Origin of the sequence: Rahnella sp. BIGb0236 (assembly GCF_004364755.1) — a bacterium.
Lineage (GTDB): Bacteria > Pseudomonadota > Gammaproteobacteria > Enterobacterales > Enterobacteriaceae > Rahnella > Rahnella victoriana.
This window is the reverse complement of the sequence record NZ_SOAO01000002.1, coordinates 458331-515669: the sequence shown is the minus strand read 5'-3', so window position 1 is coordinate 515669 and position 57339 is coordinate 458331. Positions and strand designations below refer to the sequence as shown.

Below are 57339 nucleotides of genomic sequence, written 5' to 3'. Positions count from 1 at the left end.
AACAGCCTGCGGAAACCGCGTAATACCCGGTTGAAAAACTGCGCCATAGTGCATGGTCTCCCGAAAAATGAGAGACCATGCTAACGCGTCAGCGTTTTAGCGAACAGGGGAAACGTCTTGTTTTTTCGGCGTAAAGTGCAACAGACGATTTGCATTGGCGACGACGGTAATCGAAGACAGCGCCATCGCTGCACCCGCCACCACCGGGCTGAGCAGTGTGCCGGTCAGCGGATAAAGCACACCCGCCGCGACCGGGATACCAATCACGTTATAAATAAACGCCCCCAGCAGGTTCTGTTTCATATTGCGCAGCGTGGCCTGTGACATCGCCAGCGCATCCGCCACACCGTGCAGGCTCGGGCGCATCAGCGTTATTGCCGCCGTTTCGATCGCCACATCACTGCCGCCGCCCATCGCAATGCCGACATCCGCCTGCGCCAGCGCCGGGGCATCATTGATGCCGTCGCCGATCATCGCCACCTGCTGACCTTTTGCCTGCAAGCGTTTAATGGCATCGGCTTTGCCCTCCGGACGCACGCCGGCAATCACCTGATCGATCCCTGCCTGCGCGGCAATCGCCTGTGCTGTGCGCGGATTATCCCCGGTCAGCATCACCAGCTGATAACCCAGTTGGTGCAGGCGTTGCAGGGCGCTTTTGCTGTCTTCGCGTAACGGATCGCGCAGGGCAAACAGCGCCGCCAGCTGACCGTCAGCCGCCAGTAAAACCGGCGTCGCGCCTTCACCTGCCAGGCTTTCCAGCAGGGCATCCGCCTCGCCGGTATCGATGCGGTTTTCATGCATCAGCGCCAGATTACCCAGCAACAGCGCGGTGCCTTCCGCCTCGCCGTGCAAACCCAGCCCGCCGAGGGTGCGGAAATTCAGTACGTCAGGGATATCCTGCCCTTCAGCTTTTTCCACAATCGCCTGCGCCAGCGGATGATGCGACCCTTTTTCCAGTGCGGCCGCATAGCGCAGCGCCTGCGGTTCAGGGATGCCGCCAAAGGTGTGGATATCCGTCACTTTCGGCTGGCCTTCGGTCAGCGTCCCGGTTTTATCGAACACCAGCGTGGAAAGCGTGCTGGCTTTTTGCAGTGCATCGGCATCGCGCACCAGTACACCGAATTCTGCCGCACGGCCTACGCCTGCGGTAATCGACATCGGCGTCGCCAGCCCCAACGCACAAGGACAGGCGATAATCAGCACGGTGGTGACGATCACCAGCGTATACATCAGTTGTGGCTGCGGGCCGAAGAAGTACCAGATTGCGCCGCTGAACAGGGCGATCAGCACCACGGCGGGCACGAAGACAGAAGAGATTTTATCCGCCAGTTTGCCGATTTCCGGTTTACTGCCCTGAGCTTCCCGCACCAGTTTGATAATGCGGGAAAGCGTGGTCTGGCTGCCGATAGCGTCGGCACGGAACAGCACGCTGCCGTCTTTCACCAGCGTCCCGGCATGCACTTTTTCACCCTGCGATTTCTGCTGAGGGATCGGTTCGCCGGTCAGCATGGCTTCATCCATCCAGGCTTCGCCGCTTTGAATTTCACCGTCAACCGGCACGCGATCACCGGTGGTCAGACGCAGCGTCATGCCTTGCTGAACGTCCGCCAGTGGCAGGGTTTTTTCCCCTTCACCGGTGACAACGCGCGCGGTCGGCGGCGTCAGATCCAGCAGGCGTTCAAGCGCCTGAGAAGAACGCTGGCGTCCCCGTTGTTCCAGCGCGTGACCGAGGTTAATCAGGCCGATAATCATCACGCTGGCTTCGTAATAAAGATGGCGTGCCTGCATCGGGAACGCGTCCGGCCACAGGCTGACCGCGAACGAGAATACCCACGCCGCGCCGGTACCGAGTGACACCAGCGTGTCCATGTTGGCGCTGCCGTGCATCAGGTTTTTCCACGCGCTGCGGTAGAAATGGCCGCCCGCGACAACCATGATCAGCAACGTCAGCAACCCGACAATCAGCCAGCCGGTCTGGTTACTGGCGGTGACCATCATTTCGCCGCCGAGCAGTCCCCATAACATCATCGGGATACCGGCTGCGAGACCCACCGCCGCCTGCCAGCTGAAACGGATCATGCTTTTACGCGAGGTTTGCTGCTGGCGCTCGCGGCGTTTGGTTTCGTCGATAATAATTTCAGCGCCGTAACCGGCACGTTCAACGGCGGCAATCAGCGCGTTCTGGTCAGCATCGCCGCTGACCAGCGCACTGCGTTCCGCCAGATTGACCCGCGCCCGCGCGACGCCTTCCACGCCTTCCAGCGCCCGTTGCACTTTACTGACACAACTGGCGCAGCTCATGCCGCTGAGTAACAGCTGCACGCTGTCACCGGCGGTTTGCGGGGCGGGAGTTTCAGCCGGAACAGGTGACGCGGCCGCTGACAGGGGTTCCGGCAAAACACTCGCCTTATCGGTCAGCGGCTCAGATTTTGGGGATGTGTCTCCCGCGACCTGCGCGTCGTAACCGGCGTTGACCACGGCGTCGATCAGGCTCTGGCTGCTGGCCTCGCCTTTGACGATGGCTTTATCCAGAGACACTTCCACCGCGGTGGTGCCTTCGACCGCTTCCAGTGCTTTACGTGTTGAAGCGACACAGTGCCCGCAGGACAAGCCTTGCAGGGATAATACGGTAGTCGTCATGATGAATTTCCTCAGGGTTAACTTCACTCAGGACAGAGGATAAACCTTCCAGCAAGGGGAAGGTCAAGCCCCGGTCTCTTCTGCCTGCAAATCTTTTCCATTTACACTTTATTTAGAAAGTTGGCTTGAAATTGCCTTATCGTTATACCCACAACTATATAGCGGTAAATCAGGGATAACATGTATGGGCAAGATTCAGAAAACCGGACTGACGGCGGCATTATTGCTGGCGGGTCTGGCAGCATCACAGGGTTCACAGGCGGCAGACGATTTTCGCGTGACCTACGCTGGTTCGATGGGCGTGGTGATGGATAAATATCTGGGGCCGGATTTCGCGCAGCAAAAACACGTGAATTATCAGGGGCAGGGGCAGGGCGCTTACGGCATGGCAAATCTGCTGGCATCGAAAAAAGTGGTGGCGGATGTGTTCGTGTCGATCACGCCGGGGCCGGTTGAAATCCTGCAAAAAGCCGGACTGGCCGGGCAGGCGATCCCGGTCGCCAGCACCAGCATGGTGATTGCCTACAATCCGAAAGGCAAATACGCTGAGCAGTTTGCCGCGATTAAAGACGGTAAGGCGGGCGCTGAGCCGTGGTGGAAAGTGCTGCAAACGCCGGGGCTGCAATTTGGCCGTACCGATCCGGTCAGCGATCCGCAGGGTCAGAACATCATTTTCACCATGATGCTGGCTGAAAATTACTACAAACAACCGGGGCTGGAAAAAGCGGTGCTGGGCGACATACAAAACCCTAAACAGATTTCCGGCGAAGGCGGTTTGCTGACCCGTCTGGAAGCCGGTCAGGTTGATGCCGCGTCGGGTTACGAAAGCGCCACCATTTCCGCCCATCTGCCGTACATCAGACTGCCGGATGAAATTAACCTGAGCAATCCGCAGATGAGCAAAGACTGGTACAGCAAAGTCACGTTCAATGTGAAAGATGCCACCGGCAAAGAGAAAACGCTGAGCACTCAGCCGCTGGTGTTTTACGCGGTGGTGCTGAACAACGCGCCGCATCCGGAACTGGCGAAAGCATTTATCAGCTACATGCAAAGTGCCAAAGGTCAGCAACTGTTTGAACAAAATGGTTATGACAAACCGAAAGGCGGAAACCTTTAAGTTGCGTGCGTCAGGCATGGCGGTTCCCGCACTGGCACTGTTAATGGTGCCGTTTGTCACGCTGCTGTTCCTGACGCCGTGGTCAGATTTTCATCTGGCTTACGGCGACAGCCATGCGGTCGCGGTGTCGCTCGGGCTGAGTCTGGTGTCGGTGGGCCTGATTATTCTGCTCGGTCTGCCGGTGGCCTTCTGGCTGGCGAAAACCGCGTCACGCTGGCGCAATGTGGTGGAAGTGCTGGTGCTGATCCCGTTGCTGACGCCGCCGCTGGCGATGGGCATTTTACTGGTGTCAGTGTACGGGCCTTACGGTTCGGTCGGCGAAATCCTGTCTGCTACAGGCATGACGCTCAACAACAATGCGCCCGCGTTCGTGCTGGCGCAGATTTATGGCGCACTGCCGTATTTCATTATTTCCGCCAGAGGTGCGCTGGAAGCGGTGCCGAAAGACGTTGAAGAAGCCGGGAAAACCCTCGGCGCTTCGCCGTTTCAGGTGTTTATCCGGCTGACACTTCCGCTGGCGTCACGCGGCATTGCCGCAGGCGTGGCGATCGCCTGGGTGCGCGCCATCGGTGAATTCGGCATTGTGATGGTGTTCTGCTATTTCCCGCAGGGCATACCGGTAAAAATGTTTATCAATCTGCAAAATGACGGCGTGACTTCGGTGTATTCGCTGTTGTGGATCCTGCTGATCGTGACCCTGCCGTTGCCGATGTGGCTGCTTCTGCGTACCAAAAAACAAACCGTCCATTACAGCTGATCGCTTCTGATGGCGTATGATGTCCAACTCATGCGCAAAAATCAGGTTGTCGTGGAGGCGAAATGAACATCAGTGATGTGGCGAAAAAAACCGGGCTGACCAGTAAAGCCATCCGTTTTTATGAAGAGAAAGGGCTGGTCACCGCACCGGCTCGCAGCGAAAACGGCTACCGCAGTTATGCACAAAAACATATCGAAGAACTGACCTTACTGCGTCAGGCACGACAGGTCGGTTTCACGCTGGAAGAGTGTCAGGAGCTGGTGGCGTTGTTCCACAATCCTGACCGGCACAGTGCGGATGTTAAAGCGCGGACGTTAGAAAAGGCCGCCGAAATTGCGCGGCACATTGAAGAGCTTAAAGCCATGCGTGAGCGCTTACTGACGCTGGCGGAATCCTGCCCCGGTGACGATGGCGCGGATTGCCCGATCATCGACAATCTCAGTGGCTGTTGTCACAAACACTGAGAGGGGGGTTTAGCGAACCTCAGGTTCCACGCGCAGCGTCGCGCCTTCCACGCCGGTGATCATCACTTTGTCACCGACATTGAGCGGCGAGGTGCAGATTGCGCGCCAGCTGCTGTCACCGATTTGTACCCGCGTAAACTGATTGGTTACCGGTTCCAGCACGGTGGCGTAAGTCCCCACTAACTGCTGGCCGCGCTGGTTCAGGGCTGAATTACCGGCCGGTTTATCGGCACGCAGATTCAGCCACTTCCACCACAACCACGCCGCCAGAATGGTCAGCAGCGCGAACGCCGTGCCCTGCCATTCCCACGGCAACGGCAGGATCCAGGTGACAGCGCCCACTAAGGCCGCTGCCACGCCGCTCCACAGCAAGTAACCACTCGCACCGACCAGCTCAGCCGCCAGCAGCAGGCCGCCCAGAGACAGCCAGAATACGTGCGGATTTGCCATGAAATCATGCAGCATTATTTGCCGCCTTTGGTTTCTTTCAGCAGCTCAGCAATCCCGCCGATAGACCCCATCAGGCTGGTGGCATCCAGCGGCATCATGATGATTTTGCTATTATTCGCAGAACCAATTTTGGTCAGCGCATCCGTGTATTTTTGCGCGACGAAGTAGTTAATCGCCTGGACGCTGCCCGCTTCAATGGCTTCAGATACCATTTTGGTTGCCTGCGCTTCCGCTTCCGCCGCACGTTCACGCGCTTCTGCCTGCAGGAAGGCAGACTGACGTTCACCTTCCGCTTTCAGGATTTGTGACTGTTTTTCACCTTCAGCACGCAAAATAGCGGACTGACGCACGCCTTCGGCTTCCAGAATATCGGCACGTTTTGTGCGTTCGGCTTTCATCTGCGCATTCATCGCGGAAATCAGTTCAGCCGGTGGGCGCACATCGCGGATCTCGATACGGGTGATTTTCACGCCCCACGGATTGGTGGCTTCATCGACGATATGCAGCAAACGTGCGTTGATGTTGTCGCGTTGTGACAGCATCTCGTCCAGTTCCATCGAGCCAAGCACGGTACGGAAGTTGGTCATGGTCAGGTTGACGATTGCCTGCTCCAGATTGCTGACTTCATAGGCGGCGCGCGCCGGATCAATCACCTGAATAAAACACACGGCATCGATGGCGACATTGGCGTTATCGCGGGAAATCACTTCCTGAGAAGGAATGTCCAGCACCTGTTCCATCATATTGATTTTGCGGCCGATGCGGTCAACAAACGGCACGACAAGATTCAGCCCCGGCATCAGGGTTTTGGTATAACGGCCAAAGCGTTCAACGGTCCACTGATAGCCTTGTGGCACGATCTTGATCCCGGCGTACACCACCAGTAGCGCCAGCACGATCAGAATGAGGATAGGAATGGGAATGAGGTCAAACATAGTATGAAACTCCTGTAAAACTGTGTCCTGATTATTCCTGAGGGAATAATCGAATAAAAACATGTCCCTGGCGCACTCACCGACCGGTCAGGCGCGTGCTCAATTGTCGCACAAATCGTTAAGTCATCGTATTAATAAAGGATAGTTCAGGGGATAAAAGACGGGGAAAAAGCCAAAAAAAACGCACGTCCGGTTAAGTGACGTGCGTAGCCTGATTCAGCGGTAGATCTGATGAATTAATACAGCAGAGAATATAACTGACGGCGATATTTGGCAGCCAGCGCATCGCCGGTGCCCAGTGCCGCCATGATATCCATCAGCGTTTTACGCGCCGCGCCATTTGCCGCACCCAGATCTTTTTTCAGCGGTGCCATCAGCAGTTCCAGCGCTTCTTCGTTACGCCCGACCTGATGCAGTTGCAGGCTGAGTTTCACCACAAGCTCGGCGTTTTCAGGATCCTGCTGGAGTTCCTGTTGCAGCAGCTGAATTTCCGGCGTGTCAGCGGCCTGTTTCAGCAACTCGATCTGCGCGATCAATCCCTGATAACGGGAGTCTTTATCCTGTAACGGGATGGTCGCCAGCACGGCTTCGGCGTCGTCGGAGCGGTTGAGGTGAATTTGCGTTTCCGCCAGCAGCAGGCCGATATCACTGCGGTAATTGCTCAGCTGCCAGGCATCTTTCAGCAACGGCAGGGCTTCCGCGACGTTGCCCGCCTGCAACAGTTCCTGCGCCTGAGCCAGTTTCAGCTCTTCTTCTTTCGGCAACACTTTTTGCAGCAGTTCACGGATGACTTCTTCCGGCTGCGGCCCCTGGAAACCATCGACAGGCTGACCGTCTTTAAACAGGTACACCGCCGGGATTGAACGCAGACCAAACTGCTGAGCAATCATCTGCTCGGTGTCGCAGTCCACTTTCGCCAGGATCAGCTGACCGGCGTATTCCGCAGCCAGTTTGTCGAGGATCGGCCCCAGTTGCAGACAATGCTGGCTGCGCTCAGACCAGAAATAGAACATCACCGGCACGGACATGGATTGTTCCAGCGTCTGGTGCAGGTTGGTTTCGTTGATATCGATTACTGTAGGTTGTGCAAGCATGAATTCTGTCTCTCCGCTACCCGTCATACTTCGAGTTACTGATGCGTTGGCTGCGCTCATTCAGCCCGGTCACTTAGTTATCTAAGCTCCCGGGTCTTCGTGAGCTTGCCGCCTTCCCGCAACTCGAATTATTTAGGGTATAGAAAATTAAAGTATTTAAGAATAAATGGGGGCGACTCGTGCCGCTTCAACCCCTTATCGCTTTTACTTAGCTGTTTCCGCGTAATAATTTGTCCAGTACGCGCGCGGGTAAAAGGCGTTTCAGCACGGTCAGGGCATGGGCGACCAGCGTGACCGGATAACGCAGGCGCGCGCGCGGGTTTTCTAAAGCATGGTGCAGTTTTGGCAAAACTGCCTCCGGCGTCAGCGTAAAACGACGGGCAATGCCCGGATTTTCGACCGGCTGATCGGCCTGTGACTGATTCACATTGGCGGTGAAATTGCTGGTCAGCGGGCCGGGTTCTATCAGGCTGACCTGAATGCCGGTGCCGTGCAGCTCCATGCGCAGGGTGTCCGACCAGGCTTCCAGCGCAAATTTACTGGCGGCATAGACGCCCCGGCGCGGCGTGGTAATCAGCCCCATCACCGAGCTGGTCTGGATAATACGGCCTTCGCCGTGCGGCAACATGGCGGGCAGTAACAATTGTGTCAGCTGATGTGTGCCGAAAAGATTGGTGGAAAATTGCTTTTCGAACTGCCCGCGGCTGATGGTGCTGAGCGGCCCGTAAACACCAAAACCGGCGTTGTTAAACAGGCCGTACAGGCGGTTGCCGGTCAGTGCAATCACCTCATCGGCTGCCTGTTCAACGCTCTTCGGATCGTCCAGATCAAGCTGAACAGTTTCAAAATCCATCTGTTGCAGCGTGTCGATATCCTGTGGTTTACGGCACGCCGCCAGTACCCGATAACCGCGTGTGCGCAAATCCTGGGCGGCAACCAGCCCGATACCACTGGAGCAACCGGTAATTAATACTGCTTTTTGCATAACTTTACCTGTGAGGTGTCCCTATTTTTTATGACTGTGATTTACTAGGGAGTCGGGTGAAAAAGGTAACGTCTTGGTTTTACTCACGTCCCGTTATTATTTTTATATGCCGTATGTTAACCCTGATGCGTCAGCAGCGGTGTGAGTTTTTCTGACATCCAGTCGGCGATAAACGGTTGTGCCGCCAGTGCCGGATGTAAACCGTCGTCCTGCATCCATTCGGGTTTGACGGCGACCTGCTCCATAAAGAACGGCACCAGCGGGATATTTTCCTGCTTCGCCAGCGCCGGATAAAGGGCGTAGAACGCGTCACCGTAGCGGCGGCCATAGTTAGGCGGCAGGCGGATTTGCATCAGCAGCGGCTGCGCACCGGCTTGTTTGACCTGTGCGATCACTTTCGTCAGGGTTTGGGAAAGGGCTTGTGGCGGAAAACCCCGCAGGCCATCGTTGGCCCCCAGTTCAATCAGTACCCAGCGCGGATGATGCTGTTGCAGCAAGGACGGCAGACGCGCCAGCCCCTGTTCAGCGGTATCGCCGCTGATGCTGGCGTTAATAATGACGGGTTTCCCGCCTTCTTTTTGCCATTTGTTATTCAGTAATGTCGGCCAGGATTCGGCGACCGGCAGACGATAGACAGCACTCAAACTGTCGCCAATAATCAGTAAGTTATCAGCAGCCACGGCGCGAAAACTCAATAATCCTAACAACATAAGGAAGGGGAGATGCCAGCGGAAAATGTTCTTGAAGTTCATCATCTAAGTAAGCACGTCGGTCAGGGTGAAAGTCAGCTCACCATCCTGTCCGGTGTGGAGCTGGTTGTCAAACCTGCCCAGACAATTGCCCTGATTGGCGAATCCGGTTCCGGCAAATCCACTTTGCTGGGCATTCTTGCCGGGCTGGATGACGGCACCGACGGTGACGTGAAGTTGCTGGGAAAATCCCTCAGTGAACTCAACGAGGAAGGGCGTGCGGCGTTGCGGGCAAAAAATGTCGGCTTCGTGTTCCAGTCTTTCATGCTGGTGCCGACGCTTAACGCGCTGGAAAACGTCCAGCTTCCCGCGCTGTTACGTGGCGAAAGCGACAGCAGCAGCCGTCAGCAGGCGGTGCAGCTGCTGGAAAGTCTCGGGCTGGGCGGCCGTCTGCATCATCTTCCGGCACAGCTTTCTGGCGGCGAACAGCAGCGTGTGGCGCTGGCGCGGGCGTTCATCGGCAAACCGAAATTACTGTTTGCCGATGAACCGACCGGCAATCTGGATCGCGCGACCGGCGAACGAATTGTCGATCTGCTGTTTTCACTGAACCGCGATGCAGCGACGACGCTGATTCTGGTCACGCATGATGAACAGCTGGCGGCGCGCTGTCAGCGGCGGTTGCGTCTGCGCGACGGGAAATTGTGGGAGGAAGCATGATCTGGCGCTGGTTCTGGCGGGAATGGCGCTCGCCTTCGCTGCTGATCGTCTGGCTGGCGCTGACACTGGCGGTGGCCTGTGTGCTGGCGCTCGGCAGTATCAGCGACCGCATGGACAAAGGGCTGAGTCAGCAAAGCCGCGAGTTTATCGCCGGGGATCGTGTGCTGCGGTCAGCGCATCCGATTACCGAAGCCTGGTTGCAGGATGCGCAGGCGCAGGGGCTGAACGTCAGCCGTCAGCTGTCGTTTATGACCATGACCTTTGCGGGCGAAACCCCGCAACTGGCGGCGGTGAAAGCCACCGATCTGGCGTATCCGCTGTATGGCACATTGCAAACCGAACCGGCGGGGCTGAAACCTGAGCCGGGCACCGTGCTGGTTGCTCCGCGTCTGCTGGCGCTGCTGAACGTGAAAGTTGGCGACAATCTGGATGTTGGCGATACCACGCTGAAAATTGCCGGTGTGGTGGTACAGGAACCGGATTCGGGCTTTAACCCGTTCCAGACTGCGCCACGCGTGATCATGAATCTGGACGATGTGGCGAAAACCGGCGCGGTACAGCCGGGCAGCCGTCTGACGTATCGCTATATGTTTGCCGGTTCGCCGCAGGCCATTCAGACCTATGGCGATGCGATCAAAGGGCTGCTCAAGCCGGATCAACGCTGGACCGGCATGGAAGATTCCGACGGCGCGCTGGGCAAATCATTACAGCGTTCACAGCAATTCCTCACATTGTCGGCGCTGCTGACTCTGATGTTGTCGATTGCGGCGATCGCGGTGTCGATGGGGCATTACTGCCGCAGCCGTTACGATCTGGTTGCCGTACTGAAAACGCTGGGTGCCGGGAAAAAGGCGCTGCAAAAACTGATTATCGGACAGTGGCTGGCGGTGCTGGTGCTGGCAGGATTGTGCGGCAGCGTGGTCGGGCTGGTATTCGAAGCCATCCTGATGAAGGTGCTGGCGCCGGTTCTGCCCGCGGCGTTGCCGCCTGCCGGTGGCTGGCCGTGGGTGTGGTCGATGGGCGCGATGGTGGTGATTTCTCTGCTGATCGGCATCCGTCCGTATCGTCAGTTGCTGGCAACCCAGCCGCTGCGGGTGCTGCGTCAGGATGTGGTGGCGAACGTCTGGCCGCTGCGTTATTTCCTGCCGGTGATGGTTGTGGTGGTGGTCGGTTTGCTGGCGGCGCTGATGGGCGGCAGTTCGTTGCTCTGGTCGCTGCTGGCGGGCGTGCTGGTGCTGTCACTGTTGCTCGGCGTGATTGGCTGGGGCGCGCTGCTGCTGTTACGCAAGCTGACGTTCCGTCAGTTGCCGCTGCGTCTGGCGGTGAACCGCCTGCTGCGCCAGCCGTGGGTGACGCTCAGCCAGCTGGCGGCGTTCTCGATGTCGTTTATGTTACTGGCGTTGCTGCTGGTGATGCGCGGGGATTTACTGGATCGCTGGGAACAACAACTGCCGCCGGACAGCCCGAATTACTTCCTGCTCAATATCACCAAAGAGCAAATTCCGCAGGTGACGGATTTCCTGCATCAGCATAACGCCGCGCCGGAAACCTTCTATCCGATTGTGCGGGTTCGTCTGACCAAAATTAACGACCAGATTGCCACCGACATCATTAAGCCGGATGACGCAGGCGGCGAAGCGGTGAACCGTGAGCTGAATCTGACCTGGATGGCAGGGCTGCCGGATCATAATCCGCTGGTCGCCGGTAACGGGCCGCCAAAAGCCGGTGAAGTGTCGGTTGATGAAGGGCTGGCGGGACGTCTGGGACTGAAACTCGGGGATACGGTGACCTTCAGCGGCGATACGCAGGAGTTCAGCGCCAGAATTACCAGCCTGCGAAAAGTGGACTGGGACAGCCTGAAGCCGAATTTCTACTTCATCTTCCCGCCGGGGGCGCTGGATGCACAGCCGCAAAGCTGGCTGACCAGTTTCCGCTATCACGGTGATGACCGCACGATCACGCAGCTTAACCGCCAGTTCCCGACGCTGACTCTGCTGGATATCGGTTCGATCCTGCGTCAGGTCGGACAGGTGTTGCAGCAGGTGAGCCGGGCGCTGGAAGTGATGGTGATCCTGGTGATGCTGTGCGGCGGATTGCTGCTGCTGGCGCAGATTCAGGTCGGTATGCGTCAGCGACGTCAGGAACTGATTGTGTACCGCACGCTGGGTGCCAGCAAAAAAATGCTGCACCGCACACTGTGGTGTGAGTTTGCCGTGCTCGGGCTGGTGGCGGGTATTGCGGCGGCGATCGGCGCGGAAGCCGCATTATGGCTGCTGCAACGCAAAGTGTTCGATTTCCCGTGGGAACCCAATTATCTGATGTGGATTGCGGTGCCGGTTGTCAGCGCCGTGCTGTTGTCCGTCTGCGGGGGATGGCTGGGCGTGCGGTTGCTGCGGGGGCGGGCGTTGTTCCGGCAATACGATAGTTAATGGTTTGCTCCTCCCCCTGCGAAGGGGAAGGCAGGGAGGGGGTTTTAAGGGCTAACTCTTTGTCAAAGCACACTTTAACTACTGGATTTTGACCTTAATACCCCACCCCAACCCTCCCCTTCGCAGGGGAGGGAGCCGATCGAGCTTTTCTCCTCCCCCTGCGAAGGGGGAGGGCGGGAGGGGGTTTTAAGGGCTAACTCTTTGTCAAAGCACACTTTAACTATTGGATTTTGACCTTAATACCCCACCCCAACCCTCCCCTTCGCAGGGGAGGGAGCCGATCAAATCAAAGCTTTTCAACTGCCCATTCAATGCCGCTGGCGTATTCTTCCGGCAGCATCGGGACCAGTGCGTTGAGGTCGTCTTTCAGCAGGCTGGCGCTGGCGTCGTTGAGGTTCAGGTGTCCGACTTTACGGCCGGGACGCACCTCTTTCTCGTACCAGTGCAGATTGACCAGCGTCAGGCTCAGCCATTCTTCTGAGACATCTGTGCCGATCAGATTCACCATCACCGACGGCGTGCTGACGACCGGTTTCGGCAGCGGCAGACCGAGAATGGCGCGCAGGTGCATTTCAAACTGGCTGTAAGACGCGCCATTTTGCGTCCAGTGCCCGCTGTTGTGGACACGCGGTGCCAGTTCATTGATCAGTAAACCTTCGCTGACCACGAAACATTCCATCGCCATTACGCCGACATAATTCAGTTCGTTCATGATCGCCGACAGCATGCTTTCCGCCTGCTGTTGCAGGGCGGCGTCAGGTTGCGGCAGCGCAACGCTGGTGCGCAGAATGCCGTCCTGATGCAGATTGTGGGTCAGCGGATAAAAGACGGTTTTGCCGTCGTGACCCCGTGCGCCGACCAGCGAAACTTCGCCGGAGAAGTTGATGCCCTGCTCAACGATGCATTCGCCGTAGCAATCCTGCGGCAGGGTATGTTCTTCGCCGGAACGCAGACGCCACTGACCACGGCCGTCGTAGCCGCCGACGCGGCGTTTAACAATCGCCAGTTCGCCAAGCTGTGAGAAGACCTGCGGCCATTCGGCGGCATCAGCCAGTAACTGCCACGGCGCGGTCGCCAGACCGAGCTGGTCGAGCAATTGTTTTTGCGTCAGGCGATCGGCCAGACGCGGAAAGATGTCGCGGTTAACGAACGCATTGTGCGTCGCCAGTTCGCGGGTCAGTGCCGTTTCCGGCCAGCGTTCGATTTCAGCGGTGATCACGCTTTGCTGATACGGCACGGCTTCCGGTTCGGCATCCAGACCCACAGGATAAACGGCGATGCCCAGCGGTTCACCGGCCTGACGCAGCATTCTGCCTAACTGACCGTTTCCGAGTACGCAAACCGGCTTCATGCTTCCTCCCGCGGATCGGGATTGTTCAGCACTTCGTCGGTTTGTGCGATGCGCCACGCGGCCAGATTTTTGGCAATCTCAGCATCGTGCAGCGCCAGAATTTGTGCGGCCAGCAATGCGGCGTTAGCGGCACCGGCTTTTCCGATCGCCAGCGTACCGACCGGAATACCACGTGGCATTTGTACGATGGAATACAGACTGTCGATGCCGCTCAGTGCAGCACTTTGCACCGGTACACCGAGCACCGGCACCAGCGTTTTTGCCGCCAGCATGCCCGGTAAATGCGCTGCGCCACCGGCACCCGCAATGATCACATCAAAGCCGTTGGCGGAAGCCTGCTCAGCAAAAGTGAACAATTTATCCGGCGTACGGTGAGCGGAGACGATATCGACATGGAAAGGAATATTCAGCGTTGTGAGAACTTCTGCGGCGAACTGCATGGTCGCCCAGTCACTTTTAGACCCCATAACGATGGCGATTTTTGCCGGGGTAACGTTGGATGACATGTCTGTAAAGCTCCTGTGATTCGGAAATAGAAACTGCGAGGGCGCAAATGATAGCATGCTCCGTGAGGGAGGAAAACGGTTGCGTCGCCGCAAAACGGTGCATTTTTGGTGAGAAGTGGGCGGCAGATTTGTATAATCCACACCACGATATTGATGACACACCTGACTGGAAACTGATTTATGACGCAGGCTTTACTGGCACCGATTTATGATTTTCTTCACTGTGAAACGCCCGCGCTGTGGGTGGATGTGGCGCTGGAAAATCAGACGGTGATGCTGATCGACCACGCTAACTGTGAAAAGAAGGCGGCGGCCACGGCGATGAGCCTGATGACCAAATACCTTGAGCGCACCGAACTGCTGTTTTGCGCGGCGCGTCTGGCGCGTGAAGAACTTCATCACTTCGAACAAGTGGTGGAGATCATGCAAAAGCGCAATATCACCTATACCCAGCTTTCCCCGTCGCGCTACGCCAGCGGCATGATTAAACATACCCGCCATCACGATGATCTGAATATTCTGGTCGACCGGCTGATTATCGGGGCCTACATCGAAGCGCGTTCCTGCGAGCGTTTTGCCAAGATTGCACCGCATCTCGATGAAACCTTGTCGCGCTTTTACACCTCGTTGCTGCGTTCAGAATCACGGCATTTTACCGACTATCTGGCACTGGCAGAGCAATACGCCGGGACGGATATCAGCGAGCGTGTGGAGGAGTTTGGCAGGATTGAAGCGGAACTGATCTTAACCCCGGACGAGCAGTTCCGCTTCCATTCAGGCGTACCCGTTACCCTTCATACTTCGAGCTGCTGATGCGTTGACTGCGCTCATTCACCCCGGTCACTTAGTCAGCTAAGCTCCCGGGGATTCATGAGCTTGTCGCCTTCCAGCCCCTCAAATTATTTAGGGTATGGAAAGGTGACTCAAAACGGGAATCTTATCAGCTCGACGTTATCGGCGGTGACTTTCACCATTGAGCCTTCTTCGTGCCAGGCGCCGAGTACCACACGATGGCCGGTTTTGTTACCGAGCGGGACATCGTGAATGGCTGGCCGATGGGTGTGACCGTGGATCATCCATTCGACGCCCGCCATCTGCATTTCACTGACCACCGCCTGCGGGTTCACATCCATAATGTCCATGGATTTGCCCTGATTAGACGCTTTGCTGTTGGCGCGCATTCTGGCAGCAATCGCCAGTCGCCATTTCAGCGGCAGCATCAGGAACAGTTTCTGGATAAACGGATTGTGCACTTTTTTGCGGAAGTTCTGATACGCGACATCGTCGGTACACAACGTGTCACCGTGCAGGATCAGCACGCGGCGTCCGTACAACTCGAGCACTTTTTTCTCCGGCAGCAACGTCATCAGGCTGTCGCGGGCGAAACGTCTGCCGAGCAGAAAATCGCGATTGCCATGAATGAAAAAGCAGGGCACGCCTTGCTGGTGTAACTGATTGAGTGCGGCGGAGATGTCAGCGTGAAGCGGTTGCGGATCGTCGTCGCCAATCCAGGCTTCGAACAGGTCGCCGAGGATGTACAGGGCGTCGGCCTGCGGCGCATCTTCACGCAGAAAACGCAGAAAACCGGCAGTGATTGCCGGTTCCTGTGCGCAAAGATGGATATCTGCGATAAAAAACGTGGTCATCCCGACGTTGATTATTCGCTGACTGTGACGCTTTTGATCACAACATCTTCTTGTGGAACGTCCTGATGCATGCCGCTGCGACCGGTTTTCACCGCTTTGATCGCGTCAACCACGTCCTGACCTTCAACCACTTCTGCGAATACGCAGTAACCCCAACCCTGTGCGTTTTTGCCGCTGTGGTTCAGGAAATCGTTGTCAGTGACGTTGATGAAGAACTGTGCCGTGGCAGAGTGCGGATCGTTAGTACGGGCCATCGCCAGCGTGCCTTTGGTGTTTTTCAGGCCGTTGTCTGCTTCGTTATCGATAGGTGCATCGGTGTTTTTCTGGTTCATGCCAGGCTCAAAACCGCCGCCCTGGATCATGAAACCGTTAATCACACGGTGGAAAATGGTGTTGTCGTAGAAGCCTTTACGGCAATAGTTCAGGAAGTTCTCAACCGTGGCTGGCGCTTTGTCTGCGAAAGTTTTAATGACGATGTCGCCGTGGTTGGTGTGTAAAGTGACCATAATTATCATCCTGCTAATGTTGATGTGTGCTCTCTGTCAGAGCGGCTACTATAGCCTTTTCTTATACCATAACTCAAAAGTTGCCGTCAGCAGCGCCTTTGTGACCACTAAAGCCCGTCCGGCGGCCTTATGCCGTTTCGGTGAAATCATTTTCGTTATATTATGGCCGTTAGTGTCGCTTAAATGCGCCAACGTCATTTTCTACGCCCAACACACGGAATAGCCTGATGCTGAAGATTTTTAATACCCTGAGTCGCCAAAAAGAGGAATTCAAGCCAATTCATGCCGGTAAAGTCGGGATGTACGTGTGTGGGATCACTGTTTACGACCTGTGTCATATCGGCCACGGTCGCACCTTTGTGTCTTTCGACGTGGTATCGCGTTACCTGCGTTACCTCGGTTATGACCTGAAATACGTGCGTAACATCACCGATATCGACGACAAAATCATTAAACGTGCGGCTGAAAAGGGCGAAACGTTCATGACGCTGACAGAGCGTATGATCGCGGAAATGCACGCGGATTTCGCCTCCCTGAACATTTTGCCGCCCGATTCCGAACCGCGCGCCACGCAGCATATTCATGAAATTATCGATATCGTACAGAAGCTGATCGACCGCGATCACGCTTATGTCGCATCGAACGGCGACGTGATGTTCTGGGTGGAAAGCGATCCTGATTACGGTGTGTTGTCCCGTCAGGATCTGGACCAGCTTCAGGCCGGTGCGCGCGTGGAAGTAGAAGCTAACGTCAAACGCAATCCGATGGATTTCGTGCTGTGGAAAATGTCCAAACCGGGCGAACCGAGCTGGACTTCTCCGTGGGGCGAAGGCCGTCCGGGCTGGCACATCGAATGTTCGGCGATGAACTGCAAACAACTTGGTGCGCATTTCGACATTCACGGCGGCGGTTCTGATCTGATGTTCCCGCACCACGAAAACGAAATTGCACAGTCAAGCTGCGCGCACGACGGCCCGTACGTCAACACCTGGATGCACTCCGGCATGGTGATGATCGACCGCGAAAAGATGTCCAAATCGCTGGATAACTTTTTCACCGTGCGCGATGTGCTGAAATATTACGATGCCGAAAGCGTGCGTTACTTCCTGATGTCGGGTCATTACCGCAGCCAGCTGAACTACAGTGAAGAGAACCTGAAACTGGCGCGTACCTCGATGGAACGCCTGTATACCGCGCTGCGCGGGACTGACGTCAGTGCCGCGCCAGCCGGTGGCGACGCGTTTGTTGCGCGTTTCCGTGCGGCCATGGACGACGATTTCAACACGCCGGAAGCCTATTCCGTGCTGTTCGATATGGCGCGTGACATCAACCGTCTGAAAGCGGAAGACCTGTCTGCGGCCAACGGTCTGGCGGCGGAACTGCGTCAGCTGGCGGGCGTGCTTGGCCTGCTGGAGCAGGATCCGGAGCAGTTCCTGAAATCAGGCGCGCAGGCGGATAACGATGATGAAGTCGCTGAAATCGAAGCGTTGATCAAACAACGTAACGATGCCCGCGCCAGCAAAGACTGGGGCATGGCGGATAAAGCGCGCGATCGTCTGAATGAAATGGGCATCGTGTTAGAAGACGGACCGGCCGGTACCACCTGGCGTCGCAAATAATTTCCTTCATAGCTGAAACCGCCGCCGCGTTGGCTGCGTTCGCGAACCCGGGTCACTGACTTATGTCAGCTCCCCGGGATTCGTTCACTTGCCGCCTTGCTGCAACTCCGGTTATTTTGGAGATGCGAGACATATAGCCTCCTTCCGGGAGGCTTTTTTATAAGGAGCCTCCTGTGACCACTCTGTTTCTGACCTATCAGCCTCCGTATGACTGGCAATGGATGACGGCGTTTCTCGGCGCGCGTGCCTTGCAGGGCGTGGAGCAGCAGGATGGCGAATATTACCAGCGTACGCTGGCGGTGATGCACAATGACCAGCGCCTGACCGGCTGGCTGCGGCTGCGGCCGTTACCTGAGCGCGACGGCGTCGAGCTGGAGGTGTCGCCGTCACTCTCGCCGGTGGCGGAGAAGGTGGCTGCGCAGGTGCGACGTCTGCTGGATCTGGACGCGCAGCCACAGCTTATCGCCGAAGGTCTGGGGTCGCTGGCAGAAAATGCCGTGGGATTGCGTCTGCCGGGATGTGCTGACCGTTTTGAACTGGTGGTGCGGGCGATCCTCGGGCAACTGGTGAGCGTAAAAATGGCGGCGACACTGGCGACGCGGCTGACTGAAAAATGGGGCGAGCCGGTCAGTACGCCGTTTGCGGCGCTGACGCATTTGTTCCCGTCTCCGGCGGTTGTCGGGCAGTTAACGGTGGAGGATTTGCGCGGTATCGGCGTGCAGGCCAGACGCGCAGCCGGGCTGATTGGTTTTGCGCAGGCGGTGGCAGAAGGGCGTTTACCGCTTGATGACATCACGGATGTGCAGGAGGGCATAAAACGGCTGCTGGCGATGCCGGGCATTGGCAGCTGGACCGCCAGTTATGTGGCGATGCGCGCCTGGTCCGCGCCCGACGTGTTTCTCGGCGGTGACTATCTGATTAAACAGCGTTTTCCAGGCATGACGCCGGGACAAATCGCCCGCTATGCCGAAGTGTGGAAACCGTGGCGAACCTACGCCACGCTGCATTTGTGGTTCAACAACGACTGGCAGCCCGATACGCCGTGACCGGTTATTCGCCTGTCAGATGCGCTTTTGCGGTTTTCTGCCCCGGCTCGTAACGAAATACCCGCCCGCGTCCGTGATGTTTGGCGGTATAACAGGCCATATCCGCCTGCGCCATATATTCACTGCCACTGACATTCGCATCGTTTATTTCCGTCAGTCCGGCACTGGCACCGATGCGGTAGATTTTGCCTTCCCACATAAACGGGAAGCCGTTAATTTTATCGACCAGTTGCGTCAGCATCGCCAGCCCCTGTTCCAGCGGACAATCAAACAGGATCAGCGCAAATTCATCGCCGCCCAGCCGCGCCAGCCGGTCGCTGTTGCGGATATGTTCCTGCATCAGTGCGCTGATCTGGCGCAGTAATTCATCCCCGGCCGCGTGACCTGCGGTGTCATTAATGGCCTTGAAGTGATCCAGATCGATAAAGGCCATACCGTGAGGCTGATGCTGTGTGGCGGTCAGATTCAGGGCTTTTTTCAGGCTCGATTCGAAACTGCCCCGGTTTGCCAGTCCGGTCAATAAATCGTGTGACGCGCTGTGGCTGAGCTTACGCATCAGTTCGCGGGATTTACTGACGTCCTGAATCACCAGCACAATGCCGATCGGTTCATCTTTCAGGGTACGCAGCGGGGAAACGGCCAGCTGTACATCGAACAAACCGGTGTGATAACCGTGCAGCACCAGCGACCGCTCGACGGAAGAGTGCAGGTTTTCGTTGATATCAAAGTGCAGCAGGTTGTCGATCAGCGGGCCATCCGGGCCTTTGCTGATCACCACAATGCGGTTGACCGGCTGCCCCTGCGCCTGCTGCTCCTTCCAGCCGGTCATCTTCTCGGCGACCGGATTCATAAAGGTGATGTTCATATTCCGGTCGGTTGAAATCACCGCTTCGTTGATGGAATTCAGGGTGATGTGCAGCAGTTCTTTTTCTTCATGCAGCGCTTCCGACAGGCGCTTGTTGGTCATCTCGGTGTGCTTGAGTTCGTTGATATCTTCAATCTGTGAGATGAAATACAGCGGATTATGCTGTTCGTCGCGCACCAGTGAAACGGCCAGAAATGCCCAGACAGTTTCCCCGTTGCGGCGCAGGTAGCGTTTTTCCAGGGTGTAGCTCTGAATTTCATCGGCGAGTAACTGATTCAGTAAGGCAAGGTCATTACTCAGGTCTTCGTGATAGGTAATTTCCTGAAAATTCAAGGTGGTCAGGTAATCCGATTCATAGCCCAGCAGGTTACACAGGGCTTTATTGACCTGTAAAAGTTGCCCCTGCGGTGACACCAGCGCCATGCCGATGGCGGAATATTCCATCGCATTGCGGAAACGATTTTCGCTCTGGGTAATGTGCGATTTTTCAGCGCGCAGGGCATGCATGGCCATCGCCATGGCGTTCGCCGGTAACAGGATCAGCAGTAACGGCAGGAAGATTAATCCCTGCGGCACCTGCATGGTATGCGGTTGCACGGTGATGATCCCGCTGGTGTGCAGCAGGGCGATCATCAGCGTCATCGACAGAAAAACAATAAACGCTTCCACACGGGGCAGGCGGATAGCGCACCACAGCAACGGGATGGTGATAAACGCAAAGGTGTAAGGCAGCCATTTCAGTGCCAGAAAACCGGCGACCAGTGTCAGAATTAAGGTCAGCAGTAACACGAAAAAGCGCGGTGAGGCGAGCAGCCGGGTCAGATAACCCCGCTGATACACCAGCCCCAGCGGCGTCAGTGCCAGAATAGCCACGGCTTCTGACATGTACCAGGTGGCAAAACGGTTCTGCAATTCCTCCGGCGAATGCACATGCAGAATAAACAGCATCATGATCACCGAACTGACCAGCGGGCAGAAAATCACGGCGATAAGCAGAAATTTCATCCACTGGTTCAGGCCGGAAAGCGGATCCTGCCGCGACAGCATGCGCCGCAAAAGCGCCGCGCACAGCGAGGCTTCCAGCAGATTGTTCAGCAGATAAGGCAGATAGCGCAGAAAGGGCGTGCCCACCAGCGTATGCGCGGCAGCGATACCCAGTGCGGCCGCACACAGCAGCGGGATCCAGTGGCGGAAGTTGTGATGGAATAACACCGGGATCAACAATGACGTCGGCAGCCACAGGCCCGCCAGCGTAGACGAGTTCTGGATGATTTTCATGCACACCAGAGCCAGCAGGCAGATTGAGATGCCTGTAAGAAGCGGTGTTTTCCAGTTTGCCCGCTCGTCATCGTCGAAGGGCGACATGCTATTTTCCACAGTGAAACCTTATTCTGGCTGACGGTAAAAGGCAGACAGTGACATTTATTTTTATATTCTTGTCATGCAGTTGCCACAGGTGTGCAGCACGCTGTTGCGTGATCAGTATCGGAAGGTCACAGCTAATTATTAATATAAATTTGCCATTACGCTGTAATAAATAACGAAAAACCGGCCCGTAAGCCGGTATTCGTCAGTTAAAGCAGGAAAATGGTGGCAAGGCCGAGGAAAATGAAGAAACCGCCGGTATCGGTGAGGGCGGTGATCATCACGCTGGAACCGACCGCCGGGTCGCGGCCAAGGCGCACCATGGTCAGCGGGATCACCACGCCCATCACCGCGGCCAGCAGTAAATTGAGGACCATCGCCAGCGTCATCACGGCGCCCATTTCCCAGTCGCCATACAGCAGCCAGGTGACGATGCCCATCAGTCCGCCCCACACCAGACCGTTGATCAGCGCAACGCCCAGCTCCCTGAACATCAGGAATTTCAGGTTGCCGAGCTGGACATGGTGCAGCGCCAGCCCGCGGACGATCATGGTGATGGTCTGATTACCGGTATTGCCGCCGATCCCGGCGACGATCGGCATCAGTGCGGCCAGGGCCACCAGTTGCGAAATGGTGTGTTCGAACAGACCGATGACGCGCGACGCAACAAAGGCGGTACACAAATTGATGGCCAGCCATGCCCAGCGGTTACGGACGGCTTTGGTCACCGGCGAGAAAACGTCTTCTTCAGGGCTTAAGCCCCCCATCCGGCGTAAATTGCTGTCGGTGTCGTTGTTGACGAAATCAACGATTTCTTCGACGGTCAGACGGCCCATCAGTTTGCCCTTTTTATCCACCACGGGCGCGGTGATCAGGTCATAACGTTCGAACGCACTGGCGGCGTCTTCGGCCTTGTCTTCCGGCTCAAAACTGGTGAGATCGGTCACCATCACGTCGGAAACCAGCGTATGCGGTGAATTGAGCAAAATGGTGGTCAGCGGCAGTTCGCCGAGCAGGGTGTTTTTCCTGTCAGTGATAAAGACTTTGTCGGTGGCCTGCGGAATGGCTTTGCGCGAGCGGAGAAAACGCTGAACGGTACCGAGGGTGACGTCCGGGCGCACGGTCAGCAGCTCGAAATCCATGATACGACCCACGCACTCTTTACTGAATTTCATGACCTCGCGGACTTTCTCGCGCTGGCGCGGATCCAGCGAGGTCAGTACCCGGCCAATCAGGTCGCGCGGCAGATATTCCGCCAGATAGACCTGATCATCCACGTCCAGCAGCGACATGGTTTTCAACAGGTCTTTGTCGCTCATCTCTTCGATCAGGCTGTCCCAGACCGTTTCTGACACTTCCACCAGCGCTTTACCGCGTGCGGCCGGTTCCACCAGCCGCCAGAGCGCCAGACGCTCGCGGATCGGCAAGGCTTCCAGAACGTCCGCGACGTCCGCCGCGTGGAGATTTTGTACCCGCGAGGTCAGCTCGGCGGTGTTGTCCATCAGTTGCGCGCGCGTGGCGTCATCAACATCCGGTTCCTCGCCCAGAATACTGTCTGCGAGGTCATCGGTGTTCAGAAGGAGATCGAGGATCCTGCTGCGGCTTTCCGCCAGTTTTTGTCCGTAATTTTTAGGTTTTTCGGCAGACATTGGGGATCCTTAGTCCTTAGCGTAACGGCAGGTTTTCAGGGTGCCGGTACAGGTTTTTTCGGGGGTCTTTTCCTGAGGAGTGACGGTTTGCGCATCAGTCTGGCTTTGTTTTTGATTCTGATGATGGGAATACGCACCGATGGCGGAATAGACCAGACGCCCGAACAAAATAATGAAGCTGATCGCTAAAACGATTTTGGTCATTTTTATGTTTATTTTTCGAGACATAATAAAGTCACTTAAATGAATTTTGCTCCGGTAAGCTTGAGGATGGCGTGCTCAGAATAACGGTTACACTATATAGCACATCTAAACAGGCTGCTAAGAAACGCAAAAAATAGGCGGTATTTGTTTTAAGTGTTTTTTCGCGATAAACATAAAGATTCTGTTTATTGATCTGCATCATGGGATTTAAGATAAGGCAGATTAGAATTCAGCCATATTTTATACAATTGTGCCCGGGCCTCCGCTGTATTCTCTTTTCTCCGTACTTTTCTGTGAAATGGCGTTTTTACGACGATAATTGAGGACAGAGCCTTTCGCTGCTGTCGCCGGACTGCCTGCCGGACGTCCGTTACACCCTGAATCATTCACCGCGGCATGAAGTTCATGCGCAAAAACTTAGATGGACTTGATGCGTAAACATTTTTCCTGGCATGACGTGCGTCATAAATGGTGGGGACTGCCTGCGATTTGTGCGCTGGTGCTGATCCCGGTGACCTCCTGGCTTTCGCCGATCATCTTCCTGCCGGATGGCCGTACCTATCTTATTTATATGCCGATGGCGACCTGCGTCGCCTTGCTGATGGTGTTCGACTGGGCCGCATTGCCCGGCATTGTGCTGACCCTGTTCCTGCGCTATTACCTGCGGGTCGGTGCCGAGATGGGCATGCTGATGACGGTGATTTACTTCACGGCACTCACGCTGGCCTGGCTCGGATACCGATGGCAGGCGGGAAGCCGCTGGTCAGCGCCGCTCGGGCTGATGAATCTGGCGAAAGCGCGGGTAGGCTGGTTGCTGATTTTCCTGACGTTATTCTTCGTTATCGTCTTGCAGATTGTGGTTGAAAGCGGATTGCTGCCCGGCTATCTGGGCATGGCTACGCGGGACTTTGTCACGCTCAGAACGCTGGTCAATATGCAGGCGATGATTTTGGGGATCCTGCTCAACTCGCATGTGATTTATCTGGTGTTACGCATTATCCGTAAACCGCGTTATTTCTGCGTGGTGTACACCAGGCTGCGTAAACAGCTGGCACCGGGTGTGAAGTTCGCTGAAATTGTCCTGTGGTTTATGGTGCTGGCTGTCATGGTGACGCTGCTCTGTCTGCCGGGGCTGAGCGAGCCTTTCATGAAGATTTTACTCAGTGATTACACGCTGACGCTGCTGTTCCCGGTATTACTGTTCGGGGCATGGCGTTACGGTTATTACTTTATCAGTATTGTCTGGACCTTCACCCTGACAATCTTATTCAATTACTATCAGGGCTTTATCTCCGAACACGGGTTTATCCATAACCTGGTGTTCGTCTCCGCCCTGATGCTGGTGTATACCGTTACGCTGCTGCTGATGGCGGCCATTGCGTCCCGCCAGCGTCTGCTGATGAAAAGAACCAGCGCCGCCGCGTTGCAGGATCCGGTATTCGGTTTACCCAATCTGCGCGCCTTTAACCGCGATCTGGCGCGTTACCCGCGTTCCATGCTGTGCTTCATCCGGGTTTCCGATATGGACGTGCTGAGCCGTAATTACGGCATGCAACTGCGCATCCAGTTCAAACAACAACTGGCACTCGGGCTGAAGCCTTATCTGCAGGCGGGAGAACGGGTTTATCATCTGCCGGGTTACGATCTGGTGTTGCGCCTGAACTGTGAGGATGCAGATAAGAAACTGCAGGAGCTGCATGAGCATCTGGAAGATTTCCGCCTGATCTGGAACGGCCTGCCGCTGCATCCCAATATCGGTTTATCCTACTGCACGGTGTATTCGCCGGTAGAACATCTGCCGATTTTGCTGGGCGAACTGAGCGGGATTGCCGAGGTTTCCCTGACCACCGGACAGCCGGAATCGAATAAAAACGATCACAGTCAGGTGCAGCTGGAAATCAGAGAGAAGGTCGACATGTTGCATAAAATCCAGCGTGCGCTGGATGACGACCGCTTTGTGCTGATGGCGCAGCCGATCTTCGGCGTGCGTGGCGACAGTTATCATGAAATTCTGCTGCGCATGTCTGACGGCGAAGAAGGGACGATGATCACACCGGATAAATTCCTGCCGGTGGTGCATGAGTTCGGGCTGTCGTATCAGCTGGATATGTGGGTGCTGAAACACACGCTGATGTTTATTAATCAGAACCGCGTGCGACTGCCGAGCCTGCGCTTTGCGGTGAATTTCACGCCGTCGACGCTGTGCCGCCCGACGTTTACCCGCGATTTTAAAACGCTGATGCTGGAGTATGAAATTGAGCCGTTCCAGATCGTGCTGGAAGTGACGGAATCTCACTTACTTCAGAACATGAAATATGCCGATTTTGCGATGCGGGAACTCCGGTCCTACGGCTGCCGGATTGCCATTGATGATTTCGGTACCGGGTATGCCAGCTATGGCCGTCTGAAAGCCATTCAGGCCGATATTCTGAAGATTGACGGCAGCTTCGTGCGCAATATGCTCACCGATTCGCTGGATGCCTACATTGTGCAGTCCATCTGTCAGGTGGCGCGTATGAAGCATCTGTCGATTGTAGCGGAATATGTGGAGACGGAAGAACAGAAAACCGCGCTGCACGCGCTGGGCGTGGATTATATGCAGGGGTATCTGGTGGGGAAACCGGAACCGTTAGACAAACTGCTGGAATTCCCGCTCGCCTGATTGTCTGTGAGTCCGTAAAAAGAAAAAGCCCTCCGCGCAGAGACTGCGGGAGGGCTTTTTTCATGCCGGGAACGGTCAGCTTTCTGCGATACCGTCTTCTTCTTCGAGCATCAGTTTCCAGCCCGTGACGTCTTCCCAGTAACTCTGTTCTTTTTCGAAATCCAGTTGAACCAGGTTGTTCTGCGCCAGATAGCCGGCGGGGAACCGCAGCGTCCAGTGATTATCATCGGTCGATAACCGCAGGGATTCCGGCGTGGTCGTCGACTGGCGCTGGTTATTGAGCAACGCGCCTAAACGCAGAAGCTGGATCAGCGGAATGTAATGCTTTTTCTTAAACAGGTTCAGGCGCGGCAGTTCTTCCAGCTTGATGGCTTTACGGTGGAAGCGAACCAGCGTCGCCAGCAGCGTTTGCTGTTCCTGATTGAATCCCGGCAAATTGGTGTTTTGCAGGATGTATGAGGAATGCCGGTGCATGCCGGTGTGATTAATGCTCAGACCGACTTCATGCAGCATGGCGCTGAATTTCAGCAGGGATTCCAGCTGTGGCTGCACCAGCTTGGTGTTTTGCGCCAGCCACTGCGCATACAATTGCTCGGTGGTGTCCAGCACGCGGCGCGCCTGTTCACGGTCGATATTGTAATGCTCGGCCAGACTTTTTGCGGTACGGGTGCGGATGTCCTGATGGCGGAAACGGCCTTCCATTTCATACAGCACACCTTCACGCAGCGCGCCGTCAGACAGTCGCAGCTCTTTGACCGCCAGCGCATCGAATACGCCGCGCAGAATCGCCAGACCCGGCACAAACACCGATTGCCGGTCTTCCGACAGGCCCGGTAAATCCAGTGCGCTGAAATGTTTAAAGTCCAGTACCGCTTCGGTCAGCATTTCCAGACGTTCCGGCGTAATTAACCCGTCCTTTTCACCCATCGCCACCAGCACTTCATGCGCAGCTTTGATACTGCCCGAAGCGCCCAGCGCATACTGCCAGCCCTGCAGACGATATTGCCATGCCAGCGTTTCCAGTTTCTGCGCGGCAGCAAGCTGCGCGCGTTTGAAATTACTGCGGCTGATTTCGCCGTTCGGGAAAAACATCTGCGCGAAACTGACGCAGCCCATACGGCGGCTTTCGGCCAGCAACGGCTCGAAATCTTCACCGATAACCAGCTCCGTCGAACCGCCGCCGATATCCACCACCAGCTTGCGGCCTTTTTCCGGCTGGGTATGTTCAACACCCATAAAAATCAGGCGCGCTTCTTCCTGCCCGGAAATGATCTCAATCGGATAGGGGATCACTTCTTTGGCGCGCTTGAGGAATTCCTCGGCATTCACTGCCTGACGCAAAGTGTGCGTCCCGACGATGGTGACGTTGTTTTCCGGAAAACCCTGCAGGCGTTCGGCGAATAAAGCCAGGCAATCCAGCCCGCGTTGAATGGCTTCTTCACTGAGCACATTTTTACTGTCGAGGCCATCGGCCAGATGAACGCGTTGTTTCAGGCGTCCCAGGACCTGCAACGCGCCGTTAACGACGCGTGCGATCACCATATGGAAACTGTTCGACCCGAGATCGATCGCCGCAATTTCCTGTGGCTTGGCATTCAGTGGGCTGTTTTTAAGGGGCATAGTTGTGTAACGCTCCAGGGGTTCAGGCTTGCTGACTTTGTTGTTCCAGCTCTTTCAGATATTCATAAATCGCCAGTTGCGCTCGGACTTTGCGGCGATTTCCGCGTGGAACATACCGGTTGCTCAGTTCTTTATCAATCACTCTGGCTTTTACTGTGTCACTAAACAGCAGTTCAAGGATATCCAGAACGCGCTGTTTCAGACGCGGATCGAGCAGGGCGACAGCCACTTCAATGCGATAATCAATATTGCGCGTCATCCAGTCGGCAGAAGAGAGGAAGACTTTAGTATCGCCACCGTTTTCAAAGACATAGACGCGATCGTGTTCAAGATAGCGGTCAATGATGCTGGTGACCTGAATATTTTCGCTAAAGCCGGGCAGATTCGGCACCAGCGAGCACATCCCGCGGATCAGCAGACGGATTTTGACCCCGACGTTCGACGCCACGTAAAGACGGTCAATCAGCCCTTTATCCACCAGGTTATTGATTTTCAGCGTAATACTGCCGGTTCCGCCTGCCTGAACGTTGGCGATTTCACGGTCGATCAGACGGTAAAGCATGTCACGGGAGTTTTGCGGTGACACCATGAGATGTTCGAACGACACCGGGCGGTACGGGTTTTCAATAAAGTTAAAGACCCGGCGGACTTCGTTGGTGATCCTCGCGTCGGCGGTGAGCAGCGAATAGTCGGTATAAAGGCGGGCGGTTTTCTCGTTAAAGTTACCGGTCCCAATATGAGCATAGCGGACAATTTCGTCGCCTTCGCGGCGGGAAATAAGAAAGAGTTTTGCGTGAATTTTCAAACCGGGGGCAGAGAAAATAACGTGTACACCGGCTTCTGTCAGACGTTTCGCCCAGTGAATGTTAGCTTCTTCATCGAAGCGCGCCTGCAGTTCGACCACCACGGTGACTTTCTTGCCGTTGTGCGCGGCGTGGATCATCGATTCGATAATGCGGGAATCTTTCGCCACGCGGTAAATATTGATTTTGATCGACAGCACGTTCGGGTCGAACGACGCCTGACGCAGCAGTTCCAGCACGTGTTCAAAGGTGTGGTACGGATAATACAGCAGCACGTCCTGCTCGCGGATGGCCGCAAAGCCGTTGCGGAATTTATCGAACCACAAATGGCGCAGACGAGGCAGCGGACGGTTGACCAGATTGGCTTTACCGACATTCGGGAAGCCGATGAAATCTTTGAAATTGTGGTAGCGGCCCCCGGCGATCACCGAATCATAATTGGAAATTCCGAGTTTGCCGCGCAGCAGTTCGACCATCTCATCAGGCATATCGCGCTGATACACGAAACGTACCGGTTCAGCGGTCAGACGCTGTTTCAGGCTTGAAGACATCAGTTCCAGCAGGCTCGATTCCATTTCCGTGACCAGATCGTATTCGGCGTCGCGGGTCATTTTCATCGAGTAAGCATTCAGTGCATCGTAATCAAAGAAGCCTTTGAAAATATCATCCAGACAATAGCGCAGGATGTTATCGAGCAGGATCATCGGCTTACGGCGGCGGGGCGCTTCCGGCGGCAGGTTCACAAAACGCGGCACTTTGTCGGACGGGATTTCCAGCAGCGCGTAATGAATTTCTTCGCCACGGATAATTTCAACCGCCAGATAGGTGTAATCGTCTTTGAGGAACTGCACCAGATTGGTGTCGTGGTTAATCAGGATCGGCGTGATGTGCTGGCGTAACTGATGCTTGAAATACTGACGCAGCCAGGCTTGCTGATTTTCGGAGACCTGACGTTCGTTAATCAGGAAGATCTGATTACGCGCCATTTCCAGCAATAAATCGTTATAAAGGCTGTCGAATTCCTGATCAATGCGCAGCACCTTCGCCTGGATTTTTTTCAGCAAATGACGGGAGGCGCCGAGAAAACCCTGTTCCTCACTGATAAGGATGCGCCGTTTTAAATCGGCAAAACGGACTTTATAAAACTCATCAAGGTTATTGGAATAGATCCCTAAAAAACGCATCCGTTCGATCAGGGGATTGCTTTTGTCAGCCGCTTCCTGCAACACGCGTTCATTGAAGGACAGCCAGCTTAGTTCTTTCTCGATATAAAGCTTTTCCTGACCCATTTTCACTCCGTTCATTTAGCTTGCAACCTGGCCCGTACAGGCAAATTTGCCCGAAAACACCGCGATGTCGCTCAACATATTCTCCGTATTGCCTGCCTTTAAAACGGCCAGCGCAGCAGGAAGTTTTCTGTGAGAGGGGCCTAGTGTCTGCTAACAATATTGCGAAAGATTGACAGGAAAGTCCAACATAACAAAGGATGATTTCAGAAGAGTTTATATCAGGGAAATAAATGGGAGGAAAAGGCGGGAAAAGTCTTACCGGTGAGGGACATCTGCGCCCCTCACTGGTCATTATTTTACTGATTTAGGGCGCGGGAGTATTACACCGTGCTGGCGCCAATCAGGGATTCAGGCCTGACCTGAACAGGTTTGGATTTGTATTTCGCCAGAAACTGCGGCTGGAAAATACACATGCGGATGGCGCTGCGATATTCGCCGTTCACAAAGAATTCCTGTTTCAGTTCGCCTTCAATCTCAAACCCTAATTTGCTGTAAATGTGGATCGCCTTTTTATTTTCTTTATCGACGATTAAATACAGTTTGTAGAGGTTCAGGACGGAAAACGCATAATCCATCGCCAGACGTACCGCATCACCGGCAAAACCTTTGCCCTGATGCTGCGGGTCGATGATGATCTGAAATTCCGCGCGGCGGTGAATATGATTAATTTCCACCAGCTCCACTAAGCCGACCGGCCCGCTTTCAAATTCGATGATGAAGCGGCGTTCGCTCTGGTCATGGATATGTTTGTGATACAAATCGGTCAGTTCGACGAAAGCCTCGTAAGGTTCTTCAAACCAGTAACGCATGATGCTGGCGTTATTATCAAGACGATGAACAAACGACAGGTCGTCCTTTTCCAGTGGACGTAATCTGACGCTGTTATGGCTAAACATGGGGTGTTCCTCAACTATAAAAGCCGTTTTATGAGGGTAACCTTCGTAAATATGAGGTCTGAAACAACCGTGTTTCAGATGAAGGTCGGCGCACAAACGACGTTTAAACGTGCGCCGGGATGTGCATTATATCGGGCGAAATGTAAACAACTGTCAAATGACGGAAAATAAAAAACCGGCACAGGGCCGGTTTAGAGTGAAATCGTGAGGCGGAAGTAGATTAATCTTCTGCGTATCCGCGTTCAGAAAGCGGATTGTTGTCCAGCAATGCCTGACCGTTTTGCAGCGACAAACGTCCGTCAACAAACCAGCTGACCACCAGCGGATAAATGCTGTGTTCCTGCGTTTGTATGCGGGCAATCAGCTCTTCTTCTGTATCGTCAGCGAATACCGGCACTTTGGCCTGTAAAATCACCGGGCCGCCGTCAAGCTGTTCAGTGACAAAATGCACGGACGTACCATGTTCGGCATCCTGATTTTCCAGCGCCTGACGGTGAGTGTGCAGGCCCGGATATTTCGGCAGCAGGGAAGGGTGAATGTTGATCATTCGCCCGGCGAAACGCTGGACGAATTCGCCGGTCAGAATGCGCATATACCCGGCCAGCACCACCAGATCAGGATGGAAAGTCTCAATGGCATCCGCCAGTGCAACGTCAAATGCCGCCCGGTCTTCGTAAGCTTTGACATCCAGCGCGTGCGCCGGAATCTCCGCTAAACGGGCTCTTTCAAGCCCGTAGGCAGCGATTTTATTGCTGAAGACTGCACTGATTTTTGCGTTGATCCGTCCCTGCTGGCAGGCATCGATCAGGGCCTGTAAGTTGCTTCCCTCGCCCGATACCAGAACCACAATCCTTTTCATCTTCTACCCTGCTTTCAGTGAGTTGTATTACTGAACACTTAGTTGATCACGACGCGCTCAGCGGAATCAGAGGCTTTAATGTAGCCAATTTTCCACGCTTTTTCGCCATTATCGTTCAGTAATGCAATCGCCTGATCCGCCAGTCCGGCAGGAAGTGCTACCAGCATGCCCACGCCACAGTTAAAGGTGCGGTACATTTCGTGACGGCTGACGTTACCGGCGGTTTGCAGCCAGGTAAAGACATCCGGCCACTGCCAGCTTGATTCATCGATAATCACCTGCGTGTTGTCCGGCAGGACGCGGGGGATATTTTCCCAGAAGCCGCCACCGGTCAGGTGGACGATGCCGTGAACATCCACATTTTCGATCAGGTTCAGAATCGATTTCACGTAAATTTTGGTCGGTGCCAGCAGGTGATCGGCCAGCGGTTTGCCTGCCAGATCGGTGGTTTCCGGGTCAGTCTTGCTGACTTCCAGAATTTTGCGCACCAGCGAGTAACCGTTGGAGTGCGGACCACTGGCGGCCAGACCGATCAGTACATCGCCGTCAGCCACTTTGCTGCCGTCGATAATTTCTGATTTTTCCACCACGCCGACGCAGAAGCCTGCAACGTCGTAATCTTCGCCGTGGTACATACCCGGCATTTCAGCGGTTTCGCCGCCGACTAACGCACAGCCAGACTGCTTACAGCCTTCTGCGATACCGGTGATCACGCTGGCGGCGGTATCGACGTCCAGTTTGCCGGTGGCGTAATAGTCGAGGAAGAACAGCGGTTCAGCGCCCTGAACGATCAAATCGTTGACGCACATCGCGACCAGGTCGATACCGATGGTATCGTGGCGTTTCAAATCCATCGCCAGACGCAGCTTGGTGCCAACGCCGTCGGTACCCGAGACCAGCACGGGTTCACGATATTTTTGCGGCAGCGCGCAGAGGGCACCAAAACCGCCCAGTCCACCCATCACTTCAGGGCGGCGAGTCTGTTTTACTACACCTTTAATGCGGTCTACCAATGCGTTACCGGCATCGATATCTACGCCTGCGTCTTTATAGCTGAGAGAGGTTTTGTCGGTCACTGCGAAGTCCCCACGGCGGTTTGGGTTGGTGGTTGAAGAATAAAGCGGGGCAATTCTAACAGTGGAAGCAAACGTTTGCGAGCGCCTTATTCAGAGTCACTATCTATACTTAAAGATACAACACTTAGCCGAAGTCATTGGCGTTGCAGCAAACGAGCAAATCCCGATGAGCTGACTTGAGTCAGTGATTCGGGTGAGAGAGAGAGCCGCTAACGCAGCTGCGGCTTCAGTGAAGAAGGATAAGTTGATCTGGATCAGGCAATTGGCTGTGGCGTTCAAAAAAAATGGCGTTATAATCTCGCGATTTTTTTTTGCAGCTCAACCACCTTAGGAGAATAAATAATGAAGATCGTCGAGGTGAAACACCCGCTGGTGAAACACAAGCTGGGCCTGATGCGTGAAAACGACATCAGCACGAAACGTTTTCGCGAACTGGCTTCTGAGGTGGGAAGTCTGCTGACGTATGAAGCGACTGCCGATTTAGAAACTGAAAAAGTGACCATTGAAGGCTGGAATGGCCCGGTGGAAATCGATCAGATCAAAGGCAAGAAAATTACCGTTGTGCCAATCCTGCGTGCCGGTCTGGGCATGATGGAAGGCGTACTGGAACACGTACCAAGCGCGCGTATCAGCGTAGTTGGCGTGTACCGTGATGAAGAAACACTGAAACCTGTGCCGTATTTCCAGAAGCTGGTTTCTAACATCGAAGAACGTCTGGCGCTGGTGGTTGACCCGATGCTGGCTACCGGTGGCTCAATGATTGCCACCATCGACCTGCTGAAAAAAGCCGGCTGCCAGAGCATTAAAGTGCTGGTGCTGGTCGCCGCACCGGAAGGGATCGCCGCTCTCGAAGCCGCCCACCCGGACGTTGAGCTGTACACCGCCTCGGTGGATCAGGGGCTCAATGAGAAAGGCTACATCATTCCGGGGCTCGGTGATGCGGGCGACAAGATATTTGGTACGAAGTAAATAAGCAATTAGCCGACTGAAGAGTCGGCTTTTTTTTGCTCGTCATACTTCAGGCTGCAGATGCGTTGGCTGCGCCCGTTCACCCCGGTCACATAGTTATCTATGCTCCCGGGGACTCACGGACTTGCCGCCTTCATGCAACCCGAATTATTTAGAGCAAAAGGCTGTAAATAACACAACATCACACCTTTGAGAGGATCACATTCATGACCCGTCGTGTCATCGGGGTAAGCGAACGTCCGCCATTGCTGCAGACAATCCCCCTGAGTTTCCAGCATCTGTTTGCCATGTTTGGTGCCACCGTTCTGGTACCCATTCTGTTCAAGATCAACCCGGCAACGGTGCTGCTGTTTAATGGCATAGGGACTTTGCTGTATTTATTTGTGTGTAAAGGGAAGATACCGGCGTACCTCGGCTCAAGTTTTGCGTTTATTTCTCCGGTGCTGTTGTTGTTGCCGATGGGATATGAGGCGGCACTGGGCGGATTCATTGTTTGCGGGCTGTTGTTCTGTCTGGTGGCGCTGATTGTTAAGAAAGCCGGGATCGGCTGGATTAACGTGATGTTCCCGCCTGCGGCGATGGGCGCAATCGTTGCCGTCATCGGGCTGGAGCTGGCGGGTGTGGCGGCGAACATGGCAGGGCTGCTGCCTGCGGATGGCGCAGCAGTGGATTCCACCACCATCACCATTTCGCTGGTGACGCTCTCCGTGACCATTCTGGGTTCGGTGCTGTTCCGGGGTTTCCTGGCGATTATCCCGATCCTGATCGGCGTGCTGGTCGGTTACGCGCTGTCGTTCTTTATGGGCGTGGTGGATGTCTCCGCTATCGAAACCGCGCACTGGTTCGCGCTGCCCACTTTCTATACGCCGCGTTTTGAATGGGTCGCCATCCTCACCATTCTGCCTGCGGCACTGGTGGTCATTGCCGAGCACGTCGGGCATCTGGTCGTCACCGCAAATATCGTGAAGAAAGATTTATTGCGTGATCCGGGCCTGCACCGTTCTATGCTGGCGAACGGGCTGTCGACCGTATTGTCCGGTTTCTTTGGTTCCACACCAAACACCACTTACGGCGAAAACATCGGCGTGATGGCCATCACCAAGGTCTACAGCACCTGGGTGATCGGCGGCGCGGCCATTCTGGCGATCCTGCTTTCCTGTATCGGTAAACTCGCGGCGGCCATTCAGGCTGTTCCGGTGCCGGTGATGGGCGGCGTTTCATTGCTGCTTTACGGCGTGATCGGCGCATCCGGTATCCGCGTGCTGATTGAATCGAAAGTCGATTACAACAAGGCGCAGAACCTGATCCTGACTGCGGTGATCCTGATCATCGGCGTCAGCGGTGCGAAGATCCACATCGGTGCGGCGGAGCTGAAAGGCATGGCGCTGGCGACGATTGTCGGTATCTTCCTCAGCCTGCTGTTCAAAGTGATCGAGATTTTCCGTGGTGAAGAACAGATCATTGATGTGGAAGATGAGCGGGAAAATCCGCCCGTCTGATCCAGAGTTTTTTGCATGAAACCCTGACCGGCGGGCGTGGTGTCAGCCGGTCAGGTGCTCGGATCGCAAGCGGTTGCACCGGGCACAGTTCATTTCAGGACGGATCCTTGCTAGAATTCGGCAGTTCCTTTTATTGACGTGACAACATCTGCGGTCATTATGCCGCTTTGGTTGAGGTGCTTCTGAATACGCCGGCACAGCTTTCCCTGCCACTTTATCTTCCCGATGATGAAACCTTTGCCAGTTTTTATCCGGGTGAAAACCCTTCTCTGCTATCTGCCATTCAGAGCGCATTGCATCAGGAACACGGCACCTATATTTATTTCTGGTCACGCGAAGGCGGCGGCCGCAGTCATTTGCTGCATGCGGCCTGCGCCGAACTCTCACAGCGCGGTGAAGCCGTCGGGTATGTGCCGTTAGATAAACGCGCCTATTTCGTGCCGGAAGTGCTGGACGGGATGGAGCATCTGGCGCTGGTGTGCATCGATAATATTGAAGGCATTGCCGGGGATGATGAGTGGGAAGCCGCCGTTTTCCATCTTTATAACCGCATCCTTGAAACCGGTCGCACGCGGCTGTTTATTACCGGCGATCGTCCGCCGCGTCAGCTGAATCTCAGCCTGCCGGATCTGGCTTCCCGTCTCGACTGGGGGCAAATCTACAAACTTCAGCCACTTTCCGACGAAGAAAAACTTCAGGCATTACAGCTTCGCGCCAAACTGCGGGGCTTTGAACTGCCGGAAGACGTGGGCCGTTTCCTGCTCAAACGTCTGGATCGCGAAATGCGTACGCTGTTTATGACGCTGGATCAGCTCGATCGCGCGTCCATTACTGCACAGCGCAAACTGACCATTCCGTTCGTGAAAGAAATTCTCGGGCTGTAAGCGCCGGGGGATGTCCGGGTTCGTCAGCCGAACCCGAACGTAAGGCGGGATTATAAAATCTCTTTCACCTGTTCCGGCGGACGTCCTAAACGTGCCTTGCCGTTGGCCACCACGATCGGACGTTCAATCAGCCGCGGGTGATCGGCCATCGCCTGTAACAGCGTGTCCTCGCTCAGACTGGTATCTTTCAGGTTCATATCCTTGTAAATTTGCTCGCCCTTGCGCAGCAGTTCACGCGCGGAGCTGAAGCCCAGCAGGCCGAGCAATTCTTTCAGCTTATCCACCGACGGCTGCGTTTCCAGATACAGGATCACTTGCGGCTCAATCCCTTCTGCTTCCAGTAATTTCAGGGTCTCACGGCTTTTTGAACAGGCCGGGTTGTGGTAGATCGCGACATCGTGTTGCATCAATACGTCCTCCATTGTGGCGCTGAAATCAGCCTTTCTGATACTGACGGAAACGCCCTTGCAGCTGACGAAGCTGATCGATGCGCGCGTCGTAACGGGCCTGTTCCAGACTGCCTAATTTTTGTAATGCGCTGGCATTGCTCAGCATTTCAATCGCCTGATCCAGACGTCCGACTAACGCCATACTTTCCGCGCGGGCGGCCAGTTCCTGCGCACGTAATCCCTGCGCGGCGGCGGCCTGAGACAATAAATCCCAGCCATTCGGATCACCCGGATAATTGAAAGTATAGCGGTTGAGGATTTTCATGGCATTGGCGGGCTTCGCGCCTTCGAGATAGGCATTGGCCAGATTGAGCTGCAACACGGCGTTGGAACTGCTGGCCGCACCGGCCTGTTCCAGACGCGCTATCGCCTGCGGCGCGCGTTTGCTGTCGATATCGTTATCGGTGGCTAAATCCAGCAGCCATTCGTTGCCGGGATACTGGGTCAGGAGCTGATCCAGCGCCGCCCGTGCCTGATCATTCTTTTTCGCCTTGTAGAACTGCAACGCACGGCCATATTTCGCCGCCAGTTGTTCACGGACATTGCCGTTGCTCAGTTTTTGCAGATAGTCGTCGGTCAGCGGGAAACTCTCGGAACCGTACATCCCCAGTATGCGCACTTTTGCCATCAGGTAATCCTGAGAAGATTGCACGATCAGGTGCGGCATCTGGTTGGCGCGGTTACGGATGTCGGCCAGACGGCTGTCCGGCAACGGGTGCGTCAGCAGCATTTCCGGCGGACGGGTCGAGTAGCTCGCCTGATCCGCCAGTTTCTGCAGGAAAGCGGGCATGGCCTGCGGATCAAAACCGGAACGCTGCAACACCTGAATGCCGATACGGTCCGCTTCCTGTTCATTGCCTTGCGTAAAGCTGATCATGCCTTGCTGGGTGCCCGCCAGTGTACCGGTCAGCGCCGCCATACCCATTTGCGGACTGGCCATCGCCAGCAGGATCGACCCCAGCGCGCCGACCCAGGTGAGCGGGGCGTTACGTTGCTGATCTTCCATCGCGCGCGCCAGATGGCGTTGCGTGACGTGGGAAATTTCGTGCGCCATAACCGAAGCTAACTGGCTTTCATTATCGGAATAACGGAACAGCGCGGAGTGAAGCACCACATTGCCGCCGAAGAAGGCGAAGGCGTTCAGTTCATCGTTATTAACGATGAAAAAATGGAACGGCGTACGCACGGAATAGGCATGCGCCACCAGACGTTGTCCCAGTTCGTTGATGTACTGATTAAGCAGCGGATCGTTAATCAGCGGCGTGCTGGCGCGCATCTGACGGACATAAAAATCGCCCATCTGTAATTCCTGATTAATACTGAGCGTGCCGCCCGCTGAGGTGCCGATATCCGGTAACTGATCGCTCACCGGCGGGGCTAGCGGTGAACTGGTTTTCGCGGAACTCACCGGTGTTGACCAGAATGAACTGTCATCCGCCACGGCAGGCAGAAGGGGGCCAGCGAACAGGCTGCCCAGACACAGAGCAATCACCGTTTTTTTCAACCGCATTACCATAAACATTTGCTTCCCAATAAGTTAACCGCGTGACCCATGAGCTTTGAGAGCCTTTCTTCCGTGAACAGTCCGTCAGACCGTTATTTTCTGGCGCTTTTCTTTGCGCCGGTCTCTATAGTAGCTATCCTCGTGAAAGTTTAAAACACTGTGCAGCTACAGTTGTGTGACAACGAATTATGAAGATAGTTACTTGTGTCTGAGCGCGCAGGGAACGAACAGCGCACACCCGCCAGACCAGGAAATTACAGGAGCATTCTCTGATGTTGGACATGTTATTACAGTGGTATCGCCGTCGCTTTACCGATCCGCAGGCCATCGCGCTGCTGGCGATCCTGGTCGCCGGTTTCTGCATTCTCTATTTTCTCAATGGCATTCTGGCGCCGCTGCTGGTGGCGATTGTGCTCGCGTATTTGCTGGAATGGCCGACCGTGCGCCTGCAACACCTCGGGCTTTCGCGCACGCTGTCCGTCAGCGTGGTGCTGATTATCTTTGCCGGTATTTTACTGCTCGGCATGTTCGTCATCGCGCCGGTGACCTGGCAGCAGGGCGTGAACCTGATGACCGATTTACCGAGCATGCTCAACCGTTTTTATGATTTCGCCGCCACGCTGCCGAAGCGTTATCCGGCGCTGGTGGACGCGGGCATCATCGACATGATGGCGGAAAACATGCGCAGCAAACTCTCCGGACTGGGCGAGTCGGTGGTGAAATATTCACTGGCGTCGCTGGTGGGTTTACTGACGCTGGCGATTTACCTGATTCTGGTGCCGATGATGGTGTTTTTTCTGCTCAAAGATAAGGAGCAGATGCTCAATGCCGTACGCCGCATTTTACCGCGCGACCGCGGGCTGGCCGGGCAGGTGTGGGTGGAGATGAACCAGCAAATCACCAATTATATTCGCGGCAAAGTGCTGGAGATGATCATCGTCGGCGTGGCGACCTATCTGGTGTTTGTGGTGATGGATTTGCATTATTCGTTGCTGCTGGCGGTGCTGGTCGGTGTCTCGGTCCTGATCCCTTATATCGGCGCGATGCTGGTGACCATTCCGGTGGTGATTGTGGCGATGTTCCAGTGGGGACTTGGCGCGGATTTCTGGACGCTGATTGTCGCGTATCTGGTGGTTCAGGGGCTGGACGGCAATGTGATCGTGCCGCTGCTGTTCTCCGAAGCGGTGAACCTGCATCCGCTGGTGATTATCTTATCCGTGGTGGTGTTTGGCGGGTTGTGGGGATTCTGGGGCGTGTTCTTTGCGATACCGCTGGCGACGCTGGTCAAAGCCGTGGTTCACGTCTGGCCGGATGAATCGCTGAACGAAACCGTCTGATTTTTCGCTTACCGCATCCAATAAAAAAAGCGCGTCTGCGCTTTTTTTGTCTCTGCCATCGGGCTGTGCAGGCTTATTGATTGTTCAGATAGGCCATCACGATGTCATGGTGATTCGTGGTTTTGAAGTCGTCGAAGACTTTTTCCACTTTCCCCGTGCCGTCGAGCAGGAAGCTGATGCGGTGGATGCCGTCGTAGGTTTTCCCCATAAAGGATTTTTCACCCCAGACGCCAAACTGTTCGCAAACCTGATGATCTTCATCGGACAGCAAGGTGAAGTTCAGCAGTTCTTTCTCAGCAAAACGCGACAGTTTTTCCGGTTTATCGGTGCTGATCCCCAGCACTTCTACACCGGCATTTTTCAACTGATCCATGTTATCGCGCAGACCGCAGGCTTGCACGGTGCAACCTGGAGTCATGGCTTTAGGATAGAAATAGACCAGGACTTTCTGTCCCTGGAAGTCGGCCAGATTAATTTGTTCACCGTCTTGGTCGGGTAAACTAAATTGCGGCGCAGGATCACCGGCTTTCAGTGGGCTCATTGTCTTTCTCCGTATCTCTTAGCGATTACTGCAGTTTATCTTCATTCTCAGAATAACTGACGACGTTAATACTGCCTTGCGCATTCAGTTCTGTACATAGCTGATGAAACGCCTGCTCAATAATTGCCGGGTCGGTATTGGCCGCGCTGTGCGCCGTGATTTGAATCGATAACTGCGCGGGCGTGGTGGCATCCGCCGGACGGGTTTTGGACGCCAGTTCGGCAATGTTCATCTGATGAGTATCGAACAAATCAGTGAAACGTTCGATCAGATGAGGGGAATCTTTCACTTCCACTTTCACCCACACCGTGGCAGGCATCGGCGGACGCTCATGGGCGCTGGTGCGTTTCATCACGATCAATAATTCCAGCTCCGCGCCTTTTTGCGGCAGGGTGGATTCGATCAGCGTAATGGCGTTCCAGCTGCCGGACAGCAGCATGATAAACGTAAACTCATCCCCGAGCATGGCCAGACGGCTGTCTTCAATATTACAGCCGCAGCTGCTGACCTGACGGGTAATGGTGTTCACGATACCGGGACGATCGGCACCTAAGGCGGTGATAACCAGATAATGTTGTTGTGGCTGCGGCAAAATGGGTCTTCCTGTCGTGCTTGGGAGTATTCCCAAGGTAAACATAAAAAAAACCGCCGGACAAGCGGTTACCGCTCGTTGATTGCTTGCTTTTGCAGTGGTGTCAAAAGTACCATGAGTGACCTGTTTGTGGAGGGGAAGGTCAATGTTTACGGGAAGTATTGTTGCACTGGTTACGCCGATGGACACCAAAGGTGCTGTCGATCGCGCGAGTCTGAAAAAACTGATTGATTATCATGTGTCCAGTGGTACTGCGGCGATCGTTTCCGTGGGCACGACCGGTGAGTCGGCAACGTTAAGCCATGAAGAGCACGGTGACGTGGTCTTACAGACGCTGGAACTGGCCGATGGGCGCATTCCTGTTATCGCAGGCACCGGGGCCAATGCCACCGCTGAAGCGATTTCTCTTACGCAACGTTTTGAAAAAAGTGGCGTTGTGGGCTGCCTGACAGTCACCCCATACTACAACCGTCCGACTCAGGAAGGGCTGTATCAGCATTTCAAAGCCATCGCTGAAAACACCTCTCTGCCGCAAATTCTCTATAACGTGCCATCACGTACCGGCTGCGATATGTTGCCGCCGACCATCGCGCGTTTAGCAAAATTGAAGAATATTGTTGCTGTTAAAGAAGCAACAGGGAACTTAAGTCGTGTAAGTCAGATCCAAGTGCTGGTTGATGATGAAGATTTCATTCTGCTGAGCGGCGATGACGCCAGCGGACTGGACTTTATGCAGCTCGGTGGCAAAGGCGTTATCTCTGTGACCGCCAACGTCGCTGCCCGTGAAATGGCACAACTGTGTGAACTGGCTGCCCTTGGCAACTTTGCCGAAGCGCGTCGCCTGAATCAGCGCCTGATGCCGTTGCATCAGAATTTGTTTGTAGAAGCAAACCCAATCCCGGTGAAATGGGCCTGTAAGGCACTGGGTTTGATGGCAACCGATACGATGCGTCTGCCTATGACGCCGTTAACAGATGCTGCCCGTCCGGTCGTGGAAGAAGCATTAAAAAGCGCCGGTTTGCTGTAACTCTTAGGAAGATTTGATGGCCTCTTTATTTGACAAGAATAGTTTCCAGATGACCCGATTGCAGAAAACAGCCGTAGCGAAAGTGGTCGGGGTTTCCCTGATCATGCTGCTGGCCGCCTGTTCAAGCGATCAACGTTACAAACGCCAGGTAAGCGGCGATGAGTCCTATCTGGACGCAGCAGCTCTGCATGAGCTGAAAGCACCGGCAGGGATGATTTTGCCTGTGCAGAACGGTACCTATGATATTCAGGCTGGCGCAATGCAGGGCGCGGTCGGCAAACAGCTCGATATTCGTCCGCCGTCCCAGCCGCTGGCGTTGCTGAGCGGTTCCCAGACTCAGTTCGCGGGCGACAGTGGCACCGTGCTGCTGGAAAACACCGCGCAGAACCGTGATCTGTGGAACAACGTTGTCAAAGCCGTTGAGCAAAATAACTTCAAAATTGCCAGCCGTGATGACGCTAACCAGACGCTGACCACCGATTTCATCGACTGGAATCGTGCGGATGAAGACTTCCAGTATCAGGGCCGTTATCAGGTCAGCGTGAAACAGCAGAGCTACCAGTTAGCCCTGACCGTGAAAACGCTTGAACTGAAACAGCAGGACAAACCGGTGACGTCTTCTGCTGAAATCCAGCGTTACAACAGCCAGATGATGAACTCCATCACGGCCAGCCTGGATAAAGTGCAGCAGGATACGCAGGCTCGCCTCGACAACCGTCGTGTGGGTGAAATTGACGTGCAAAGCGGTGCCGATGATACCGGTCTGCCGGTGCTGATTGTCCGTGCTAACTACGGCGTTGTGTGGGATCGCCTGCCAAATGCCCTGACCAAAGCGGGTATGAAAGTGACCGACAGCAGCCGTCCGCAAGGCACATTGTCCGTCAGCTATAAACCGCTGAATGACGATGCGTGGCAGACACTGGGTGCGAAAGATCCGGGCCTCAGCTCCGGTGATTACAAACTTCAGGTTGGCGACCTCGACAACCGCAGTAGCTTGCAGTTCCTTGATCCGAAAGGACATGCTCTCAGCCAGTCGCAGAACGACGCGATGGTGGCGGTCATGCAGGCCGCGTTTAGCCAGAGTAGTGCAAAATAATACCAAGGGGCTACGGCCCCTTTTTACATCTGTTTTTTCCACTGGAGTAAGTAAAGATGCAAAAGTTAGCTGAGTTGTATCGCGGCAAGGCGAAAACCGTCTACACCACCGAAAACCCGGACCTGCTGGTACTGGAGTTCCGTAACGATACGTCAGCACTGGATGGTCAGCGTATTGAGCAGTTCGACCGTAAAGGCATGGTTAACAACAAATTTAACCATTTCATCATGGCTAAGCTGGAAGAAGCCGGTATTCCAACCCAAATGGAACGCCTGTTGTCTGACACCGAAGTGCTGGTGAAAAAACTGGATATGGTCCCGGTTGAATGCGTGATCCGTAACCGTGCTGCTGGTTCGCTGGTAAAACGTCTGGGCATTGAAGAAGGTCTGGAACTGAACCCGCCGTTGTTCGATCTGTTCCTGAAAAACGACGCCATGCACGACCCGATGGTCAACGAATCTTATTGCAAGACCTTTGGCTGGGTGAACGAAGAAAACCTCGCGCGCATGAAAGAGCTGAGCTACAAAGCCAACGACGTGCTGAGCAAACTGTTTGACGATGCGGGCCTGATCCTGGTCGATTTCAAACTGGAATTCGGTCTGTTCAACGGCGAAGTGGTGCTGGGTGATGAGTTCTCACCAGACGGCAGCCGCCTGTGGGATAAAGAAACCCTGAACAAGATGGACAAAGACCGTTATCGCCAGAGTCTGGGTGGCCTGATCGAAGCGTATGAAGAAGTCGCTCACCGTATCGGTGTGAAACTGGACTAAGCCCGGTTTCTTTTTTTTAGCCAGACTGCGCAATCGTTTACGCGGTGCGCACTTAACGGGTGATGGCCTCCGTCACCCGTTCTCTTCCCTGCATTTAATTTTGCTGTTTTCACACTGATTCCTTTCATTTAATCCCTTCGTCACTAAAATTACGTCCTTTCGCGGATGGTATTAACCGTGTGCGCTGGCTAGTCTTAAAAAAACAGTCTGGAGGTGGAGTATGCGTTGGCAAGGGCGTCGTGAAAGCGACAATGTAGAAGACAGACGCGGACAGGGATCTAACGGCGGCGGTTCAGGCGGCGGAGGAATGCGCCTGCCTATCCGTGGCAAAAGCGGCATCGTGATCATCATCGTGGTACTGGTGGCCGGATATTACGGCATCGACCTGACGCCGCTCATCGACGGCGGCCAGTCCGGCGGCATGCAGCAGCAAACGCAGTCGCAATCCATCAGCCCGAAAGATGACGAGCAGGCAAAATTTACCTCAGTGATCCTCGCCTCGACCGAAGACACCTGGAAAGAGATTTTCCAGAAGCAGGGCATGACTTACCGCGAGCCGAAACTGGTGATGTACCGTGGCGCGACCCGCACCGGATGCGGCACCGGTCAGTCGGTGATGGGGCCGTTCTATTGCCCGGCGGACAGCACGGTGTATATCGATCTCTCTTTTTATCAGGAATTGCAGGATAAGCTCGGCGCGGGCGGTGATTTCGCGCAGGGGTATGTGGTGGCGCACGAAGTGGGCCACCATGTGCAGAATCTGCTGGGCACCGAGCGTAAGGTCCGCCAGCTGCAACAGGGCGCATCGCAGGCCGCAGTGAATCAGCTGTCAGTCAAAATGGAATTACAGGCTGACTGTTACGCCGGGGTCTGGGGTCACGCAATGCAGCAGCAAAATGTTCTGGAAGAGGGTGATCTGAAAGAAGCGCTGGATGCCGCACAGGCCATCGGTGATGACAGGCTGCAACAGCAAAGTCAGGGCCGCGTCGTGCCGGACAGCTTTACCCACGGCACGTCGCAGCAGCGTTACACCTGGTTCAAACGCGGGTTTGATACCGGCAATCCTGACCAGTGCAACACCTTCGCCAGCCGCTGATTAAGTGGCAATAAGCTCTGGTCTGCTGCGAAAAACTGTTCAATAATCAATGACCGATCCAGAGAGGCTCCCTGAGCCTCTCTTTTATCTTTCATGTTGAACCGCTGGGAACGCCATGGCTTTTCTCGATCCAACCCTTTTGATCTTACTTGTCTTCGCCGGACTGGGCATTATCAGCCATAACAGCGCCGTCACCCTCGCCATGTTTTTCCTTCTCACGGTACGCATCACCCCGCTGAACAGCTTTTTCCCGTGGATAGAAAAATACGGCCTGACCATCGGCATTATTATTCTGACCATTGGCGTGATGGCACCGATTGCCAGCGGCAAAATCAGCGCCAGTACCGTCGTCCACTCCTTCTTCCACTGGAAATCGATAGCCGCCATTCTGGTCGGCGTACTGGTGTCGTGGCTGGGCGGACGCGGCCTGACGCTGATGGGCACGCAGCCGCATCTGGTGGCGGGTTTGCTGGTGGGCACCGTGCTCGGCGTGGCGCTGTTTAAAGGTGTGCCGGTCGGGCCGCTGATTGCTGCCGGTCTGTTATCGATGATTGTCGGGAAAACCTGATATGTCAGCGACGTCGCGACAGCAACAGATGCAGCGTCAGGGCGTCCGGCGTGTGCTGGTGTTCAGTGGCGATGCGCAGTGGTGTGAACAACAGGCCGTGCTGTTTTCTGCCCGGCACCCCGGCGACTGGCGCTGGCTGAGCGATTCACCCCCCGCTGATGTCACTTCCTGCGTGCCCTCTGCGGCGCACACCCTGCTCGGACAGGATATTTTGCACGGTGTGTTTGATGCCCGTCACGGCCTGAACGTGGAAGCGCTGGCGGCTTTGTCAGGCACATTGAAAGCCGGAAGCTGGCTAATCCTGCTGGTGCCGTCATGGCTGGTCTGGGCAGATCAGCCTGACGCCGACAGCCTGCGCTGGAGCGAACAGCCACAGGCAATCCCGACGCCGCGTTTTATCCGCCGTTTGCAGTCATTGCTGGAACACCATCACAGCGTCACGATCTGCCGTCAGGGGGGATCGTGCGACATCGCGCCCCTGCCTGATGCGCCGGACTGGCAGCCGCCCGACGGCCAGCCGACGCCGGGACAATCGCAGATTTTGCATCAGCTGATGCAGGCGCAATCCAGCGTGTGGGTACTGACCGCGCCGCGTGGCCGTGGCAAATCGACGCTGGCGGGCATGCTGATCCGCCAGTGGCCGGGCACCTGTTGGGTGACGGCCCCGGCTAAGGCGTCGGCCAGCCAGATACTTAATCAGCCCGAAGACTCTGCGCGTTTTATCGCGCCCGATGCGTTGCTGTCGCTGTGCCGCGAAGGGGCGGTGACCGGCGCTGACTGGCTGATTATTGATGAGGCGGCCGCGATCCCCGCCCCGATGCTGACAGAGATGATTGCCGCTTTTCCACGGGTATTGCTGACCACCACGGTGGAAGGTTACGAAGGCACCGGGCGCGGATTCTTACTGAAATTTTGTGCGTCTTTGCCGCAGTGGCATGACCTGCGCCTGAGCGCACCGGTCCGCTGGTCATCTTCCGATACGCTTGAGCCGCTGATCAGCGAATTATTGCTGTTTGACGAGCACCTGCCCGATGCGCAGAAAACAGTCTGGCTCCCGGAAATAGTCCCGATCAACGCGGACGACTGGCTGAGCGAACCGGCGCTGTTGCGGGATTTCTACGGGCTGCTGACCAGCGCGCATTACCGCACGTCACCGCTGGATCTGCGCCGTCTGCTGGATGCGCCGGGCATGACGTTTAGCGCATCACGACAGGATGGCACACTGACCGGCGCGTTGTGGCTGGTGGATGAAGGCGGGCTGAGTCCGGCACTGGCGCAGGACGTCTGGGCGGGCAGGCGGCGTCCGCGTGGCAATCTGGTGGCGCAATCTCTCGCCGCCCATGCGGTTTTCCCGGAGGCGGCTGTGATGCGTTCGCGGCGTGTCAGCCGGATTGCGGTGCATCCGGCGTTTCGCCGTCAGGGCATTGCCCGGCAGTTGTTAGCAGAGCAAAAACAGCGTGCGCAGCAGGCGGGGCTGGATTTCCTGTCAGTCAGTTTTGGCTATACGCCGGATCTGGCGGCATTGTGGCAACAGGCCGGATTCCGGCTGGTGCGCATAAGCATGCAGAAAGAAGCCAGCAGCGGATGTTATGCCGCGATGGCGATATTACCGCTGAGTGCGGCGGGGCGGGCGCTGGCAGAGAGTGCAGAATCTCAGCTCAACCGCGACTGGCGCTGGCTGGCGCCGCAGGTGGCGTTAACCCTGCCGCTGGATCCCTGCGGGGAAACGCAGCCTGATGCGGCGGACTGGCGTGAGCTGAGCGGTTTTGCCTTTGCGCATCGTCCGCTTGAAAGCAGCCTGCCTGCGCTGAACCGCGTTTTGCTGCACAGCGCATTGCCGCTGACCGCGTTGCGCGCGTATCTGCAACAGGGGCAAAGCGTGGCCGATATCGTGCAACGTTTGCGGCTTTCCGGGCGTAAGGCGCTGGTGTCGCGCTGGCGTGAGGAAGCGCAGCAGGCGCTGAACGAGGCGGGCATTGCCGGATAACGCCGCGGTTTCATTGCAAAAAATGGAAAGACTCGTTCAATAAAACCCGATTTCACTGACCGTCAGGCGGCGTATAGTGAACCCATACATCGACAACGGGAGAGAGCCATGAGCTCAGAACAGATTATCGTCCAGCAGCCGGAAGAAAGGGCTAACCAGCTGATTTTATTGTTTCATGGCGTGGGTGATAACCCGATTTCCATGGGGGAAATCGGTAAGTTTTTCGCTGTTTCCTTTCCGCAGGCGCAGGTGATCAGCGTCGGCAGTCCGGATATCTGTGATTTTGGCCGGGGTTTCCAGTGGTTTTCCGTACAGGGCGTGACCGAACAAAACCGTCAGCCGCGTGTGGATGCCGCGATGCCTGCGTTTGTGCAGATTGTCCGTGACTGGCAGCAGAAAACCGGTGTTACGCCGGAGCACACCACCTTAGTCGGCTTCTCGCAGGGCACCATCATGGCGCTGGAATCGACGAAAGTGGAAGAGCATCTGGCGTCGCGCATTATCGCGTTCAGCGGCCGTTTTTCATCCCTGCCTGAAAAACCGATTGCCGCCGGTACGGTGGTGCATTTCATTCATGGCGAGCAGGATCCGGTGATCAATCCGTTCCAGTCGAAAAGTGCGGCAGAACGTCTGAAGTCTCTGGGCTGTGACTGTACTCTGGATTTGCAGGCCGGTATGGCCCACGGACTGGATTCGCATATGATCAACACCGCCATTGCTCATTTACAGAATTATGAGCCGAAATCACATCTGCGCTGATTTTGTCGAGATTTTTAAAAAGGAACGCCCCCGGCTGCATCACAACCGGGGGCGTTTTTTTATGTCTGCCGGATGGCGGTTACGCGCGGTTTTTCCGCATGAAATCATCCATAAAGTTCGTCAGCTTTTCAGCCGCTGGCAGCGACAGGGCGTTGTAGATTGACGCACGGATACCGCCAATTGCGCGGTGACCCGCCAGCCCTGAGAAACCGGCTTCATGGCTTTCCGCCAGGAATTTCTTCTCCAGCGTTTCATCAGGCAGTTTAAAGGCGACGTTCATTTGTGAACGGTCCGCTTTGCTGCTCCAGCCATTGTAGAAACCGTCGCTGTTATCCAGCATGGCGTACAACAGTTCGGCTTTATGGCGGTTAGTCTGTTCCATATTGTCCAGACCGCCGACATCGTTAAGTAACCAGCGGGTCACCAGCAGCACCACATAAATTGCAAACACCGGCGGCGTGTTGAGGTTGGAATGCGATTCCACCTGACGACGGTAGTTGAGGAATGACGGCAGTTCATCGGAAGAGGCTTTCACCACGGTATCGTGCACCAGCACGATGGTGACGCCCGCCGGGCCGATGTTTTTCTGCGCGTGGGCGTAGATCACCGAAAACTTATTGGCATCGCAGGGTTTGGACAGGAAATCAGAGGACATATCGCAGACGCGCGGAACATCGTCACGGCCCAGTACACGCTGGAACTGTAAGCCTTCCACCGTTTCATTCGAGACGTAATGCAGATACGGCGCGTCCGGCGAAAACGCCAGTTCGTCGTCCGTGGGCAGACGGTTAAATCCGCATGACTCGCCGCTCCACAACACTTTTACCGGCCCTTCGCGACGCGCTTCGGTGACCACTTTACTGCTCCAGTAACCGGTATCGAGATATTCTGCTGCATGTTTCTGACCGCGTAACAGCGTCATCGGCACCATCGAGAACTGCTGCGTCGCGCCGCCCTGCAGGAACAGGATATGGAAATCTTTCGACAACCCGAGCAGGGTGCGGATGTTGTTTTCAGTTTCTTCCACAATGGAAGCAAACCAGTCTGAACGGTGGCTGATGCCGAGGATCGACAGGCCCACTTCCGGGACTTCTTTGATCGCCGCTTCAACCTGTGCGAGAACGACTTCCGGCAATGCGCCGGGGCCACCGGAGAAGTTCAGGGCGTTACGTGAAATCATGTTTATGCTTGTCCTTTTAACGCATCAGCTGATGTGTCGGTGTGCGCAAAGGCACGGGATAACAACAGATCGCGACATGCTGTTTTAACTTTATTCATATGGATTTGTTTGTGCGGGAACATCACTTCCAGATCCATCGCGTGGATGACCATTGCCGGATCAATTTCAAAGACCAGCAATTCGCCGTCCGGGGTTTCGCTGCAATCGATGCCGAGATAATCGAGCTGCGTGGTGTCGTAAATCGCCTGCAATGCCTGCTGATGACGGCGGGCGAATGCGGCGAAATGATTCAGGAATGCGGCTTCTTCCTCACGCTTTTTCGGGTCTTCGTACATGAACGCGTTAACGTAATGCACCATCCAGTGAGAGGAAATCGCCATATGGCAGGCGTAAGGCACGCCGTCGATCAGCGAAATACGGTATTTGCGGAACTGACCATCGGCGTTGCTGTAATCAATGAACTGCGACAGGAAATAATCTTCCACCTGCACACGGGTCAGATAGTCCGCCAGTTCTTCCCGGCGGGTGATTTTTTCCAGACCGTGACCGCCGTGCGAACCCGCAGGGCGCAGGATCACCGGATAATCGCTGTCCGCCAGCGCATCGCGCAGTGTGGTTTCGCCTGCCGCAACCGCAGTGAGCGCCGAAAACGTCACCGGATGCGCCTGTGCAATCACCAGACCCGGCTTGTTCTGCAACAGGCGGCTGGCGGTATGGCGTTCAGAATTCGGAATATGCTGCGGCGCGTTAATCACCGGCACCGGCCACTGACGGGTGACATTTTCAAGCTGCTGTAACAGGAACAGATTGTCGTCAGTGGCACTGATCGCCACCATCAGCAAATCGTGTTCCGGGATCGGCGCTTCGAACGGCGCATCCGGCGTGATGTAGTAATAAATCAGCTCGACGTCGCTGTTTTCCAGCAGGCAATCCAGCGGCACATTGGCCGACAAGATCCCGGGCACCATCAGCATCAGCACGCGGACTTTGGCGGGCCTGAGCGCGGCGTTCAGGGTATAAACCTGCTGCATCGCCAGCGCCTGATGTTGGATCGTCAGCCCCAGTTCGGTGCGTTGCAGGCACAGCATGACGGTGGACAAATTCATCCACAGCACGGCGTCGTCAGGATTTTGCTGAGCGCGGGTCACCAGATCCTGCGCGATGGCCGTGCATTCGTCGCCCGCAATACTCATGCGTAAAAAAGGTGCCAGCCCCAGAAATTGCGACGTGTCGGGATCGCCAGACACGGCCTGATCAGGGTGGGGGATGTGTAGTGTTTGCAAAGGACTTGTTCTCTCCGTGCATCGGTTTCACGTTGCATGATAACGGGAGGAGAGAAAGTCAATCGGCGGAGAATGGCTACATTACCCGCCGACTAATATTGATTAACGCAGAGGAATTACCGCAGGGACATTACTTTTTCTTTGGCCAGTCATCCTCGTCATCCCACTGCGCATTGTTGTCGCGATGTGGCGGGATTTCGGGTTTATCTTTCAGGTATTTCTTCACATCTACGCGGTTCAGCTCTTTGATTCCGCTGATGAACATGCCGACCAGAATGATCAGAACGATCCACCAGTAATCTTTAATCCACTCCATGGTGTGCTCCTTAAAGGGGTAAGAGGGCGATAAATCTCGGGAACAGGACCGGCATCTGACGGGCTAACCAGTCAGCGGCGGCCACGTCTTTCCCGGCCCAGGCGCTGATTAATACCTGCGGAGTGAGCAATCTCTCGCACTCCGCCGCCAGCGGACGAAAACTCAGGTGCCACGGCTCGACAGCCACGCCGCCACGGTCTTTGGCATACGGCCGGTAAAAACCAAATTCCGCCATGTGGGCTGTCATCCATTGGTTAAGCGGATAAAAATATCCGCCTTCTTCATATTCCCACGGCTCCAGTTGCAGGGACTGACCCGCCGGTAAGCGCGAAGGATCGTACACATCCAGATCGCTGCCCCAGTGGTGACGGCTTGCGCCCGGCAACGCCGACCAGCGCAAGATCAGTTCACAACGTTCCGGTGTGGTCAGTGAGCTGATCTCCACCGGCTGACTGTTCTTATCTAATACTGGTCGCTCGCCGCGAAATTTGCCATTCCAGATAGCCAGTTGCCGATCGAAATCACGAAAGGTGCTGGCGGGTTGCAAATCAAATCCGGCCTGACGGGCGGCCTGACGCATTTTTTCGAATGCCAGCGCCGCGTCTTGCTGCAAGCGGTGCGGGCCGTCGCCCAGAGTCACCAGATGCGCGGCAGAGCGCCCGGTCAGCATTTCGGGGCTGATCATGCGACCAGCTGTTCCATAATGCGCTGATACATGCGGCTGAGCACCTGCAAATCGGCAGCATGGACGCATTCATTGATTTTGTGGATGGTGGCGTTGACCGGCCCCAGTTCGACCACCTGCGCCCCCATCAGTGCGATAAAACGCCCGTCGGAAGTGCCGCCGGTGGTTTGCAGCTCCGGGGTGATTTCACTGTAGTGACGCACGGCATTGACCACGGCATCCACCAGCGCACCGCGTGATGTCAGGAACGGCTGGCCGGACACCACCCAGTTCAGGGTGTATTGCAGGTTATGGCGATCCAGCAATTCCGCCACGCGCTGTTTGATGATGTCATCGGTCAGTTCGGTGCTGAAACGGAAATTGAACTGCACATAGAGTTCGCCGGGAATGACGTTATTGCTGCCGGTACCGGCGTTGATATTGGCGATTTGCATGCTGGTCGGCGGGAAGAATTCGTTGCCGTTATCCCAGACGGTCGCCACCAGTTCGTTCAGCGCAGGCATCGCGCGGTGTACCGGATTATCTGCCAGATGCGGATAAGCGACGTGGCCCTGAACGCCATGAACGTGGAGATTAGCGGTCATGGAACCGCGACGGCCGTTTTTGACGATATCGCCGACGCGGGTGGTGCTTGAAGGCTCGCCGACCAGACAGTAATCGAGGCGCTCGTGACGTGCCATCAGCGCGTTAACCACTTTGACGGTGCCGTTGACGGCGCTGGCTTCTTCATCCGAAGTGATAAGAAACGCCAGACGCCCTTGATGATTCGGGTTGGCGGCGACAAAACGTTCCGCTGCCACCACCATCGCCGCCAGTGAACCCTTCATATCAGCCGCGCCACGACCGTACAACATGCCGTCGCGCAGGGTCGGTTCAAACGGGCCGGTGACCCACAGTTTGTGATCGCCGGTTGGCACGACGTCGGTGTGCCCGGCGAAAGCCAGCGTCTGGCCTTCGCCACGGGTTGCCCAGAAATTCAGCGTATCGCCAAAATGCATCGGCTCAACGTGAAAACCAATGGCTTCGAGGCGGGCAATCATAATGTCCTGACAGCCTGCATCGTCCGGGCTGAGGGAAGGGCGGCGGATTAACTGTTGGGCTAAATCGAGAACCGGACAACTCATGTTATTTCACCTGTGCAAGGAATTGCTGATAGCTTTCGGGTTTGAATCCCAGCAGAGACTGGCCGTCCGGAGCCAGTAAAAACGGGCGTTTGATGACTGCGGGCTGTTCAAGCATCACGGCTTTGGCGCTGGCTTCGTTATCGCAGGCTGCGCGCGTGGCGTCATCAAGTTTGCGCCACGTTGTGCCACGGGTGTTGAGCATCGCTTCCCAGCCTTGTTTGTTCAACAGGGTCTGCAACAACGTGTCATCCAGCCCTTCGACCCGGTAATCATGAAACTGGTAGTCAACCGCATTTTCTTCCAGCCAGCGGCGGGCTTTTTTAACGGTATCGCAATTTTTTATGCCGTAGAGAATAAAAGAACCTGGAGCGGAAGTCGTTGCCATAGAAAAACGTAACCTGTCAGTAAAATAAGAACTTTTCCCCCGTCTGTTAACGGGCGTAAGGATAAGACACATAATGAGGCAAAACGCCGGCGGGATCCAGACGGGGCGGGATTGTGATCGTGCTTAAAAAATAATAACGGCGTTTTTACACGGTCAAAAATTAGACGTATAATGCCCGCGTCCAATCAAGGGGAGTAAAATGTTAGAGCAAGAGTTAGGCAACTGGAAAGACTTTATCGACCGTATGTTGAAAGCGTAATTGCCCCACATCGTTACCGACAAAGCAAAGAAACGATTTATTCTCACTGTCAGCACGTCATTATAAAAAGCGTTTGTTCAGGAAGACCATTACGTCCTATTTAGCGACGATTCTCACAGCCAGTAAATCAATAATAAAAAAGGCGTTAATTCACATTAACGCCTTTTTTGTTGGCCGTTATTTGTGGCCGTCTGGCACGGTTTCCACGATATCGGCAATCACCGGATGAGGCGTTTTACCCGGGAAGCGACGGCGGATCAGCACAAAGAACAGCGGCACGAAGAAGATCGCCAGGACGGTGGCCGAAATCATCCCGCCGATCACCCCGGTGCCTACTGCGTGCTGGCTGCCCGAACCGGCACCCATACTGGTCGCCATGGGCAGTACGCCAAACACGAAGGCCAGTGAAGTCATCAGGATCGGTCGCAGACGCATTCGGGAGGCTTCGAGCGTGGCTTCCAGCAACTCTTTTCCGCGTACATTCAGATCATTGGCAAACTCGACAATCAGAATGGCGTTCTTCGCCGACAAACCGATGATGGTCAGCATCCCGACCTGGAAATACACATCGTTTTCCAGCCCGCGCATCCAGGTGGCAATCACCGCGCCGAGTACGCCGAGCGGCACCACCAGCATCACGGAGAACGGAATGGACCAGCTCTCATACAATGCGGCCAGACACAGGAAGACCACTAACAGCGAAATGGCATACAGCGCCGGTGCCTGTGAGCCAGACAGCCTTTCCTGATACGACAGACCGGTCCATTCCAGACCAATCCCCACCGGCAATTTAGCCACCAGTTTTTCCATATCATCCATCGCTGTCCCGCTGCTGATGCCAGTCGCCGGTTCACCGACAATTTCCAGCGCGGAATAGCCGTTGTAACGTTCCAGACGTGGCGAGCCGGTCAGCCAGTAAGAGGTGGCAAACGCCGAGAAGGGCACCATGGTGCCGGCGGAATTGCGCACATACCAGCGGTTGATATCGTCCGGCAGCATGCGGTATTGCGCGCCGGCCTGCACGTAGACTTTCTTCACGCGGCCACGGTCAACGAAGTCATTGACGTAGGTTGAGCCCCACGCGGTGCTCAGCGTGCTGTTGATATCGGCGATGGCGACGCCCAGGGCCTGCGCTTTCACCTGATCGATATCAATCTGCAACTGCGGGCTGTCATCGAGACCGTTGTGACGGACGCGGGTCAGGTTGCTGTCTTTCGACGTCATGTCCAGTAACTGATCGCGTGCGGCCATCAGCGCGTCATGCCCCAGTCCGGCGTGATCCTGCAATTCCATATCAAAGCCGGTGGCGCTGCCGAGGCCGTTGATGGCGGGCGGGCTGCTGGCGATAACACGGGCTTCGGTGATCTTATTAAAGGCTTTGGTCGCCCGTTCGATCAGCGCGAAGGAGGAGTCGTCAGCGCCGGTGCGTTCATCCCACGGGGTCAGACGCACAAACATTCGGGCGACGTTCTGGCCGTTGCCGCCGGGACCGGCACCGATGGTGGAGAACACCGACAGCACATCTTTTTTATCGTCGGTCAGGAAATACTTCTCGACCTTTTCCACCACTTTTTGCGTCTGTTGCAACGTTGAGCCTGGCGGAAGCTGTACCTGAACGGTAAACACACCCCGGTCTTCCAGCGGCAGGAATGAGGTCGGCAACTTGATAAACATGACCGCCAGCGCCGCGACCAGCGCGGCATAGCCCAGCATGTAACGCAGGCTGTTACGCAGCACCCGCGCCACACCGTTTTCATAGCGACGGGCGTTGCGGTCAAACATGCGGTTGAACCAGCCGAAGAAGCCACGTTTGCCGTGATGATGTCCCTGCGCGATGGGTTGGAGAATGGTTGAGCACAGCGCCGGGGTCAGTGTCAGGGCGACAAAGACCGACAGCACCATCGCGGAGACAATGGTGATGGAGAACTGGCGGTAAATCGCGCCGGTGGTGCCGCCAAAGAACGCCATCGGCACGAACACCGCCGACAGCACCATGGTGATACCGACCAGCGCACTCTGGATTTGCCCCATCGATTTTCGCGTGGCCTCTCTGGGGCTGAGACCTTCTTCGCTCATCACGCGCTCGACGTTTTCCACCACCACAATGGCGTCGTCCACCAGCAGGCCGATCGCCAGCACCATCGCGAACATCGTCAGGGTGTTGATGCTGTAGCCGAACTGATGCAGCACGGCGAAGGTGCCCAGCAGCACCACCGGCACGGCAATCGTCGGGATCAGCGTCGCGCGGAAGTTTTGCAGGAACAGATACATCACCAGGAACACCAGCACGATGGCTTCAAACAACGTTTTCACCACATCGGTGATCGCCGCTTTCACGAAAGGCGTTGTTTCGTACGCCACTTCGGCTTTCAGCCCGTGCGGGAAATAATGCGAGAGTTCTTCAAGACGGGCGCGCACCAGTTTATCGGTTTGCAGTTCGTTGGCACCGGACGCCAGTTTGACGCCCATCCCTGACGCGGCCTGTCCGTTATAGCGGCTGAGCAGACTGTAGTTTTCTGCGCCAAGGCCAATGGTGGAGACATCGCCGAGTTTGACTTGCGAACCGTCCTGATTCACTTTCAGCGTGATCTGTCGGAACTGTTCCGGTGTCTGTAACTGCGACTGCGCGTTAATGGTGGCATTCAGCGCCTGAAAATCCACCGACGGCGCACCGCCGAGCTGGCCGACCGCCACCTGACTGTTCTGCGCTTTAATTGCCGTGACCACATCGGCGGTGGTCAGCTGGTAATTATTCAGCTTGTCCGGGTCGAGCCAGATACGCATGGCGTACTGTGAACCGTAAGCATCGATGCTGCCGACGCCCGGCACGCGGCTCAGCGGATCCTGAATATTGGAGGCCACATAGTCGGCGATATCCTGCTTATCCATGCTGCCGTCGGTGGAAACAAACGCCACCATCATCAGGTTGGTATCCCCGGTTTTCGACACCGTCACGCCCTGAGTCTGCACATCCTGCGGCAGACGTTTCAGTGCCTGTTGCAGCTGGTTCTGCACCTGTTGCAACGCTTCATTCGGATCGGTTCCGGCGGTAAAACTGAGGGTGATTTGTGATTTACCGTCGTTACTGCTTTGCGAGGACATGTACATCAGGTTATCGAGGCCGGTCATGTTCTGCTCGATAATCTGCGTGACGGTATTTTCTAATGTTTGTGCTGATGCGCCGGGATAGGTGGCGGAGATCCTGACATTCGGCGGCGCCAGATCGGGATATTGCTCAACCGGCAAAAAGTAAATCGCGAGTGCGCCGGACAACGAAATGATGATCGCTAAAACCCAGGCAAAGATTGGGCGATCGATAAAAAAGTTAGCCATGCTTCAGGAACCTCGTTGTCACTCAGGCGGGAGTGACTAACATCAGCAAATAAACAGAACGTCAGAATCTGACAAAAAAATCCCCTGAGACGGTGTCTTCTCAGAGGCGGTACTGTCCCGGCGGGACTGAGCAAGTGTTAGAGTAGTATTCTACGTCAATGCACTTTACCTGTTCATCTTGCATAAAACGTGGAGAAATAAAGGAGATAATGTAAAAAAGCCTCCCCGCATACAGGGTTATCTCTCAGACGGGTTCGCTGAAACCGTCTACGCTTTCACTGCCTGCTTTTTTATGACACGCAGTCGTCTATCCCACACTGGAGCCGTTCAGATGAGTTTGATGTTAAATTCGGTATTCGCCCGCCGTCTCTATCTTTGCTGGCTGCTGGATAATGAACCAAAACCGAACGTACCGAAACTGATGGAAATCACCGGCTGGCCGCGTCGTACCTTGCAGGATGTGCTGAAAGCGCTGCCGGGAATGGGCGTCGAACTGGAATTTATCCAGCAGGGCGTACGTAACAATGACGGTTACTATCAGCTTTCCAGCTGGGGGCCACTGGATGCAAAATGGATTGAGCGTCACCGCGAACAGCTTCTGCGTGCGATTGAGCACGGCTGAATCTGGCGGACGCGATGTAATGCCGCTATGATGTCTGGCTTCTCTCACCACTTCTGAGCGGAGGCACGCTTTATGTCATCTGATGGCAAGTCATCCAGAATCGAAAACGTTCAAAACCAGTTACTCTCTGATAACTGGTATGTTCTTCGCAAATACACCTACGATTTAATCAAACGTAATGGCGAACGTCAGCCGCAATCCCGCGAAGTGTATGACCGGGGAAACGGCGCGACCATCCTGCTCTATAACCGCCCTAAAAAAACCGTGCTGCTGATCAAACAGTTCCGTATGCCGACCTACGTCAACGGCAACCCGACCGGTATGTTGCTGGAAACCTGCGCCGGTCTGCTGGATAACGATTCACCGGAAGACTGCATCCGTAAAGAAGCCATCGAAGAAACCGGTTTTGCGGTGGGCAAGGTCGATAAACTGTTTGAAGCTTATATGTCGCCGGGCAGCGTGACCGAAATCGTGCATTTTTTTGCGGCAGAATACGATGAGTCACAGCGTCAGAACGCCGGTGGCGGGGTGGAAGACGAAGATATCGACGTGCTGGAAGTGCCGTTTAGCGAGGCACTGGCGATGATCAAAGACGGTCGCATCAAAGATGGCAAAACCATCATGCTGCTGCAATACGCGCAGATTCAGGGCTGGCTGGCATAAAAGAGTCGCGAAACGTACCAAAGAAAAAGGCACCGGCGGTGCCTTTGTTGTCTCAGTGTTCCATGTTGATGGCGGTACTGCCTGCATGACCTTTCATGGCTGACCACGGCAGTACGGACCATTCCGGGCTTTCGCATGAGCGTAAGACACGGGCAAAGGTCGGATCGAA

At 55.3% G+C, this 57339-nt stretch carries 53 protein-coding genes (2 of these 53 running past the window's edge); 22 read left to right on the top strand and 31 right to left on the bottom strand.

Annotation, left to right across the window (positions count from 1 at the left end; translation table 11 throughout):
* On the bottom strand, positions 1 to 47 hold the 5' end (the start) of the coding sequence (locus EDF78_RS05935) for a TraB/GumN family protein (protein ID WP_119826742.1). It extends 754 nt beyond the left edge of the window; 47 of the gene's 801 nt are visible here — the first part of the coding sequence; it begins with the start codon at positions 45 to 47; the stop codon falls past the left edge of the window.
* A gap of 49 nt (positions 48 to 96) precedes the next feature.
* Complete coding sequence (gene copA / locus EDF78_RS05930; protein ID WP_095924999.1) at positions 97 to 2640, bottom strand: copper-exporting P-type ATPase CopA; 2544 nt, start codon at positions 2638 to 2640, stop codon at positions 97 to 99.
* A gap of 184 nt (positions 2641 to 2824) precedes the next feature.
* Between copA and EDF78_RS05925 the strand changes: the two genes are divergently transcribed.
* From EDF78_RS05925 to cueR, 3 genes are all read left to right on the top strand, one after another.
* Positions 2825 to 3757, top strand: coding sequence for an extracellular solute-binding protein (locus EDF78_RS05925; protein ID WP_133822723.1), 933 nt, complete (start codon positions 2825 to 2827; stop codon positions 3755 to 3757).
* Positions 3729 to 4514, top strand: a complete 786-nt coding sequence (locus EDF78_RS05920) for an ABC transporter permease (protein WP_195816796.1) — start codon at positions 3729 to 3731, stop codon at positions 4512 to 4514. The genes EDF78_RS05925 and EDF78_RS05920 overlap by 29 nt, the downstream gene beginning before the upstream one ends.
* Positions 4515 to 4576: 62 nt before the next feature.
* Positions 4577 to 4978 (top strand): Cu(I)-responsive transcriptional regulator, encoded by a 402-nt coding sequence (cueR, locus tag EDF78_RS05915; protein WP_095925002.1) that lies wholly within the window; start codon positions 4577 to 4579, stop codon positions 4976 to 4978.
* Between the two features lie 9 nt (positions 4979 to 4987).
* Here the strand turns inward: cueR and EDF78_RS05910 are convergent, their stop codons facing one another.
* From EDF78_RS05910 to tesA, 5 genes are all read right to left on the bottom strand, one after another.
* Positions 4988 to 5443, bottom strand: coding sequence for an NfeD family protein (locus EDF78_RS05910; protein ID WP_095925003.1), 456 nt, complete (start codon positions 5441 to 5443; stop codon positions 4988 to 4990).
* Complete coding sequence (locus tag EDF78_RS05905) at positions 5443 to 6363, bottom strand: SPFH domain-containing protein (RefSeq protein WP_095925004.1); 921 nt, start codon at positions 6361 to 6363, stop codon at positions 5443 to 5445. The genes EDF78_RS05910 and EDF78_RS05905 overlap by 1 nt, the downstream gene beginning before the upstream one ends.
* Before the next feature lie 236 nt (positions 6364 to 6599).
* Positions 6600 to 7457 (bottom strand): co-chaperone YbbN, encoded by an 858-nt coding sequence (locus EDF78_RS05900; RefSeq protein ID WP_095925005.1) that lies wholly within the window; start codon positions 7455 to 7457, stop codon positions 6600 to 6602.
* 208 nt (positions 7458 to 7665) lie between these two features.
* The gene (locus EDF78_RS05895) at positions 7666 to 8442 is read right to left on the bottom strand and encodes an SDR family oxidoreductase (protein ID WP_133822722.1); all 777 of its coding nucleotides are present in this window, start codon (positions 8440 to 8442) and stop codon (positions 7666 to 7668) included.
* A 116-nt stretch (positions 8443 to 8558) separates the two neighbouring features.
* Positions 8559 to 9194 (bottom strand): multifunctional acyl-CoA thioesterase I/protease I/lysophospholipase L1, encoded by a 636-nt coding sequence (gene tesA, locus EDF78_RS05890; RefSeq protein WP_123902755.1) that lies wholly within the window; start codon positions 9192 to 9194, stop codon positions 8559 to 8561.
* Here tesA and ybbA point away from each other — a divergent pair.
* The gene (gene ybbA, locus EDF78_RS05885; protein WP_095925008.1) at positions 9165 to 9851 is read left to right on the top strand and encodes a putative ABC transporter ATP-binding protein YbbA; all 687 of its coding nucleotides are present in this window, start codon (positions 9165 to 9167) and stop codon (positions 9849 to 9851) included. The genes tesA and ybbA overlap by 30 nt on opposite strands.
* Positions 9848 to 12280 (top strand): putative ABC transporter permease subunit YbbP, encoded by a 2433-nt coding sequence (gene ybbP, locus EDF78_RS05880; RefSeq protein WP_133822721.1) that lies wholly within the window; start codon positions 9848 to 9850, stop codon positions 12278 to 12280. The genes ybbA and ybbP overlap by 4 nt, the downstream gene beginning before the upstream one ends.
* A 286-nt stretch (positions 12281 to 12566) precedes the next feature.
* Here ybbP and purK read toward each other — a convergent pair whose 3' ends face one another.
* Both purK and purE read right to left on the bottom strand, forming a co-directional pair.
* On the bottom strand, positions 12567 to 13631 hold the full coding sequence (purK, locus tag EDF78_RS05875; protein ID WP_133822720.1) for a 5-(carboxyamino)imidazole ribonucleotide synthase: 1065 nt from the start codon (positions 13629 to 13631) through the stop codon (positions 12567 to 12569).
* On the bottom strand, positions 13628 to 14137 hold the full coding sequence (gene purE, locus EDF78_RS05870) for a 5-(carboxyamino)imidazole ribonucleotide mutase (RefSeq protein WP_095925011.1): 510 nt from the start codon (positions 14135 to 14137) through the stop codon (positions 13628 to 13630). The genes purK and purE overlap by 4 nt, the downstream gene beginning before the upstream one ends.
* 180 nt (positions 14138 to 14317) lie before the next feature.
* On the opposite strand from purE, the gene miaE reads away from it, so the two are divergent.
* Positions 14318 to 14950: a tRNA isopentenyl-2-thiomethyl-A-37 hydroxylase MiaE gene (gene miaE / locus EDF78_RS05865; RefSeq protein ID WP_133822719.1), complete on the top strand. Its 633-nt coding sequence runs from the start codon at positions 14318 to 14320 to the stop codon at positions 14948 to 14950.
* Positions 14951 to 15060: 110 nt separating this feature from the next.
* Here miaE and lpxH read toward each other — a convergent pair whose 3' ends face one another.
* Both lpxH and ppiB read right to left on the bottom strand, forming a co-directional pair.
* Positions 15061 to 15783, bottom strand: a complete 723-nt coding sequence (gene lpxH, locus EDF78_RS05860; protein WP_095925013.1) for a UDP-2,3-diacylglucosamine diphosphatase — start codon at positions 15781 to 15783, stop codon at positions 15061 to 15063.
* 11 nt (positions 15784 to 15794) lie between these two features.
* Complete coding sequence (gene ppiB, locus EDF78_RS05855; RefSeq protein ID WP_095925014.1) at positions 15795 to 16289, bottom strand: peptidylprolyl isomerase B; 495 nt, start codon at positions 16287 to 16289, stop codon at positions 15795 to 15797.
* 227 nt (positions 16290 to 16516) lie between these two features.
* On the opposite strand from ppiB, the gene cysS reads away from it, so the two are divergent.
* On the top strand, positions 16517 to 17908 hold the full coding sequence (gene cysS / locus EDF78_RS05850; RefSeq protein ID WP_119826728.1) for a cysteine--tRNA ligase: 1392 nt from the start codon (positions 16517 to 16519) through the stop codon (positions 17906 to 17908).
* Between the two features lie 173 nt (positions 17909 to 18081).
* Positions 18082 to 18954 carry a DNA-3-methyladenine glycosylase 2 gene (alkA, locus tag EDF78_RS05845; protein WP_133822718.1) on the top strand — a complete coding sequence of 291 codons (873 nt, stop codon included), beginning with the start codon at positions 18082 to 18084 and terminating at the stop codon, positions 18952 to 18954.
* A gap of 4 nt (positions 18955 to 18958) precedes the next feature.
* On the opposite strand, the gene EDF78_RS05840 is transcribed toward alkA, so the two are convergent.
* The 3 genes from EDF78_RS05840 to EDF78_RS05830 form a co-directional block, all read right to left on the bottom strand.
* The gene (locus EDF78_RS05840; protein ID WP_133822717.1) at positions 18959 to 21184 is read right to left on the bottom strand and encodes a diguanylate cyclase; all 2226 of its coding nucleotides are present in this window, start codon (positions 21182 to 21184) and stop codon (positions 18959 to 18961) included.
* A gap of 209 nt (positions 21185 to 21393) precedes the next feature.
* Entirely contained in the window at positions 21394 to 22833 is a 1440-nt protein-coding gene (gene mgtE, locus EDF78_RS05835) for a magnesium transporter (protein WP_119826721.1), read from the bottom strand.
* Positions 22834 to 22842: 9 nt separating this feature from the next.
* A complete protein-coding gene (locus EDF78_RS05830; RefSeq protein WP_095925019.1) occupies positions 22843 to 23061 on the bottom strand; it encodes a YfgG family protein in 219 nt (72 codons plus the stop codon).
* A gap of 406 nt (positions 23062 to 23467) precedes the next feature.
* On the opposite strand from EDF78_RS05830, the gene EDF78_RS05825 reads away from it, so the two are divergent.
* On the top strand, positions 23468 to 25699 hold the full coding sequence (locus EDF78_RS05825; RefSeq protein ID WP_233432901.1) for an EAL domain-containing protein: 2232 nt from the start codon (positions 23468 to 23470) through the stop codon (positions 25697 to 25699).
* Positions 25700 to 25774: 75 nt separating this feature from the next.
* Here the strand turns inward: EDF78_RS05825 and ppx are convergent, their stop codons facing one another.
* From ppx to purM, 5 genes are all read right to left on the bottom strand, one after another.
* Entirely contained in the window at positions 25775 to 27319 is a 1545-nt protein-coding gene (ppx, locus tag EDF78_RS05820) for an exopolyphosphatase (protein WP_119826719.1), read from the bottom strand.
* A gap of 22 nt (positions 27320 to 27341) precedes the next feature.
* Complete coding sequence (gene ppk1 / locus EDF78_RS05815; protein WP_095925022.1) at positions 27342 to 29411, bottom strand: polyphosphate kinase 1; 2070 nt, start codon at positions 29409 to 29411, stop codon at positions 27342 to 27344.
* A 320-nt stretch (positions 29412 to 29731) separates the two neighbouring features.
* The gene (speG, locus tag EDF78_RS05810; protein WP_095925023.1) at positions 29732 to 30307 is read right to left on the bottom strand and encodes a spermidine N1-acetyltransferase; all 576 of its coding nucleotides are present in this window, start codon (positions 30305 to 30307) and stop codon (positions 29732 to 29734) included.
* Positions 30308 to 30527: 220 nt separating this feature from the next.
* Positions 30528 to 31166, bottom strand: a complete 639-nt coding sequence (gene purN / locus EDF78_RS05805; protein WP_119826717.1) for a phosphoribosylglycinamide formyltransferase — start codon at positions 31164 to 31166, stop codon at positions 30528 to 30530.
* A 38-nt stretch (positions 31167 to 31204) separates the two neighbouring features.
* Positions 31205 to 32242 (bottom strand): phosphoribosylformylglycinamidine cyclo-ligase, encoded by a 1038-nt coding sequence (gene purM / locus EDF78_RS05800; protein WP_095925025.1) that lies wholly within the window; start codon positions 32240 to 32242, stop codon positions 31205 to 31207.
* A 342-nt stretch (positions 32243 to 32584) separates the two neighbouring features.
* Between purM and upp the strand changes: the two genes are divergently transcribed.
* The 3 genes from upp (at position 32585) to hda (ending at position 35594) form a co-directional block, all read left to right on the top strand.
* The gene (upp, locus tag EDF78_RS05795; protein ID WP_095925026.1) at positions 32585 to 33211 is read left to right on the top strand and encodes a uracil phosphoribosyltransferase; all 627 of its coding nucleotides are present in this window, start codon (positions 32585 to 32587) and stop codon (positions 33209 to 33211) included.
* Between the two features lie 206 nt (positions 33212 to 33417).
* Positions 33418 to 34710, top strand: a complete 1293-nt coding sequence (gene uraA / locus EDF78_RS05790) for a uracil permease (RefSeq protein WP_095925027.1) — start codon at positions 33418 to 33420, stop codon at positions 34708 to 34710.
* A gap of 176 nt (positions 34711 to 34886) precedes the next feature.
* A complete protein-coding gene (gene hda / locus EDF78_RS05785; protein ID WP_013576559.1) occupies positions 34887 to 35594 on the top strand; it encodes a DnaA inactivator Hda in 708 nt (235 codons plus the stop codon).
* Positions 35595 to 35644: 50 nt separating this feature from the next.
* On the opposite strand, the gene arsC is transcribed toward hda, so the two are convergent.
* Positions 35645 to 36001, bottom strand: a complete 357-nt coding sequence (gene arsC / locus EDF78_RS05780; protein WP_119826715.1) for an arsenate reductase (glutaredoxin) — start codon at positions 35999 to 36001, stop codon at positions 35645 to 35647.
* A 28-nt stretch (positions 36002 to 36029) separates the two neighbouring features.
* Positions 36030 to 37559 carry a M48 family metallopeptidase gene (locus EDF78_RS05775; RefSeq protein ID WP_195816804.1) on the bottom strand — a complete coding sequence of 510 codons (1530 nt, stop codon included), beginning with the start codon at positions 37557 to 37559 and terminating at the stop codon, positions 36030 to 36032.
* A 260-nt stretch (positions 37560 to 37819) separates the two neighbouring features.
* Here EDF78_RS05775 and EDF78_RS05770 point away from each other — a divergent pair, with 260 nt between their 5' ends.
* Positions 37820 to 38884: an AI-2E family transporter gene (locus EDF78_RS05770; protein ID WP_095925030.1), complete on the top strand. Its 1065-nt coding sequence runs from the start codon at positions 37820 to 37822 to the stop codon at positions 38882 to 38884.
* 73 nt (positions 38885 to 38957) lie between these two features.
* On the opposite strand, the gene bcp is transcribed toward EDF78_RS05770, so the two are convergent.
* Both bcp and EDF78_RS05760 read right to left on the bottom strand, forming a co-directional pair.
* Positions 38958 to 39425: a thioredoxin-dependent thiol peroxidase gene (gene bcp, locus EDF78_RS05765; RefSeq protein WP_133822716.1), complete on the bottom strand. Its 468-nt coding sequence runs from the start codon at positions 39423 to 39425 to the stop codon at positions 38958 to 38960.
* A 25-nt stretch (positions 39426 to 39450) separates the two neighbouring features.
* Positions 39451 to 40017 (bottom strand): glycine cleavage system transcriptional repressor, encoded by a 567-nt coding sequence (locus tag EDF78_RS05760; RefSeq protein WP_095925032.1) that lies wholly within the window; start codon positions 40015 to 40017, stop codon positions 39451 to 39453.
* A gap of 145 nt (positions 40018 to 40162) precedes the next feature.
* Between EDF78_RS05760 and dapA the strand changes: the two genes are divergently transcribed.
* The 7 genes from dapA (at position 40163) to ypfH (ending at position 47320) form a co-directional block, all read left to right on the top strand.
* Positions 40163 to 41044 carry a 4-hydroxy-tetrahydrodipicolinate synthase gene (gene dapA, locus EDF78_RS05755; protein ID WP_095925033.1) on the top strand — a complete coding sequence of 294 codons (882 nt, stop codon included), beginning with the start codon at positions 40163 to 40165 and terminating at the stop codon, positions 41042 to 41044.
* Between the two features lie 16 nt (positions 41045 to 41060).
* Positions 41061 to 42140, top strand: coding sequence for an outer membrane protein assembly factor BamC (bamC, locus tag EDF78_RS05750; RefSeq protein WP_095925034.1), 1080 nt, complete (start codon positions 41061 to 41063; stop codon positions 42138 to 42140).
* Positions 42141 to 42196: 56 nt separating this feature from the next.
* Positions 42197 to 42910, top strand: a complete 714-nt coding sequence (gene purC / locus EDF78_RS05745) for a phosphoribosylaminoimidazolesuccinocarboxamide synthase (RefSeq protein WP_015698209.1) — start codon at positions 42197 to 42199, stop codon at positions 42908 to 42910.
* Between the two features lie 220 nt (positions 42911 to 43130).
* The gene (locus EDF78_RS05740; RefSeq protein ID WP_095925035.1) at positions 43131 to 44006 is read left to right on the top strand and encodes a neutral zinc metallopeptidase; all 876 of its coding nucleotides are present in this window, start codon (positions 43131 to 43133) and stop codon (positions 44004 to 44006) included.
* Positions 44007 to 44121: 115 nt separating this feature from the next.
* Complete coding sequence (locus tag EDF78_RS05735) at positions 44122 to 44574, top strand: DUF441 domain-containing protein (protein WP_095925036.1); 453 nt, start codon at positions 44122 to 44124, stop codon at positions 44572 to 44574.
* Between the two features lies 1 nt (position 44575).
* The gene (locus tag EDF78_RS05730; protein ID WP_133822715.1) at positions 44576 to 46561 is read left to right on the top strand and encodes a GNAT family N-acetyltransferase; all 1986 of its coding nucleotides are present in this window, start codon (positions 44576 to 44578) and stop codon (positions 46559 to 46561) included.
* A 108-nt stretch (positions 46562 to 46669) separates the two neighbouring features.
* Complete coding sequence (ypfH, locus tag EDF78_RS05725) at positions 46670 to 47320, top strand: esterase (protein WP_095925038.1); 651 nt, start codon at positions 46670 to 46672, stop codon at positions 47318 to 47320.
* A 79-nt stretch (positions 47321 to 47399) separates the two neighbouring features.
* On the opposite strand, the gene EDF78_RS05720 is transcribed toward ypfH, so the two are convergent.
* The 7 genes from EDF78_RS05720 to acrD form a co-directional block, all read right to left on the bottom strand.
* Positions 47400 to 48500, bottom strand: a complete 1101-nt coding sequence (locus EDF78_RS05720; RefSeq protein ID WP_131692673.1) for a phosphoserine transaminase — start codon at positions 48498 to 48500, stop codon at positions 47400 to 47402.
* A 2-nt stretch (positions 48501 to 48502) separates the two neighbouring features.
* A complete protein-coding gene (locus tag EDF78_RS05715; protein ID WP_133822714.1) occupies positions 48503 to 49783 on the bottom strand; it encodes a hypothetical protein in 1281 nt (426 codons plus the stop codon).
* A 130-nt stretch (positions 49784 to 49913) separates the two neighbouring features.
* Complete coding sequence (locus EDF78_RS05710; protein WP_095925041.1) at positions 49914 to 50099, bottom strand: YpfN family protein; 186 nt, start codon at positions 50097 to 50099, stop codon at positions 49914 to 49916.
* Positions 50100 to 50109: 10 nt separating this feature from the next.
* Positions 50110 to 50784 (bottom strand): M15 family metallopeptidase, encoded by a 675-nt coding sequence (locus EDF78_RS05705; RefSeq protein WP_119826705.1) that lies wholly within the window; start codon positions 50782 to 50784, stop codon positions 50110 to 50112.
* On the bottom strand, positions 50781 to 51908 hold the full coding sequence (dapE, locus tag EDF78_RS05700) for a succinyl-diaminopimelate desuccinylase (protein ID WP_119826703.1): 1128 nt from the start codon (positions 51906 to 51908) through the stop codon (positions 50781 to 50783). The genes EDF78_RS05705 and dapE overlap by 4 nt, the downstream gene beginning before the upstream one ends.
* A gap of 1 nt (position 51909) precedes the next feature.
* Complete coding sequence (locus EDF78_RS05695) at positions 51910 to 52293, bottom strand: ArsC family reductase (RefSeq protein WP_095925044.1); 384 nt, start codon at positions 52291 to 52293, stop codon at positions 51910 to 51912.
* Between the two features lie 436 nt (positions 52294 to 52729).
* Positions 52730 to 55885, bottom strand: coding sequence for a multidrug efflux RND transporter permease AcrD (gene acrD, locus EDF78_RS05690; RefSeq protein ID WP_095925045.1), 3156 nt, complete (start codon positions 55883 to 55885; stop codon positions 52730 to 52732).
* A gap of 331 nt (positions 55886 to 56216) precedes the next feature.
* On the opposite strand from acrD, the gene EDF78_RS05685 reads away from it, so the two are divergent.
* Both EDF78_RS05685 and nudK read left to right on the top strand, forming a co-directional pair.
* Positions 56217 to 56507, top strand: coding sequence for a winged helix-turn-helix domain-containing protein (locus EDF78_RS05685; protein WP_095925046.1), 291 nt, complete (start codon positions 56217 to 56219; stop codon positions 56505 to 56507).
* A gap of 72 nt (positions 56508 to 56579) precedes the next feature.
* On the top strand, positions 56580 to 57170 hold the full coding sequence (gene nudK, locus EDF78_RS05680) for a GDP-mannose pyrophosphatase NudK (protein ID WP_095925047.1): 591 nt from the start codon (positions 56580 to 56582) through the stop codon (positions 57168 to 57170).
* A gap of 52 nt (positions 57171 to 57222) precedes the next feature.
* Here the strand turns inward: nudK and EDF78_RS05675 are convergent, their stop codons facing one another.
* Positions 57223 to 57339, bottom strand: the final stretch of a protein-coding gene (locus EDF78_RS05675) for a hypothetical protein (protein ID WP_119826701.1). It continues 1059 nt past the right edge of the window; 117 of the gene's 1176 nt are visible here — the last part of the coding sequence; its start codon lies beyond the right edge, outside the window; its stop codon occupies positions 57223 to 57225.

Bases quoted from the DNA above. Each gene is read 5' to 3' on its own strand.
- copA (WP_095924999.1), bottom strand. From the start codon at position 2,640: ATGACGACTACCGTATTATCCCTGCAAGGCTTGTCCTGCGGGCACTGT.
- EDF78_RS05925 (WP_133822723.1), top strand. From the start codon at position 2,825: ATGGGCAAGATTCAGAAAACCGGACTGACGGCGGCATTATTGCTGGCG.
- EDF78_RS05920 (WP_195816796.1), top strand. From the start codon at position 3,729: ATGACAAACCGAAAGGCGGAAACCTTTAAGTTGCGTGCGTCAGGCATG.
- cueR (WP_095925002.1), top strand. From the start codon at position 4,577: ATGAACATCAGTGATGTGGCGAAAAAAACCGGGCTGACCAGTAAAGCC.
- EDF78_RS05910 (WP_095925003.1), bottom strand. From the start codon at position 5,443: ATGCTGCATGATTTCATGGCAAATCCGCACGTATTCTGGCTGTCTCTG.
- EDF78_RS05905 (WP_095925004.1), bottom strand. From the start codon at position 6,363: ATGTTTGACCTCATTCCCATTCCTATCCTCATTCTGATCGTGCTGGCG.
- EDF78_RS05900 (WP_095925005.1), bottom strand. From the start codon at position 7,457: ATGCTTGCACAACCTACAGTAATCGATATCAACGAAACCAACCTGCAC.
- EDF78_RS05895 (WP_133822722.1), bottom strand. From the start codon at position 8,442: ATGCAAAAAGCAGTATTAATTACCGGTTGCTCCAGTGGTATCGGGCTG.
- ybbA (WP_095925008.1), top strand. From the start codon at position 9,165: ATGCCAGCGGAAAATGTTCTTGAAGTTCATCATCTAAGTAAGCACGTC.
- tesA (WP_123902755.1), bottom strand. From the start codon at position 9,194: ATGAACTTCAAGAACATTTTCCGCTGGCATCTCCCCTTCCTTATGTTG.
- ybbP (WP_133822721.1), top strand. From the start codon at position 9,848: ATGATCTGGCGCTGGTTCTGGCGGGAATGGCGCTCGCCTTCGCTGCTG.
- purK (WP_133822720.1), bottom strand. From the start codon at position 13,631: ATGAAGCCGGTTTGCGTACTCGGAAACGGTCAGTTAGGCAGAATGCTG.
- purE (WP_095925011.1), bottom strand. From the start codon at position 14,137: ATGTCATCCAACGTTACCCCGGCAAAAATCGCCATCGTTATGGGGTCT.
- miaE (WP_133822719.1), top strand. From the start codon at position 14,318: ATGACGCAGGCTTTACTGGCACCGATTTATGATTTTCTTCACTGTGAA.
- lpxH (WP_095925013.1), bottom strand. From the start codon at position 15,783: ATGACCACGTTTTTTATCGCAGATATCCATCTTTGCGCACAGGAACCG.
- ppiB (WP_095925014.1), bottom strand. From the start codon at position 16,289: ATGGTCACTTTACACACCAACCACGGCGACATCGTCATTAAAACTTTC.
- cysS (WP_119826728.1), top strand. From the start codon at position 16,517: ATGCTGAAGATTTTTAATACCCTGAGTCGCCAAAAAGAGGAATTCAAG.
- EDF78_RS05840 (WP_133822717.1), bottom strand. From the start codon at position 21,184: ATGTCGCCCTTCGACGATGACGAGCGGGCAAACTGGAAAACACCGCTT.
- mgtE (WP_119826721.1), bottom strand. From the start codon at position 22,833: ATGTCTGCCGAAAAACCTAAAAATTACGGACAAAAACTGGCGGAAAGC.
- EDF78_RS05830 (WP_095925019.1), bottom strand. From the start codon at position 23,061: ATGTCTCGAAAAATAAACATAAAAATGACCAAAATCGTTTTAGCGATC.
- EDF78_RS05825 (WP_233432901.1), top strand. From the start codon at position 23,468: ATGCGTAAACATTTTTCCTGGCATGACGTGCGTCATAAATGGTGGGGA.
- ppx (WP_119826719.1), bottom strand. From the start codon at position 27,319: ATGCCCCTTAAAAACAGCCCACTGAATGCCAAGCCACAGGAAATTGCG.
- ppk1 (WP_095925022.1), bottom strand. From the start codon at position 29,411: ATGGGTCAGGAAAAGCTTTATATCGAGAAAGAACTAAGCTGGCTGTCC.
- speG (WP_095925023.1), bottom strand. From the start codon at position 30,307: ATGTTTAGCCATAACAGCGTCAGATTACGTCCACTGGAAAAGGACGAC.
- purN (WP_119826717.1), bottom strand. From the start codon at position 31,166: ATGAAAAGGATTGTGGTTCTGGTATCGGGCGAGGGAAGCAACTTACAG.
- upp (WP_095925026.1), top strand. From the start codon at position 32,585: ATGAAGATCGTCGAGGTGAAACACCCGCTGGTGAAACACAAGCTGGGC.
- uraA (WP_095925027.1), top strand. From the start codon at position 33,418: ATGACCCGTCGTGTCATCGGGGTAAGCGAACGTCCGCCATTGCTGCAG.
- arsC (WP_119826715.1), bottom strand. From the start codon at position 36,001: ATGCAACACGATGTCGCGATCTACCACAACCCGGCCTGTTCAAAAAGC.
- EDF78_RS05775 (WP_195816804.1), bottom strand. From the start codon at position 37,559: ATGGTAATGCGGTTGAAAAAAACGGTGATTGCTCTGTGTCTGGGCAGC.
- EDF78_RS05770 (WP_095925030.1), top strand. From the start codon at position 37,820: ATGTTGGACATGTTATTACAGTGGTATCGCCGTCGCTTTACCGATCCG.
- bcp (WP_133822716.1), bottom strand. From the start codon at position 39,425: ATGAGCCCACTGAAAGCCGGTGATCCTGCGCCGCAATTTAGTTTACCC.
- dapA (WP_095925033.1), top strand. From the start codon at position 40,163: ATGTTTACGGGAAGTATTGTTGCACTGGTTACGCCGATGGACACCAAA.
- bamC (WP_095925034.1), top strand. From the start codon at position 41,061: ATGGCCTCTTTATTTGACAAGAATAGTTTCCAGATGACCCGATTGCAG.
- purC (WP_015698209.1), top strand. From the start codon at position 42,197: ATGCAAAAGTTAGCTGAGTTGTATCGCGGCAAGGCGAAAACCGTCTAC.
- EDF78_RS05740 (WP_095925035.1), top strand. From the start codon at position 43,131: ATGCGTTGGCAAGGGCGTCGTGAAAGCGACAATGTAGAAGACAGACGC.
- EDF78_RS05735 (WP_095925036.1), top strand. From the start codon at position 44,122: ATGGCTTTTCTCGATCCAACCCTTTTGATCTTACTTGTCTTCGCCGGA.
- EDF78_RS05730 (WP_133822715.1), top strand. From the start codon at position 44,576: ATGTCAGCGACGTCGCGACAGCAACAGATGCAGCGTCAGGGCGTCCGG.
- ypfH (WP_095925038.1), top strand. From the start codon at position 46,670: ATGAGCTCAGAACAGATTATCGTCCAGCAGCCGGAAGAAAGGGCTAAC.
- EDF78_RS05720 (WP_131692673.1), bottom strand. From the start codon at position 48,500: ATGATTTCACGTAACGCCCTGAACTTCTCCGGTGGCCCCGGCGCATTG.
- EDF78_RS05710 (WP_095925041.1), bottom strand. From the start codon at position 50,099: ATGGAGTGGATTAAAGATTACTGGTGGATCGTTCTGATCATTCTGGTC.
- EDF78_RS05705 (WP_119826705.1), bottom strand. From the start codon at position 50,784: ATGATCAGCCCCGAAATGCTGACCGGGCGCTCTGCCGCGCATCTGGTG.
- dapE (WP_119826703.1), bottom strand. From the start codon at position 51,908: ATGAGTTGTCCGGTTCTCGATTTAGCCCAACAGTTAATCCGCCGCCCT.
- EDF78_RS05695 (WP_095925044.1), bottom strand. From the start codon at position 52,293: ATGGCAACGACTTCCGCTCCAGGTTCTTTTATTCTCTACGGCATAAAA.
- acrD (WP_095925045.1), bottom strand. From the start codon at position 55,885: ATGGCTAACTTTTTTATCGATCGCCCAATCTTTGCCTGGGTTTTAGCG.
- EDF78_RS05685 (WP_095925046.1), top strand. From the start codon at position 56,217: ATGAGTTTGATGTTAAATTCGGTATTCGCCCGCCGTCTCTATCTTTGC.
- nudK (WP_095925047.1), top strand. From the start codon at position 56,580: ATGTCATCTGATGGCAAGTCATCCAGAATCGAAAACGTTCAAAACCAG.